At 70.8% G+C, this 57,671-nt stretch carries 47 protein-coding genes, 1 tRNA gene and 3 pseudogenes (1 of these 51 only partly in view); 10 read left to right on the top strand and 41 right to left on the bottom strand.

The window, feature by feature from the left end; genetic code table 11:
• The 19 genes from GQF42_RS23975 to GQF42_RS23885 all read right to left on the bottom strand — a co-directional run.
• Positions 1-605, bottom strand: the beginning of a protein-coding gene (locus tag GQF42_RS23975) for a cytochrome P450 (RefSeq protein WP_158923106.1). The gene continues 619 nt to the left of window position 1, outside the view; only the first 605 of its 1,224 coding nucleotides appear in the window; it begins with the start codon at positions 603-605; the stop codon falls past the left edge of the window.
• 19 nt (positions 606-624) lie between these two features.
• Positions 625-1,290, bottom strand: a complete 666-nt coding sequence (locus tag GQF42_RS23970) for a response regulator (RefSeq protein WP_158923104.1) — start codon at positions 1,288-1,290, stop codon at positions 625-627.
• Positions 1,287-2,633 (bottom strand): histidine kinase, encoded by a 1,347-nt coding sequence (locus tag GQF42_RS23965; protein WP_158923102.1) that lies wholly within the window; start codon positions 2,631-2,633, stop codon positions 1,287-1,289. The genes GQF42_RS23970 and GQF42_RS23965 overlap by 4 nt, the downstream gene beginning before the upstream one ends.
• Before the next feature lie 272 nt (positions 2,634-2,905).
• Entirely contained in the window at positions 2,906-3,592 is a 687-nt protein-coding gene (locus GQF42_RS23960; protein WP_158923100.1) for a response regulator transcription factor, read from the bottom strand.
• Positions 3,589-5,157: a sensor histidine kinase gene (locus GQF42_RS23955; RefSeq protein WP_233273442.1), complete on the bottom strand. Its 1,569-nt coding sequence runs from the start codon at positions 5,155-5,157 to the stop codon at positions 3,589-3,591. Before GQF42_RS23955 ends, GQF42_RS23960 begins: the two co-directional genes overlap by 4 nt.
• 10 nt (positions 5,158-5,167) lie before the next feature.
• Positions 5,168-6,373, bottom strand: a complete 1,206-nt coding sequence (locus GQF42_RS23950) for an acyltransferase family protein (RefSeq protein WP_158923096.1) — start codon at positions 6,371-6,373, stop codon at positions 5,168-5,170.
• Entirely contained in the window at positions 6,366-7,541 is a 1,176-nt protein-coding gene (locus GQF42_RS23945; RefSeq protein WP_158923094.1) for an alpha/beta hydrolase, read from the bottom strand. The genes GQF42_RS23950 and GQF42_RS23945 overlap by 8 nt, the downstream gene beginning before the upstream one ends.
• A gap of 161 nt (positions 7,542-7,702) precedes the next feature.
• Positions 7,703-8,620 carry an alpha/beta hydrolase gene (locus GQF42_RS23940; RefSeq protein WP_158923092.1) on the bottom strand — a complete coding sequence of 306 codons (918 nt, stop codon included), beginning with the start codon at positions 8,618-8,620 and terminating at the stop codon, positions 7,703-7,705.
• A 208-nt stretch (positions 8,621-8,828) separates the two neighbouring features.
• Positions 8,829-10,022 carry a kynureninase gene (gene kynU / locus GQF42_RS23935; protein ID WP_158923090.1) on the bottom strand — a complete coding sequence of 398 codons (1,194 nt, stop codon included), beginning with the start codon at positions 10,020-10,022 and terminating at the stop codon, positions 8,829-8,831.
• Positions 10,015-10,863 carry a tryptophan 2,3-dioxygenase family protein gene (locus GQF42_RS23930; RefSeq protein WP_158923088.1) on the bottom strand — a complete coding sequence of 283 codons (849 nt, stop codon included), beginning with the start codon at positions 10,861-10,863 and terminating at the stop codon, positions 10,015-10,017. The genes kynU and GQF42_RS23930 overlap by 8 nt, the downstream gene beginning before the upstream one ends.
• 159 nt (positions 10,864-11,022) lie before the next feature.
• Positions 11,023-11,436 carry a DUF3151 domain-containing protein gene (locus GQF42_RS23925; RefSeq protein ID WP_158923087.1) on the bottom strand — a complete coding sequence of 138 codons (414 nt, stop codon included), beginning with the start codon at positions 11,434-11,436 and terminating at the stop codon, positions 11,023-11,025.
• A 377-nt stretch (positions 11,437-11,813) separates the two neighbouring features.
• Positions 11,814-13,271: an MFS transporter gene (locus tag GQF42_RS23920; protein WP_158923085.1), complete on the bottom strand. Its 1,458-nt coding sequence runs from the start codon at positions 13,269-13,271 to the stop codon at positions 11,814-11,816.
• Positions 13,272-13,360: 89 nt separating this feature from the next.
• The gene (fbaA, locus tag GQF42_RS23915) at positions 13,361-14,383 is read right to left on the bottom strand and encodes a class II fructose-bisphosphate aldolase (RefSeq protein ID WP_158923083.1); all 1,023 of its coding nucleotides are present in this window, start codon (positions 14,381-14,383) and stop codon (positions 13,361-13,363) included.
• A gap of 143 nt (positions 14,384-14,526) precedes the next feature.
• Complete coding sequence (gene pyrE / locus GQF42_RS23910; RefSeq protein ID WP_067116291.1) at positions 14,527-15,075, bottom strand: orotate phosphoribosyltransferase; 549 nt, start codon at positions 15,073-15,075, stop codon at positions 14,527-14,529.
• A 10-nt stretch (positions 15,076-15,085) separates the two neighbouring features.
• Positions 15,086-15,874 (bottom strand): aldose epimerase family protein, encoded by a 789-nt coding sequence (locus GQF42_RS23905; protein WP_158923081.1) that lies wholly within the window; start codon positions 15,872-15,874, stop codon positions 15,086-15,088.
• A gap of 94 nt (positions 15,875-15,968) precedes the next feature.
• Positions 15,969-16,772: an SRPBCC domain-containing protein gene (locus tag GQF42_RS23900; RefSeq protein WP_158923079.1), complete on the bottom strand. Its 804-nt coding sequence runs from the start codon at positions 16,770-16,772 to the stop codon at positions 15,969-15,971.
• A gap of 54 nt (positions 16,773-16,826) precedes the next feature.
• Positions 16,827-18,464 carry a polyamine aminopropyltransferase gene (locus tag GQF42_RS23895; protein ID WP_158923077.1) on the bottom strand — a complete coding sequence of 546 codons (1,638 nt, stop codon included), beginning with the start codon at positions 18,462-18,464 and terminating at the stop codon, positions 16,827-16,829.
• A 79-nt stretch (positions 18,465-18,543) separates the two neighbouring features.
• Positions 18,544-19,065, bottom strand: a complete 522-nt coding sequence (locus GQF42_RS23890) for a DUF2617 family protein (protein ID WP_158923075.1) — start codon at positions 19,063-19,065, stop codon at positions 18,544-18,546.
• A 330-nt stretch (positions 19,066-19,395) separates the two neighbouring features.
• Positions 19,396-19,734 carry a hypothetical protein gene (locus GQF42_RS23885; RefSeq protein ID WP_158923073.1) on the bottom strand — a complete coding sequence of 113 codons (339 nt, stop codon included), beginning with the start codon at positions 19,732-19,734 and terminating at the stop codon, positions 19,396-19,398.
• 120 nt (positions 19,735-19,854) lie between these two features.
• On the opposite strand from GQF42_RS23885, the gene GQF42_RS23880 reads away from it, so the two are divergent.
• Complete coding sequence (locus GQF42_RS23880; RefSeq protein ID WP_158923071.1) at positions 19,855-21,048, top strand: pyridoxal phosphate-dependent aminotransferase; 1,194 nt, start codon at positions 19,855-19,857, stop codon at positions 21,046-21,048.
• 136 nt (positions 21,049-21,184) lie between these two features.
• On the opposite strand, the gene GQF42_RS23875 is transcribed toward GQF42_RS23880, so the two are convergent.
• Positions 21,185-21,535, bottom strand: a complete 351-nt coding sequence (locus GQF42_RS23875) for a hypothetical protein (RefSeq protein ID WP_158923069.1) — start codon at positions 21,533-21,535, stop codon at positions 21,185-21,187.
• Positions 21,532-22,017 carry a hypothetical protein gene (locus GQF42_RS23870; protein WP_061927666.1) on the bottom strand — a complete coding sequence of 162 codons (486 nt, stop codon included), beginning with the start codon at positions 22,015-22,017 and terminating at the stop codon, positions 21,532-21,534. Before GQF42_RS23870 ends, GQF42_RS23875 begins: the two co-directional genes overlap by 4 nt.
• A gap of 59 nt (positions 22,018-22,076) precedes the next feature.
• Here GQF42_RS23870 and GQF42_RS23865 point away from each other — a divergent pair.
• Positions 22,077-22,427, top strand: a pseudogene (locus GQF42_RS23865) (aminotransferase class I/II-fold pyridoxal phosphate-dependent enzyme); the annotation flags it as partial.
• A 101-nt stretch (positions 22,428-22,528) separates the two neighbouring features.
• Entirely contained in the window at positions 22,529-26,020 is a 3,492-nt protein-coding gene (locus GQF42_RS23860) for a serine/threonine-protein kinase (RefSeq protein ID WP_158923067.1), read from the top strand.
• Between the two features lie 12 nt (positions 26,021-26,032).
• Here the strand turns inward: GQF42_RS23860 and GQF42_RS23855 are convergent, their stop codons facing one another.
• Both GQF42_RS23855 and GQF42_RS23850 read right to left on the bottom strand, forming a co-directional pair.
• On the bottom strand, positions 26,033-27,568 hold the full coding sequence (locus tag GQF42_RS23855) for a hypothetical protein (RefSeq protein ID WP_158923065.1): 1,536 nt from the start codon (positions 27,566-27,568) through the stop codon (positions 26,033-26,035).
• Positions 27,565-28,785, bottom strand: a complete 1,221-nt coding sequence (locus GQF42_RS23850) for a DUF6236 family protein (protein ID WP_233273790.1) — start codon at positions 28,783-28,785, stop codon at positions 27,565-27,567. The genes GQF42_RS23855 and GQF42_RS23850 overlap by 4 nt, the downstream gene beginning before the upstream one ends.
• A 207-nt stretch (positions 28,786-28,992) precedes the next feature.
• Here GQF42_RS23850 and GQF42_RS23845 point away from each other — a divergent pair, with 207 nt between their 5' ends.
• Positions 28,993-30,183, top strand: coding sequence for a hypothetical protein (locus tag GQF42_RS23845; protein ID WP_375989255.1), 1,191 nt, complete (start codon positions 28,993-28,995; stop codon positions 30,181-30,183).
• A gap of 39 nt (positions 30,184-30,222) precedes the next feature.
• Here GQF42_RS23845 and GQF42_RS23840 read toward each other — a convergent pair whose 3' ends face one another.
• Positions 30,223-30,762 (bottom strand): type III secretion system chaperone family protein, encoded by a 540-nt coding sequence (locus GQF42_RS23840; RefSeq protein ID WP_158923061.1) that lies wholly within the window; start codon positions 30,760-30,762, stop codon positions 30,223-30,225.
• A 135-nt stretch (positions 30,763-30,897) separates the two neighbouring features.
• On the bottom strand, positions 30,898-33,507 hold the full coding sequence (gene clpB / locus GQF42_RS23835) for an ATP-dependent chaperone ClpB (RefSeq protein WP_158930493.1): 2,610 nt from the start codon (positions 33,505-33,507) through the stop codon (positions 30,898-30,900).
• A gap of 115 nt (positions 33,508-33,622) precedes the next feature.
• Here clpB and GQF42_RS23830 point away from each other — a divergent pair, with 115 nt between their 5' ends.
• Positions 33,623-34,039: a pyridoxamine 5'-phosphate oxidase family protein gene (locus tag GQF42_RS23830; RefSeq protein WP_158923059.1), complete on the top strand. Its 417-nt coding sequence runs from the start codon at positions 33,623-33,625 to the stop codon at positions 34,037-34,039.
• 183 nt (positions 34,040-34,222) lie between these two features.
• Here GQF42_RS23830 and GQF42_RS23825 read toward each other — a convergent pair whose 3' ends face one another.
• Positions 34,223-34,558, bottom strand: a complete 336-nt coding sequence (locus GQF42_RS23825) for a Rieske (2Fe-2S) protein (protein ID WP_067042109.1) — start codon at positions 34,556-34,558, stop codon at positions 34,223-34,225.
• A 380-nt stretch (positions 34,559-34,938) separates the two neighbouring features.
• On the opposite strand from GQF42_RS23825, the gene GQF42_RS23820 reads away from it, so the two are divergent.
• The gene (locus tag GQF42_RS23820) at positions 34,939-35,883 is read left to right on the top strand and encodes a helix-turn-helix domain-containing protein (protein ID WP_233273441.1); all 945 of its coding nucleotides are present in this window, start codon (positions 34,939-34,941) and stop codon (positions 35,881-35,883) included.
• A gap of 126 nt (positions 35,884-36,009) precedes the next feature.
• Here the strand turns inward: GQF42_RS23820 and GQF42_RS23815 are convergent, their stop codons facing one another.
• The 7 genes from GQF42_RS23815 to GQF42_RS23785 all read right to left on the bottom strand — a co-directional run bounded on the left by GQF42_RS23815 (position 36,010) and on the right by GQF42_RS23785 (position 43,896).
• Entirely contained in the window at positions 36,010-37,053 is a 1,044-nt protein-coding gene (locus GQF42_RS23815; protein WP_158923055.1) for a helix-turn-helix transcriptional regulator, read from the bottom strand.
• A 160-nt stretch (positions 37,054-37,213) separates the two neighbouring features.
• Complete coding sequence (locus tag GQF42_RS23810) at positions 37,214-38,320, bottom strand: sugar ABC transporter substrate-binding protein (RefSeq protein ID WP_158923053.1); 1,107 nt, start codon at positions 38,318-38,320, stop codon at positions 37,214-37,216.
• Between the two features lie 288 nt (positions 38,321-38,608).
• Complete coding sequence (locus tag GQF42_RS23805; protein ID WP_158923051.1) at positions 38,609-39,058, bottom strand: heat shock protein transcriptional repressor HspR; 450 nt, start codon at positions 39,056-39,058, stop codon at positions 38,609-38,611.
• A 5-nt stretch (positions 39,059-39,063) separates the two neighbouring features.
• A complete protein-coding gene (dnaJ, locus tag GQF42_RS23800; RefSeq protein WP_158923049.1) occupies positions 39,064-40,233 on the bottom strand; it encodes a molecular chaperone DnaJ in 1,170 nt (389 codons plus the stop codon).
• A 36-nt stretch (positions 40,234-40,269) separates the two neighbouring features.
• Positions 40,270-40,941 carry a nucleotide exchange factor GrpE gene (grpE, locus tag GQF42_RS23795; protein WP_158923047.1) on the bottom strand — a complete coding sequence of 224 codons (672 nt, stop codon included), beginning with the start codon at positions 40,939-40,941 and terminating at the stop codon, positions 40,270-40,272.
• The gene (dnaK, locus tag GQF42_RS23790) at positions 40,938-42,782 is read right to left on the bottom strand and encodes a molecular chaperone DnaK (protein ID WP_158923045.1); all 1,845 of its coding nucleotides are present in this window, start codon (positions 42,780-42,782) and stop codon (positions 40,938-40,940) included. The genes grpE and dnaK overlap by 4 nt, the downstream gene beginning before the upstream one ends.
• A gap of 94 nt (positions 42,783-42,876) precedes the next feature.
• On the bottom strand, positions 42,877-43,896 hold the full coding sequence (locus tag GQF42_RS23785) for an MraY family glycosyltransferase (protein WP_158923043.1): 1,020 nt from the start codon (positions 43,894-43,896) through the stop codon (positions 42,877-42,879).
• 183 nt (positions 43,897-44,079) lie between these two features.
• Here GQF42_RS23785 and GQF42_RS23780 point away from each other — a divergent pair, with 183 nt between their 5' ends.
• Complete coding sequence (locus GQF42_RS23780) at positions 44,080-46,362, top strand: (Fe-S)-binding protein (protein WP_158923041.1); 2,283 nt, start codon at positions 44,080-44,082, stop codon at positions 46,360-46,362.
• Between the two features lie 79 nt (positions 46,363-46,441).
• Here GQF42_RS23780 and GQF42_RS23775 read toward each other — a convergent pair whose 3' ends face one another.
• Positions 46,442-46,819, bottom strand: a complete 378-nt coding sequence (locus tag GQF42_RS23775) for an antibiotic biosynthesis monooxygenase family protein (protein ID WP_158923039.1) — start codon at positions 46,817-46,819, stop codon at positions 46,442-46,444.
• A gap of 678 nt (positions 46,820-47,497) precedes the next feature.
• Here GQF42_RS23775 and GQF42_RS23765 point away from each other — a divergent pair.
• Positions 47,498-48,472 carry a Yip1 family protein gene (locus GQF42_RS23765; protein ID WP_158923035.1) on the top strand — a complete coding sequence of 325 codons (975 nt, stop codon included), beginning with the start codon at positions 47,498-47,500 and terminating at the stop codon, positions 48,470-48,472.
• A gap of 169 nt (positions 48,473-48,641) precedes the next feature.
• On the opposite strand, the gene GQF42_RS23760 is transcribed toward GQF42_RS23765, so the two are convergent.
• The 4 genes from GQF42_RS23760 to dcd all read right to left on the bottom strand — a co-directional run bounded on the left by GQF42_RS23760 (position 48,642) and on the right by dcd (position 52,668).
• Complete coding sequence (locus tag GQF42_RS23760; RefSeq protein ID WP_158923033.1) at positions 48,642-50,126, bottom strand: protein kinase domain-containing protein; 1,485 nt, start codon at positions 50,124-50,126, stop codon at positions 48,642-48,644.
• Positions 50,127-50,292: 166 nt separating this feature from the next.
• On the bottom strand, positions 50,293-51,336 hold the full coding sequence (locus GQF42_RS23755) for a GAF domain-containing protein (protein WP_158923031.1): 1,044 nt from the start codon (positions 51,334-51,336) through the stop codon (positions 50,293-50,295).
• A gap of 223 nt (positions 51,337-51,559) precedes the next feature.
• Positions 51,560-52,078: a phosphoribosyltransferase gene (locus GQF42_RS23750; protein WP_158923029.1), complete on the bottom strand. Its 519-nt coding sequence runs from the start codon at positions 52,076-52,078 to the stop codon at positions 51,560-51,562.
• 14 nt (positions 52,079-52,092) lie between these two features.
• Positions 52,093-52,668, bottom strand: coding sequence for a dCTP deaminase (gene dcd, locus GQF42_RS23745; protein WP_158923027.1), 576 nt, complete (start codon positions 52,666-52,668; stop codon positions 52,093-52,095).
• A gap of 585 nt (positions 52,669-53,253) precedes the next feature.
• On the opposite strand from dcd, the gene GQF42_RS23740 reads away from it, so the two are divergent.
• Positions 53,254-53,327, top strand: a tRNA-Gly gene (locus GQF42_RS23740).
• A 49-nt stretch (positions 53,328-53,376) separates the two neighbouring features.
• On the opposite strand, the pseudogene GQF42_RS23735 reads toward GQF42_RS23740, so the two are convergent.
• Positions 53,377-53,844, bottom strand: a pseudogene (locus GQF42_RS23735) (tyrosine-type recombinase/integrase); the annotation flags it as partial.
• Here GQF42_RS23735 and GQF42_RS23730 point away from each other — a divergent pair.
• Positions 53,843-54,457 (top strand): annotated as a pseudogene (locus tag GQF42_RS23730) (DUF1152 domain-containing protein); the annotation flags it as partial. The pseudogenes GQF42_RS23735 and GQF42_RS23730 sit on opposite strands and share 2 nt — an antisense overlap.
• A gap of 248 nt (positions 54,458-54,705) precedes the next feature.
• On the opposite strand, the gene GQF42_RS23725 reads toward GQF42_RS23730, so the two are convergent.
• Positions 54,706-56,556 carry a hypothetical protein gene (locus GQF42_RS23725; protein ID WP_233273440.1) on the bottom strand — a complete coding sequence of 617 codons (1,851 nt, stop codon included), beginning with the start codon at positions 56,554-56,556 and terminating at the stop codon, positions 54,706-54,708.
• Between the two features lie 334 nt (positions 56,557-56,890).
• Complete coding sequence (locus tag GQF42_RS23720) at positions 56,891-57,337, bottom strand: hypothetical protein (protein ID WP_233273439.1); 447 nt, start codon at positions 57,335-57,337, stop codon at positions 56,891-56,893.
• Positions 57,338-57,671 lie beyond the last annotated feature (334 nt).

The following is a 57,671-nucleotide window of genomic DNA, read 5'->3' as shown; positions in this document are numbered from 1 at the left end:
AACCCCGAGAACTCCACGGACGCCCGCACCGCCCTGGTCGCCGCCTCCCTCGACGGACTCAGCTCGTACATCCCGCAGATGTCCGCCGACCACGGCCGCAACTGCCCCCGGTCCGCCTCGGGAATGCCCAGCATCTCGGCGATCACCGCGACCGGCAGCGGCTCCGCCACATCGGTCAGCAGATCCCCGCCGCCCTCCCGGACCAGCCCCGCCACCAGCTCGTCCGCAAGGCCCCGCACATACGGCGCGAGCCGCTCCACGGTCCGTGGCGTGAACGCCTTGGACACCAGGCGCCGGATCCGCGTGTGATCCGGCGGCTCCAGATCGAGCATCCCGTGATCGTTGAGGGTGTGGAACGGCTCGTGCTCGGCCGGGGGCGCCGTCCGCCCGAAGTCCTCGTGCGAGAACCGGTGCTGGTACGTACGGCCCAGCCGCCGGTCCCGCAACAGCGCCGAGACGTCCGCGTGGTGCGGCACCAGCCACTGGTCGGTCGGCTCGTACCGGATCACCCGGCCACGCGCCCGCAACTCTGCATAGGCCGGATACGGGTCCGCCAGGAACCCGGGATCCCAAGGGTCGAAAGCGAGGTCCGCAAGCACTGCCATGCAGGGACGCTAGCCCGGCTCACCCCGGCGTGACCAGCCTCGCCTCGTACGCGAACACCGCCGCCTGGGTGCGGTCCCTGAGCCCCAGCTTCACCAGGATCCGGCTCACATGGGTCTTGATCGTCGACTCGGCCACCACCAGGCGCTCCGCGATCTCCGCGTTCGACAGGCCCTGCGCGATCAGCACCAGCACCTCCGTCTCCCGTTCCGTCAGCTCGCCGTAGGCCGTCTGGGCCGTCGGCGCCAGCCGCACCGGCTCCGCCAGACGGGAGAACTCCGTGATCAGCCGCTTGGTGACCGAGGGGGCCAGCAGCGCCTCACCGGAGGCCACCACCCGCACGCCGTCGGCCAGTTGGCGGGCCGAGGCGTCCTTCAGCAGGAAGCCGGAGGCGCCTGCCCGCAACGCCTGGTACACGTACTCGTCGAGGTCGAAGGTGGTCAGCACCAGCACCTTCGCCGCCGCGTCCGCCGCGACGATCTCCCGGGTCGCCTCGATGCCGTTCAGCTCCGGCATCCGGATGTCCATCAGGACGACGTCCGGGGCAAGCTCCCGGACCCGCCGCACCGCCTCCCTCCCGTTGACGGCCTCGCCGACGACCTCGATGTCCGGCATCGCGTTCAGCAGGACCGAGAAGCCCTCGCGGACCATCATCTGGTCGTCCGCGATCAGCACGCGGATGGTCATACGTCCCCTTCGCTCGCGGCGGCCGGCACCGGCAGGAACACCGACACCTCATAGCCCCCGTCGTCCGTCGGGGCCGCCGTCATCTCGCCGTTCAGCATCGAGACCCGCTCCCGCATGCCCGTGATGCCGTGCCCGGCGCCGGGCGAGGGCTTGATCAGGTGCGGGGCCGGCGGCGGGCCGTTGACTATCCGCAGGCCCAGGCCGCCGAGGACGTAGCCGATCTCCACGCGGGCGCCCGCTCCCGGCGCGTGCCGCAGGCTGTTGCTGAGGGCCTCCTGCACCATGCGGTACGCCGACAGCTCGACACCCTGCGGGAGTTCACGGACCGCGCCGGTCACCGTCTTGTCCACCGTCAGGCCGGCCTCGCGCACATTGGCGAGCAGCGCGTCCAGATCGGCGAGGGTGGGCTGCGGGGCGTCCGGGGCCTCGTAGTCCTCCGCGCGGACGACCCCCAGCACCCGGCGCAGCTCGGTCAGGGCCGCCACCGCGTTCTCGCGGATGGTGACGAACGCCTTCTCCAGCTCCGGGGGCGGATTCTCCACCCGGTACGGCGCGGCCTCCGCCTGGATGGCGACCACCGACATGTGATGCGCGACCACGTCGTGCAGCTCACGGGCGATCGTCGTGCGCTCCTCCAGCAGCGTGCGCCGCGAGCGCTCGTTGGCCGTCGCCGTCTGCTGCGCGGACATCTCCTGCCGGGCCTCCCGCCGTATGTGCCAGACCGTGACGATCAGCAGGATCAGCGCCGACAGGAACAGCATGGGGGCGGTGTTGGAGTCGTAGGCCCCCCGGCTGAAGACCGTCCCGGAGAAGAAGCCGAACAACGCGGTCAGCGCCCACATCCAGGCCGCCGTGCGCGGGCGGGTGCGTATCGCGACGATCGTGAGGACCAGCAGGTGGGAGATGAAGCTGCCCGGCATCCACGGCCAGCCGCCCTCGGCGCGGTCGATCACGGACGTGACGACCGCGGCCGCCAGCGACATCCAGAACGCGCCCACCGGACGCACCAGCGTCAGCAGAACCGGAACCGCCGCGAGCAGCCCGCACAGCAGCGCCACCGGGGGCGCCTGCGGGTGCGTCACGGCGGCGAACATGGCCACCGCAGCGCCGACGGCCACCAGCAGGTGCGGGGACCAGGCCGCGTACTCCCGCGCCCGGCCCGGCAGCCGCCGGGTGATCGGTCCCGCATCGGCCGTGCGGGGCAGCGGGTCGTAGGCGAAGGCGTCCTGGAACAGGTCCTGCCGCAGCCCCCGCAGGGCGCCCGCGGCAAGCCGGAACTCCGGGCTGCGCGGCCGGTCGGCCCGGCCCGGCGGTGTCGTCTGCGTGTGCGTCGTCTCGGTCACGTACAAAACGGTAGGCCGGACCGGTGGTCGCGGTCGTCCCCTTCGAGAGGGGTCCTTGGGGGTCCCTCTCAGGTACTACGGGGTCCGGGGGTCGAGGTCTCGGGGTTCGGGGTCGGAGTTCGGGGTCGCGGGGTTCGGGGTCGGGGGGTTCGAGGCGCCGGAGTCCGGAGGCCGGCGACCGGCGGCCCCGGACCGGGGATCAGGTCCTGGGCCTGGGCCTGGGCCTGGGCCTGGGCCTGGGCCGGCGGATGATGCCGACGGGGCCGTGCGGGTCAGCGGCCGCCTCCCGGGCGGACCAGGCCGGAATCGAAGGCGAAGATCGCCGCCTGGGTGCGGTCCCTGAGCCCCAGCTTCACCAGGATCCGGCTCACATGTGTCTTCACGGTCTGTTCGGCCACGACCAGCCGCTCGGCGATCTCCGCGTTGGACAGGCCCTGCGCGATCAGCGCCAGCACCTCCGTCTCCCGCTCCGTGAGATCGCCGACGCGCTGCTTGAGCGGGGTCTGGCCGCCTCCGCCGTCCAGCCGGGAGAACTCGGCGATGAGCCGCCGGGTGATGCCGGGCGCGAGCAGCGCGTCGCCCGCGGCCACCACCCGCACCGCCTCGGCCAGCTTGTCCGCGGAGGCGTCCTTGAGCAGAAATCCGGAGGCCCCGGCCCGCAGCGCCTCGTACACGTACTCGTCCAGGTCGAACGTGGTCAGCACGAGCACCTTGACGGCGGGATGCTCGACCGTGATCCGCCGGGTCGCCTCCAGGCCGCCCATCTCGGGCATCCGGATGTCCATCAGCACCACGTCCGGGGCCAGTTCGGCGGTCCGGGCGATCGCGTCCCGCCCGTCCACCGCCTGTCCGACCACCTCGATGTCGGGCTGGGTGTTGAGCAGCACGGTGAAACCCTGCCGGACCATTTGCTGGTCGTCGGCGATGAGTACGCGGATGGTGCCGACACCGCTCGTCATGGGGCCTGTTCTCCTGTCGGGGGCTCGGGTCTGTGCGGATCGGATGCGGGGGGTGCCGGCGGGAGCGAGGGCAGCGGCCCGGGCGCGGACAGTTGCCCGGGCGGGTGCGGCGGCCCGGGCGGGTGCGTGGAGGTCGCGGGCCCGCCGGTGTCGGCCGACGCCGGGGTGCCCTCGCGCGGCAGGAACGCCGTGACCCGGAAGCCGCCGTGCCCGTCACCCGTCGCGACGACGTGCCCGCCCAGCATCGCCGCGCGCTCCCGCATGCCGAGCAGACCGTGGCCACTGCCCGGGGACGGCGGCGCGGGGCGGCTGGGGCGGGAGTTGATGACGTCCAGGCATATCCCGTGGTGGTAGTGGAGAACCTCCACGCTGGCCGAGGAACCCGGGGCGTGCCGCAGGACGTTGCTCAGGGCCTCCTGGACGATCCGGTACGCCGACAGCTCCACGCCGGGCGGATAGCCGCGCGCCTCGCCCTCCACCTTCATGACGACGTCCGCACCGGCCGCGCGCGTGTTCTCGATCAGGGCGTCCAGCCGGGCCAGATTCGGCTGCGGGGCGTCGGGGGCCGAGCCGGTACCGGGAGCGGAGAGCCGGTAGGCGTCGTCCACGGCCTCCGGGTCCACCGGGCCCTCGGAACGCAGCACACCGAGGACACGGCGCAGCTCGGTCAGCGCCTCCAGGGCGTTGTTGCGGATGCCGGTGAGGTTCTCCCTCAGCTCCTCGGAGGGGTTCTCCACCAGGTGGGGCGCCACCTGCGCCTGGATCGAGATCACCGACATGTGGTGGGCGACCACGTCGTGCAGCTCGCGCGCGATACGGCTGCGCTCCTCCAGCAGCGCCCGGCGGGCCCGCTCCTCCGCGGTGATCGTCGTCTGCCGGGCCAGCTGCGTACGGGCCTCGCTGCGGCTGCGCAGCGCGGTGCCGGTGAGCACGGCGACGGAGAAGAGGGCGACCGCGATCACGCCGGTGGAGGCGTACTTCGTCGCGCCGATCGGGCCCTGCACCACCCCGGTCACCAGCACGGTCAGGCCCAGCGCGGTGAGCGTGCCGCGCAGCCGGGTGCGCAGGGCCAGGAGCACCAGCACCACCATGTGGGCCAGCAGCACGGGCGTCGACCAGGGCCAGGACGTGTTGGCGGGCGCGTCCGTCGCCAGATGCGGGCGGGCGAGCAGGGCGGTGAGCAGGGCGGCGGCGAGGGACGCGGCCCAGGCGGGCACGGGACGCCAGATGGCCAGGACGACGGTCGCGCCCTGCGCGAGGCCGAGAAGAAGACCTACGGCGGTGCTGAACCGGTACCCGTCGGCCAACTGCTCGCCGCCGCCCAGGCCGATCCCCAGGGCGGTGTAGCCGATGAGGAGGAAGGTGAGCAGCCGCAGCCAGCGGTACCGGGCGAAGGGGGGTGAGTGGGGCGAGGGGTTCTCGCCCAGCCAGGTGCGCAGGCGGCGGCGCCGGGTGGAAGCGGCTGTGCCGATGCCGGGTTCGGGGGCGCCTTCGGCTCCCCGCGTGTGTGCGGGTGCGGGGCGCCGCTGTCGGTCGTTCTCGTCGTCGGCGGCCGCGGGCTTCACGAGGTCAACACTAGGCATTGTGCGGGGCCTTCGCTGGGGGCAGGTGCCGACGGACCACGTGCGACGTACGGTTCCGGGGACGGCGCGAGTCCTGTTCGTGGTGGCGGAAGGCCGCGAGACACCCGGCCAGGACCAGGGCGAACACGGGCAACCAGGCGAGCCGGTACGTCACCCAGGCCAGGGAATCGGGTGCGGTGTGCAGACCGGGCAGCCGGCCGGCCGCCAGACCCGTGGCCGTCGTTGTCATCATGGCCGTCTGGTGCCACAGGAAGATCGTCATCGCGGAGAGGTTGACGAGGGCCACCGCCGTCCAGAGCAGCGGCCGGGCCATCGCGCGGCGCAGCCGGTCGCGCAGCAGAAGGGCCAGGCCGCACTGGGCCAGGCCGAAGGCGACGGCCGCGAGCGTCGGGGGATTGAGGTTGGAGATCTTCGCGCCGGGGACGCCGACCATGGACGCCGGGTAGCCCGCGAAGCCGATGAGCACGGCCGTGGCTGTCGTACCGCCGAGGAAGAGGACCCAGGCCGCGCGGCGGCTGTCCAGTTCCCCCCGGGTCCAGGCCGCGCCCAGGGTGTACGGCACCAGCCAGCCGGCCGGCAGGTTCAGCCAGGCGAGCCAGGACGGGCCGAGGTGCAGGCCGAAGCGGAGCAGGTCCACGTGCAGGACGACGGCCAGCGGCCACAGGGGGTTGAGGCGGGTGAGCAGCGGGGTGGCGGCCGTCAGGGCGGTGAGGACCAGCAGGAACCACAGGGGGGACAGGGCCAGTTTGACCAGGGTCTCGACGGTGGCCGGCGGGGTGCCGGTGGCCAGGAGGGCCGTGGCGGCCACCGCCCACAGGCACAGCAGCGCGGCCACCGGGCGCAGCAGGCGGGTCAGACGGGCGCGCAGCCAGGATCCGTAGGTCTCGCCTCTGGCACGGGCGGCGGCCAGGCCACGGGTCGCCACATGGCCGCCGACCAGGAAGAACACGGCCAGGCTCTGGAACAGCCAGGAGATCGGGGCCAGCCAGGGCATGTGCTGCAGCGGGCTGGTGGTGTGCAGGCCGCCGTCCCGCGCGACCAGCGCGGTCACCAGCCAGTGGCCCAGGACGACACCGAGGATCGCCCAGGCCCGCAGGGCGTCGACCGCCCGGTCCCGGGTGGCGGGGGTGGCGGAGTCGACGTGGTGGACGGTACGGCGAAGGGCCTGCAGGGGGTGGAGTACGGCGGGCTCAGGCACGGGTCACCTCCGAGGTCTCGCCGAGGGTGATCCGGGCCAGGTTGGCGAGAGAGACCGAGCCCGGGGTGAAGTAGCCGCTGTGCTGGGCGTCGGCGGCGTCGAAGACCCGGGCGCCGAAGGCGCGGGAGACCGGGTCGGTGCCGAAGCCGATCGTGGCGCCGAAGAGGTGCACGCTGACGTGCGGGACATGGGCGATCCAGTCGCCGCCGCCGCGGGCGGCCCAGATCCGGGCGCGGGCGTGCAGGGCGGCGGCGGAGCCGGCGCCGGTGCCGGGGCTGCCGACCAGGACGATGTCGTCGGCGTCCAGGCCGGGGGCGGCTCGGCCGCAGACGACCGTGCCGTAGGAGTGGCAGATCAGGGCCGTGTGCGCCCGCGGCTCGGCCGCCGCGCGCAGGCCTCGGACGAAGGCCCGCAGGCGGGGGGCGGCTTCGTCGGCGCGGGCGGTCGTGGTGACGGTGGTGCTGACCGTGGCCGGGGTCTCGTAGCCGAGCCAGGCGATGACGGCGACGCGGGTGCCCCGGCGGGCGCGGTGGGTGAGGTCCGCGTACAGCGCCGCGGCGGTCCTGTGGAAGCGGGCGTAGGTGTCCAGGGAGGTGTCCGAGCCCGGGACCAGGACGGCGATGCGGTCGGCGTGGGCGAGGTCGCCGAGGACCTCCGTGGCCCGGCCGGTGCCCCGGCCGTCGAAGGTGAGGAGATGGCGGGTGGGGGCGGCGAGGGCTCGGTCGGCGGCGGCGCGGTGGCTGTCGCCGTGGGCCGCGGCCATGCGGGCGGCCTCGGTGGCATCGGCTCGGTTGGCTTCGTAGGTGGTGTGGAGGGTTGCCGCCGTGAGTGCGGGGAGGGAGGCGGGGCGGGGGGCGGGGATCCGGGGGTGGGCGGTGGCGGCGGAGAGGGGGGCGGCGATGGCGGTGGTCAGGAGGGTGGCGAGAAGGGCGCGGCGCCATCGTCGGATGCGGGCGCGTTTCGGCTTCGGCGGGATGCGGTTTCCCGACCGCACCGCTCGTGACCGTTTCGTCGTCGGGTGCGGGGGGCCCTCGCGGGACGGGTTCGCCGCCGGCGGCCGCAGTCCGCGGGACGGGAAGGGCAGGGCCGAACCGGAGTCCACCGGTATGTGTGAGGTGGCCTCGTCGGCGAGGGGCGGTGTGGGGGGCTGTGGGTGGGCGCGGCCCATGGTCGGCTTCCTTTCGGATGCCCGGCCATCGGGCTCATCCGAGAAGGAAGTTATGGATCGGGGCGTGTCGTCGGCGTCCCGCCCGAGAGCTGTCCTGCGGGGTAGCTCTCAGGTACTACGGGTATGACCGGGGCCGGCCCCCAAGGGCCGGACTCCCGCTGTCACCAAGCCAGTTGGGCGATCTCCTCCGCCACCACCGCGCACGCGTCCGCCGCCGGGTCGATCAGCGGGAAGTGGCCCACATCCTCCAGCAGGGTGAGGCCCACCACCTCCCCCGCCTTCGCGGCCGCGTCGGCGTACGCCTCGGCCACCGCGTGCGGCACCTCACGGTCCGTACGCCCCTGGACGAGTGCTGTCGCGATGCCCGTCGGAAGGAGGAAGACCGGGTCGGCGTACGGCCGGCGTTCGGCGAAGGTGTCCTGGCCGCCGAGGAGTTGCAGGCTCGCGTTGCCGCAGACGTCCAGTTTCTCCGCCACCTCGAAGTCCGCGATCGGGGCGAGGGCGACGACACCGCGCAGCGGGGCCGGACGGCCGGTGCGCCACGGCGCGTCCGCAGGCAGGACGTGGCGGGCCGCCGCCCACAGCGCCAGGTGGCCGCCGGCCGAGTGGCCCGTCAGCACCGTACGGCGCGGGTCGGCCTGCGGCAGCGCGGTGCGGACGAGGTCCGGCAGGGCGTCCAGGGCCGCCGCCACGTCGTCGAACGTCTCCGGCCAGCGGCCTGCCAAAGGGGTGGCGCCGTCCCCGGCACCTCCGTCCGCCCCCGTGTTCTGCCCCGGGATCAGGGGAGGCTCCCCGCCCCGGCGGTACTCGACGTTCGCCACCGCGAAACCCCTACGGGCCAGGTAGTCCACGAACGGGGTGATGTGCCGGCGGTCGTAGCGGGCGCGCCAGGCACCGCCGTGCAGGACCGCCACCAGCGGGGCCGGAGTGTCCGGGGCGGTGGACCGGGGGGCGTAGAAGTCGATCACCTGGTCGGGGTGGTCGCCGTACGCGGAGCTGATGTCGGGGTCGACCGGGGGGTGCGAGAAGGCCGACTCCTCTTCGGCGGCGGCGCGGGCTGCTGCTGCGTCGTCCGGCATGCTCCAACCTCTCGGCGAGGGAACGTGTTTGGGGTGGGGCGGACCAGAGGGGGAACTCTGCGTTCGCCGCCCGCGGGGACGGTATCAGGCCGGTGACGTGCGCGGACATGGGGTTGTCACGCAGGGTGAGGGTGGCGCGGTGCGCACGGTTCTCGGCGGCTCCCGGGGGAGGGACCGGCTGTCCCGGACCCCTCCCCCGGGCCGTCGCCTACGCCAGCTCCTCCGCCAGGATCCGGGCCGCACGCTCCGCGTCGGCGAAGCCGACATACAGCGGGGTGAAGCCGAAACGCAGGACGTCTGGATGCCGGAAGTCGCCTACGACACCCCGGGCGATCAGGCGTTTCATCACCTCGCCCGCGTCCGGGCAGCGCAGGGCGACCTGGCTGCCGCGCTCCTCGTGACGCTCGGGAGTCACGGACTCGACGCGGCCCGGCTCGGTGTACGCCCGCACGCAGGTCAGGAAGAAGTCCGTCAGGGCGAGGGACTTCGCGCGGACCGCGGCGACCGAGACGCCGTCCCAGACCTCCAGGGCGGCCTCCAGCGCCAGCATGGAGAGGATGTCCGGTGTACCGACGCGGCCGCGCGGCGCGCCCGGCGCCGGTGCGTAGTCCGGGCTCATGCCGAAGGGGTCGGTGTGGGAGTTCCAGCCGGGCAGCGGGGAGTCGAAGCGGGGCTGCAGCTCCTCGCGCACGTACAGGTAGGCCGGTGAACCCGGGCCCCCGTTCAGGTACTTGTACGTGCAACCGACGGCCAGGTCGACCCCGTGCTCGTCCAGGCCCACCGGCAGCGCGCCCGCGCTGTGGCACAGGTCCCAGACCGCGAGGGCGCCCGCCGCGTGGATCGCGGACGTCAAAGAGGGCAGGTCGTGCAGGCGGCCGGTCCGGTAGTCGACGTGGTTCAGCAGGACCGCGGCGGTTCGGGCACTCAGCGCATCCGGCACCTGCGACGGGGTCACCGCGCGCAGGGTGCGGCCGGTCAGCCGGGCCGCCGACTGCGCGATGTAGCCGTCCGTGGGGAACGTGGTGGCGTCGACCAGGATCTCGCTCCGGCCCTCGCCCGCCTCGTCCGCCATGCGCACCGCCGCCACAAGTGCCTTGAAAACGTTGACACTTGTGGAGTCGCCGACCACGATCCGGCCCGGTGCCGCGCCGACCAGGGGGGCGATGCGGTCGCCGATCCGCTCGGGCGCGGTCCACCAGCCGCTCTCGTCCCAGGAACGGATGCGCAGCTCGCCCCACTGGCGGCGGACCACGTCCGACACCCGGTCGGGGACGTGCGCGGGCAGCGCGCCGAGCGAGTTGCCGTCGAGGTAGACGACGTCGTCGAGGACGAAGCGCGTACGCAGCGCGGCCAGCTCGTCCGCCGCGTCCAGCTTCTCGGCCTGCAGGGACAGTTCAGACATGGGACCTCGCCGTCCACAGCTCCGGGAACACGTTCTTGCGGGCGCGCTTCTCCAGCCAGGCCACGCCGGCCGAGCCGCCCGTGCCGGCCTTTGCGCCCATCGCACGGCGGGTGGCGACCAGGTGGTCGTTGCGCCAGCGCCAGACCAGTTCGGCGACGTCCGACAACGCCTCGCCCAGGCGGGCGAGTTCGGCGTCCTGGTCACCGCAGTAGATCGCCGTCCAGGCCTGTTCGACCAGGTCGGAGGGCTCGTAGCGCTGGGAGACGTCACGGTGGACGACGGAGGCGGGCACGGCATGGCCGCGGCGGGCCATCAGCCGCAGCACCTCGTCGTACAGGCTGGGCTCGTGCAGCGCCTTCTCCAGTTCCGCGTGGGCGCGGGGGGCGCCGCGGTGCGGGACGAGCATGGACGCGGACTTCTCGCCGAGCAGGAACTCCATGCGCCGGTACATCGCCGACTGGAAGCCGGAGCCCTCGCCGAGGGCGGAGCGGTAGGAGTTGAACTGGGCGGGAGTGAGCCGGCCGAGCGGCTTCCAGGAGGCGTTGAGGGCCTCCAGTTCCCGTACGGAGCGCTTGAGCGCGGCGATCGCGATCGGCACGTCGTCCGAGCGCAGCGCGTTCGCCGCCGTCTCCCACTCGTGCACGATCACCGTGAACCACAGCTCCATGACCTGGGTCGTGACCAGGAAGACCATTTCTCCGGGATCGTCGGAGAGGGTGTGCTGGAGGTGGGTGAGCACGTCGGCCTTGACGTAGTCCTCGTACGGCGTCGTGCCGGCGAAGTCGAGATGCGGGGTCTCGGGCTCCTGAGTCTCGATGGACAGATGAGCCTTTTGGGACATCGCTGTCTCCTGCTGTACTCCGGGTAGCGGTCCGCCCCTGCCGATTCCGGCACGGGGGCCCCGGTCCCCACCGGCATCCTCGGTAATCGACTCCCGTACGGCAAGGCCCGTCCGTTGCCGAACGGGCCACACCGGTGGCTCCCCGAGGAGCCGATCGGGTCAGCCCAGGGTCTGGGCGGCCGCCGGGGAGGAGTCCTTGAGGAACTCCGAGCAGCGCTCGTACTCCTCCTGCTCACCGATCGCCTGCGCGGCGCGGGCGAGGGCGTGCAGGGCGCGCAGGAAGCCGCGGTTCGGCTCGTGCTCCCACGGCACCGGGCCGTGGCCCTTCCAGCCGTTGCGGCGCAGGGCGTCGAGGCCGCGGTGGTAGCCCGTACGGGCGTAGGCGTACGACTCCACGACCCGGCCGGCCTCGAACGCGTCGTCGGCCAGCTGGGCCCAGGCGAGGGAGGAGGTGGGGTACTTGGCGGCGACGTCCGCGGGAGCGGTGCCGTTCGCGAGGAGTTCGCGGGGCTCCGGTTCGTCGGGCAGGTGGGTCGGGGGCGGGCCGCCGAGGAGGTTCTCGTGAATCGTCATGAGGTCCAGTGTGGCTCACCGTGCGGTGACCCGGCGCTCCGGAAGAGCGCCTGGCTGTGCCGGCCTGCGGAGGCAGCACGGCCCAGCGGCCCGGCAGGCACCGTTTGCCCACCGAGGAGCGGCGCCGTGGGGTCCCCCGCTCGAGCGGGGCGAGAGCCGGGGGGAGCGTGAGCGGGGGAAGCGTGAGCGGGGGAAGCGTGAGCGGGGGGGGGAAGCGTGAGCGGGGGGAAGCGTGAGCGAAGGCAAGCGCGAGCAGGGCAAGCGCGAGCGGAGGGAGCGTGGGTGGGTGGGAGCGTGAGCGGGGGCGCCTGCCGTGCCCTCGAGGCAGCGGGGGGCATGCCGGTGTCACCACGGGGCGAACGTCGCCTGAGGGGGCACTAGTCAGCAGACCGCTCCCCCTCCAGCGGCGGAGCCGTCACGCTGCCGTGCGTCCGGCATTCCGGCCGCAGGCACCCGGGGACCGGTCGGCGCACCAGCGCGAACGCCGTCACCGAGGCCAGCACCAGCACTCCCGCACAGATCGGCATGGCCCGCCGGAACGCCGCGTCGAACGCCGTGGGCACCCGGTACGCCTGCGGCCCCATCCCCGTGAGCAGCGGCAGCGCCGCCACCGCGACCAGGCCCGCCGCCCTGGCCGCCGCGTTGTTGATGCCGCTGGCCAGGCCCGCGCGGGCGGTGTCCACCGAGGCAAGGACCGTCGCCGTCAAAGGGGCCACCAGGGTGACCATGCCGGCGCCCATCACCAGCAAGGCGGGCAGGACGTCCGTGAGGTAGGCAGCGTGCGGGCCCACCCGCAGCATCAGCAGCATCGCCGCCGCGCACAGGAGAGGGCCGGCCGTCAGGGGCAGGCGCGGGCCGGTGCGGTCGGCCAGGGCGCCGGAGCGGGCGGAGAACAGCAGCATCAGGACCGTCGTCGGCAGCAGCGCCGTACCGGCCGCCAGCGGCGAGTAGCCCGCCACCACCTGCAGTTGCAGCGCCACCAGGAAGAAGAAGCCCCCGAAGGCCGCGTACACGCACACGGTGACCAGGTTGACCGCCGTGAACTGGCGCGAGGCGAAGATGTCCGGCGGGAGCATCGGGTCCGGGCGGTGCCGTTCGACGTGGACGAAGGCCACCGCCGCCACCAGCCCGGCCGCCGCGCTCAGCGCCACCGCCACCGAGCCCGTCCTGGCCTCGATCAGCGCGTACGTCAGCAGGGCCAGAGCCAGGGCGCCCAGCACCGCGCCCAGGACGTCGAAGCGGCCGTGCCTGCCGCCTTGCGCCGACTCCGGGACGTGCCGCAGGGCGACCGGAACGCACAGCAGTGCCAGCGGGACGTTCAGCAGGAACACCCAGCGCCAGCCGGGACCGCTCACCAGCCAGCCGCCCAGGAACGGGCCGACGGCCGCGCCGATCCCGCCGAAGCCGGACCACAGGCCGACCGCGCTGCTGCGGTCGTCGGGGTGGAAGGAGGCCTGGATCAGCGCCAGGGAACCGGGGGTGAGGAGCGCTCCCCCGACGCCCTGCAGCGCCCGTGAGGCGATCAGCATGGCCGGGTTCAGCGCCAGGCCGCACAGCAACGACGCCGCCGCGAACCAGACCACGCCCACCACGAAGATCTTCCGGCGGCCGTAGCGGTCGCCGAGCGAGCCGCCCAGCAGGATCAGGCCGGCCAGCGTGACCATGTACGCGTTGACCGTCCACTGCAGCGAGGCCAGGCTCGCGCCCAGGTCGCGGCCGATGCGCGGCAGCGCGACATTGACGACGGTCGAGTCCAGCAGGGCCATACTGGAGCCGAGGATCGTGGTGAGCAGGATCCACTTGCCCTGGGGCGAGGCCAGCCGGACATCGGGCATGTCCTCAGGTATACAGCGGGCCCGGCGCTGCAGACAGCCGCCGGGCCCACCGAAGGAGTAACGGGCGTACCAGAAAAGGGACGTACCGCTTACTTGATCTTGTTGCCCGCCGAGCGCAGGTTCTTCGTGGCCTCGACGACACGCGCGGCCATCGACGCCTCGGCCAGCTTGCCCCAGGTGCGCGGGTCGTAGGCCTTCTTGTCGCCGACCTCGCCGTCGACCTTCAGGACGCCGTCGTAGTTCGCGAACATGTGGCCCGCGACCGGACGGGTGAAGGCGTACTGGGTGTCCGTGTCCAGGTTCATCTTCACGACGCCGTTCTCCAGCGCGGTGAGGATCTCCTGCTCGGTGGAGCCGGAGCCGCCGTGGAAGACGAAGTCGAACGGGGAGGTCTTGCCGAACTTCGCGGCGACGCCGTCGTTCAGCTCCTTCAGCAGGTCGGGGCGGAGCACGACGTTGCCCGGCTTGTACACGCCGTGGACGTTGCCGAAGGAGGCGGCGAGCAGGTAGCGGCCCTTCTCACCGAGGCCGAGGGCCTCGGCGGTGCGGATCGCGTCCTCGACCGTCGTGTACAGCGAGTCGTTGATCTCGTGCGAGACGCCGTCCTCCTCACCGCCGGTCGGGGTGATCTCGACCTCGAGGATGATGTGGGCGGCGCGGGTGCGCTCCAGCAGCTCCTGGGCGATGGCGAGGTTGTCGGCGAGGGTCTCGGCGGAGCCGTCCCACATGTGCGACTGGAAGAGCGGGTTCTTGCCGGCCTTCACGCGCTCCTCGGAGACCGCGATCAGCGGACGCACGTACCCGTCGAGCTTGTCCTTGGGGCAGTGGTCGGTGTGCAGCGCGATGTTGACCGGGTACTTCTCGGCGATGATGTGCGCGTACTCGGCGAGGGCGACCGCGCCCGTCACCATGTCCTTGCTGTACTGGCCGCCGAGGAACTCGGCACCACCGGTCGAGATCTGGACGATGCCGTCGCTCTCCGCCTCCGCGAAACCGCGCAGCGCCGCGTTCAGGGTCTGGCTCGAGGTGACGTTGATGGCCGGGTAGGCGAACTTGCCTGCCTTCGCCCGGTCGAGCATCTCGTTGTAGACCTCGGGGGTTGCGATGGGCATCTGTCCGCTCCTTGTGTTGCGGGTGAGAGGTTCTGCGTTACGGCCCTGACCTAGACCTGGTGGGTGACGTCATCGTCGCGCCCATCTTTCCAGACATGGCGGCCCGGTCGGCGCACCGGCCAAGTCCAGGTCAAACCGTTCGGTCAGTCCAGACCCAGTTCATCCTTCGAGAAGGCGAACCGGTACGGAACGCCCGCGCCGGCCTCGATCTTCTCGGCCGCGCCGGTCGCCCGGTCCACGATCGTCGCGACGGCGACGACCTCGGCGCCGGCCTCGCGCACGGCCTCCACGGCGGTGAGCGGGGAGCCGCCGGTGGTGGACGTGTCCTCGACGACCAGGACCCGGCGGCCCGCGATGTCCGGACCCTCGACCCGCCGCTGCAGGCCGTGCGCCTTCGCGGCCTTGCGGACGACGAAGGCGTCCAGCTTCTTCCCGCGCGCGGCGGCGGCGTGCAGCAGGGCCGCCGCCACCGGGTCGGCGCCCATGGTCAGGCCGCCGACCGCGTCGAACTCCAGGTCGGCCGTCAGGTCCAGGAGCACCTGACCGACCAGCGGGGCGGCCTCGCCGTCGAGGGTGATGCGGCGCAGGTCGACGTAGTAGTCGGCCTCCAGACCCGAGGAGAGGGTCACCTTGCCGTGCACCACGGCCTTGTCCTTGATCTGCTGCAGCAGCGCGCCACGTACGTCCGTCATGCCGACCAGCTTAGATGCGCCGCCAGCTCCAGGTCGTCGTCGCCTCCAGCGGCTCCAGGGGGGTGACCAGGCGCGGAAGGGTGTTCAGGCCGTTGGGCGGCCCGGTCTGCGGCTCCACGCACACGGCCTCGGCCTGCTCGTCGTAGACGACCACCCACTCCTCGCGGCTGGTCACCTTCAGCTCCAGCTGTCCGGGCCAGGTGAGGGTGACGTCGACGCCGTCGGGCATGCCGAAGCAGTCGTCCCAGGGACCGGGCCTCGGGTCGATCCGCCTGCCGGTGGGCAGATGGTCGTCCCCGCGCTCCTCCTGCCAGGCGGGCTTGAAGTCGAGCGTCACGTCCGCGCCGCCGAGACTGCGGTTGAACCAGGGATGCCAGCCGATCTGTGCCGGGAAGGAGTCGTCCTTGGCCTCCACGGACATGGTCAGCGTCAGGCTGTCCTCGGTGAGCGTGACGACGTGGGTGATCCGGCCGGCGTGCGGCCAGGGGTCGACCAGGTCGTACGTGATCACCGCCTCGTTCTCCGCGCGGCGCGCGATGCGCCAGGCGCCGTCGCGGGCGGTGCCGTGGATGGCGTGCGGCGGGGAGTTGAGCGGCATCTGCCGTTCGGTGCCGCCGTCCAGGAAACGGCCCTCCCTGATCCGGCCGCACCAGGGGACCATCGGGAAGCAGCCGAAGCGCTGCCCTTGCCTCAGCAGTTCGAGGGAGTCGACCTTGAGGCCGCTGATCCGGCCGCCGCCCGCAGGGCTGACGCGTACCTCTGCGGTGCCCGCTGTCAGCGTGATGTCTTCGTTGCTCACGGGACGACAGTACTGGGGGGATCGGCCGGGCCTTGGGCTGCGGGCGCGTCGTGGTTCCTCGCGCGGTTCCCCGTGCCCTCGAGGGCGCTGTCGCTCAGCGGCGTCTGCGCAGTGCCCGCGTCACGACGATCGCCGACGCGAGCGCCAGCGCCGCCGCCGGGGCCGCCCAGCGCAGGACCGGGTTTCCCGCGACCGTCTGGGGGGCCGGGACCGGGGCGTAGCGGCCTCGCGGCGGGGCGTGGTCGACCTCCTCCGCGCTGCGGCCGATCATCGTGCGGCGGGCGTGCGCGGCCTCGGCCGGGGGTTCGCCGGTCTCGGTGAAGTCCTGGCCCAGAGAGGACGGGGGCACCTCGGTGTCGAAGACCGAGGTGGGCTCCTGCGGCGCCCGTTCCTCCGGCCCCTGCTCCTTCTGCTCCTCCGGACCCTGCTCCTCCTGCCCGTCCCGCTCTTCCTGTTCCTCCCGCTCTTCCTGTTCCTTCTGCTCTTCCCCGAGGTTCTCCACGAAGCGGCTCAGCAGGCGGGTGGCCGCCGAACTCACCGTGTCCGCCGGGAGTTCCGCGATCCGGCCGGCCGCGGCCACGGTGCCCTCGGCCGTGACCGTCGTACCGCCCTCGGTGTCCGTCAGGCGCAGGATGAGGGCGAGTTTCACGGTGCCGGTGCCGCGGGCCTCGGTCGCGTCCCCCTCCACGGCGTACCCGCCGTCCTCGCGGGGCGTGATCCGTACCGTTCCCCGGTAGGTGACGGAGTGGCCGCCGACGCGCAGCTTCAGGCGTCCGGCGACCGGTTCGGCACCGGCGTCCTGCTGAAGGCCGGGGACCGCCCGGGCGACTCGCGCGGGGTCGGCCAGTGCGGCCCGGAGCCGCTCTGCGGGGACCGGAACGAAGACCTGGTGCTCCATGTCGGCTGAGCCTACCCATCAGTCGCCGGAACGTACCCTCACCCGGCGGCCCGGTCAGTACCGCGGATGCACCAGCGTCGAGGCGGACAGCCCGGTGATCCGCGTGCGCTCCGCGGCCGCCCTGTCCGCCGTCAGCCCGGCCTGGGTCAGCGTGTGCGGATACCCGGGGTCCAGCCGCAGGGGCGGCGGGACGGGAGCCGGGGCGGCCAGCAGGAAGCCCCAGTCGTGCGGGGCGCGGGAGGCATCGGCCGAGCGGTCGGGGCCGGCCGCGAAGCCGGAGTCGTGGCCGAGGATCCGGTAGGCGCAGGTGGCGAAGCCCGCCGCGCGCAGGGTCGCGGCGACCGTCCAGAACACCCGGGGGCGGCTGGTGACCGGCCCGGCGTGGACGACGAGCCGCCCGCCGGGGGCGAGGGCCCGGCGGGCCAGGCCGTAGAACTCCTGGGAGTACAGCTTGGCGCTGGCGGTGATACCGGGGTCGGGCAGGTCGGCGATCACGACGTCGTACGACGCCGGTGCTGCGCCGCGCAGCCAGCCGAAGGCGTCCGCCGTAAAGACGTGGACGCGGGGGTCGTCGTAGGCGTGGCCGTTGGCGGCGGACAGGGCGCGGTCGTGGCGGGCCAGCCGGACCAGGCCTGCGTCGAGTTCGACGACGTCGACGCGGCGCACCCCGGGCCGGCGCAGCGCCTCGCGGGCGGCCATGCCGTCGCCGCCGCCGAGGATGAGCACGCGCGCGTGGGGGCCGCCGGACAGGGCCGGGTGGACGAGGGCCTCGTGGTAGAGGCGTTCGTCCCGGCCGCCGACGCGCAGCCGGCCGTCGAGGAAGAGGTCGAGGGGCTTGCCGTCGGTGCCGCCGGCCAGGACGACCTCCTGCACCCCGGTCTGCACGGCGACCCGGACGTCCTTGCCGTAGACGGCGTGCCGGGCGGCCCGCTCGAAGTCGTCGGCGAGGGCGGCGGCGGAGGCGAGGACGGCGAGCACGGTGAGGCCGACGAGGAGCAGGGTCCAGCGGGCGCGGCGGGTCAGGTCACGACGGAAGAGGCCGAGGACCAGGGCGCCGCCCGCGACGACGTTCACGGTGCCGGTGAGCAGCGCGCCCGTCAACTGGCCGAGGAACGGCAGGAGCAGGAAGGGAAAGGCGAGGCCGCCGACCAACGCGCCCACGTAGTCGGCGGCGAACAGGTCGGCCACCGCGCCGCCCGCGTCCTGGCGCCGGATGCGCTGGATCAGCTCCATCAGCAACGGGACCTCGGCGCCGATGAGCAGGCCGATGGCGAGGGAGAAGGCGACCAGCAGGCAGCGTGGTCCGTCGGCCCACACCCCGCCCCAGCCGCCGGTCCAGGCGAAGACGGCGTACAGCGCCATCGCGCTGCACCCTCCGATGAGCGCGAGGGCGATCTCGATCGCGCCGAAACCGACCGCCGCGTGGCAGCGCAGCCGCTTGGCACCGAGCGAGCCGATGCCCATCGCGAACACCATGACGGACAGCACGACCGAGGACTGGGTGACCGAGTCCCCGATCAAGTACGAGGCGAACGCGACGAGTTCGAGTTCGTAGACGAGTCCGCAGGCCGCGCAGACGAAGACGCACACGAGGACCAGGAACCGCCCGGTGCCGGGCCGGACGGGCAGCCGGACGGGGCCTGTCCAGTGGGGCGGAGCACCCGGGGGCGCGGGGGCGTGCGGTTCGATCACCCTGCGACGTTACGTCACGCACTCGGCACGCTTCGTCACCCACACGTGTGGATCTGGGGCGAGTTGACCCCGCGGGGGTTTATGGCGCGGACGCCGGGACCCGGACTCCCACGCGGGTGCGGGTGGCCACCAGTTGCCCGTCCTGCGGGTAGGCGTGCCAGGTGCGCCAGTGGACCTGGCCCTCGTGACGCTGGGCCAGCATCGCGGTGAAGGCGTGGGGGCTGCCGGGGAAGACGCCCGCGAGGCCGTGCGGATGCTCCGCGACCAGGGCCAGCAACTCCTGGGCGCGGCCCGCGAAGGAGCCGGGCGTGAGCAGCTCGACGCGGGCGGCGAACTCGTACTCCCAGTCGCCGGCACGTTTGGCGACGCCCAGCGGCAGCGGAGTGCTGGAGCCGGGGATGCACGCGACCGTCTCCGAGCAGTTGCCGCACTCGTCCTCCAGCAGCACCTGGTGGGACGCGCCGAGCAGTCTCAACTGCAGCTTGGCGCCCGCGAGTTCGAGGTCGAGGGTGGCCAGTGCGGGGAGCGGCTCGCGTCCCAGAGCCCAGGCGAGGTCGGCGGCGCGCGTATCGGTGTAGGAGGTGTTCAGGGTCGTGAGCATGGATCGGCTCCGCTAACAACACGATGTGGGAGGGAGATCGGCCATGTCAGCCCAGCCGGCCCGGCCGGAGGAGGGAATCTGCGGGATGTCCGAAAGGCTGCGTTGGCGGTTAAGAGGGAATCATGAACAGAGAGGCCGCCACAGCGTTTTTACCCAACTTCGTGGGGTTTACATCCCTCAGAGGGCTCTACAGCTCAACTGTTCAACCATGGCGTGCGCCTGGCGCGCGAGAAAAACGGCGAGCGCCCACCGGTTGCCTTCGCCGGCGAGCGCCCGTGTCGCGGCCCGGATGCGGTTCTCCGGGAACCCTGGAAGCTCAGCTGCCCCGTGTCAGCTGCCTCCCCCGCATCCGCCCCCGCCGCCGCACGACGATCCCCCGCCGCAGGAGGAGTGACCCCCGCAGGAGTGGCCACCGCCGCAGGAGTGGTGGCCGCCGTGGTGTCCCCCGTGGCCGCTCGAGGAGGAGCCCGAGTCGCCCGCCCACCAACTGCTCGCGCCGCCGCCGTACACGGCCGACGACGAGGACGACGACGTCCGGTACGACCGGGACCGCGACCGCCCGCCCTTGCCGAGCGACACCCGCGCCCGCCGGCTCCCGGCCTGCTTCGCCCGCGCCGCGACGGCCACGAACGCGCCGACCGCCAGGACGACGAGGATGACGATGCCCATGGACGTCACCTGCTTTCCGTTCCCCCGTGCACGGCCCCCCGTGGACCGTGGTGGACGGGGGATGCCCGGCCGTCCCGGGACTCAAAGCAGAGTTGAGGAAGTCCAGAGCTTGGGCGCAGGATGACCAGCATGACCTCCACCGCGCGCCCCCACCTCAATCGCCGGCTCGCCGAGTTCGGGACGACGATCTTCGCCGAGATGTCCGCCCTGGCCACGGCCACCGGGGCGATCAACCTGGGTCAGGGCTTCCCCGACACCGACGGCCCCGAGGAGGTCCGCGAGGCCGCCGTACGGGCGCTGCGCGAGGGCCGCGGCAACCAGTACCCGCCGGGCCCGGGCATCCCCGAGCTGCGCACCGCGATCGCCGCGCACCAGCAGCGCCGCTACGCCCTGTCCTACGACCCCGACACCGAGGTACTGGTGACGGCGGGCGCGACGGAGGCCATTGCCGCCTCGCTCCTGGCCCTGCTGGAGCCGGGCGACGAGGTCGTGGCCCTGGAGCCGTACTACGACTCGTACGCGGCGTGCATCGCGATGGCGGGCGGCCGGCGGGTACCGGTCACCCTGCGCCCGGACGACGGCGGCTTCCGTCTCGACCTGGACGAACTGCGCGCGGCCGTCACCGACAGGACCCGGCTGCTGCTGATCAACACCCCGCACAACCCGACCGGTACGGTCCTCACGCGCGCGGAGCTGGCCGCGATCGCCGAGCTGGCGGTCGAGCGGGACCTGCTGGTGGTGACGGACGAGGTCTACGAGCATCTGGTGTTCGGCGACGCCGAGCACCTGCCGCTGGCCACGTTCCCGGGGATGCGCGAGCGCACGGTGAGCATCGGATCGGCCGGCAAGACGTTCTCCTTCACCGGCTGGAAGGTCGGCTGGGTGACCGGTAAGGCGGAACTCGTCACCGCCGTACGCTCCGCTAAGCAGTTCCTGACATACGTCGCCTCCGGACCCTTCCAGTACGCCGTGGCCGAGGCCCTGCGCCTGCCCGACGCGTACTTCGACGAGTTCCGAGCCGACATGCACGCCAAGCGGGACCTGCTCGCGGGCGGCCTGGAGCAGGCAGGCTTCAGGGTCTTCCGCCCGAGCGGCACGTATTTCATCACCACCGACATCCGCCCCCTCGGCGAAAGCGACGGCTTCGCCTTCTGTCGCGCCCTGCCGGAACGGGCCGGGGTCGTCGCTATCCCGAACGCGGTCTTCTACGACCATCAAGAGGCGGGCGCCTCCTACGTCAGGTTCGCGTTCTGCAAACGCACCGAGGTACTGGCGGACGCGGCGGAACGGCTCCGCAAGGCGTTCGCGCACTGACCGCCGCTCCATGGGGCCAGTCGTCCTTGGCGCGGCCGTCCTCCGACTCCGGTCGGCCAGCCACCTGCACCGCAAGAGCCCATCGCAACCCGCGCCCCGGTTCACCTTGCCTTCCGCACGGGCGAAACACCGGAGGCTATTCGGTGTCCTTCGGGTGTCGCGGGGAGGCGTACACAAGGATCACAGTCGAGGTGTCCGGGCTGACCAGGTAGCGGACCCTGCCGCCGCTGGTGATTTCGTACTCCCACTGCTCCAGCTCAGAGCCCTTCCATGCCCTGGTGGCGTGTCTGCCTCGGAGCTGGTGCTGGCGGTTCCAGTTGGCCCGCGACAGCGGGTCTGCGCGAAGGGCTTCCAGGCAGCGATGCGCGTTCGGCAACGCCACCCGGCACAGCTCCTCCCAACCGGTCGCGGCTTCCGTCGTGCCGTAAATGACGTTCCAGCCGCTCAGCGGAGGAACACTGACCCGATCGCCTTTCTTCGGGCTCACTCGTGCACCTCGACGGGGCCGAGGTCGACGTCACCGAGCGGACGGAGCGCTTCCCTGAGCTGATCAGGATCGGCGTTGATGCGGGCGGTGGCCCGCCACGAGACGATCGCTCGGTGCACGGCCTCCCTGGCGCCCAGTTCAGCGGCGTCGGACAGCGCTTCCAGAAGCTCGACAGTGAATTCCCGGACTTCCTCGGCGTCCAGGTGGCGCACCCACGGGAACACCTCGGGCAGAGCAAGCAAAAGCGACTTGGCACCGTCGTCCTGTTTCAGCAGTGCGAGGAACAGCCGGGACGCCGTGGTCAGGTTCTCCTCGGCGCGCTCTGCGTATATGGCCGTGGTCAACACCATGTCGGGCGCGTCCCGGTGCGTGACACGCAGGCATCCGAGGGCGGCGGCCCTGGCGGCGACAGCCTTCGGGTTCCGCGACAGATCGGTGAACGAGACAGACTCCGATTCGAATGCCAAGGGTGCGATGCTCATACTCAGACCGTACTCTGATTGTGCTCTGATTTCTATCGCGCGACGTGGATCGCGGCTGGAAGGCCCTCGCCCTCCCGGAGTCGTACTTCGAGACCCTCCGCCAGGACATGCAGACCAGGCGGGACATCCTCGCGGCGGGCCTCAGGGAGGCGGGCTTCAAGGTCTACGACACCGCCGGCACGTACTTCATCACCACCGACATCCGCCCCCTCGGCGCCGTGCTGTCCGAAAAGGGCGACGGCTTCGCCTTCTGCCGCTCGCTGCCGCAGCGGGCGGGGGTCGTCGCCATCCCGAACGCGGTCTTCTACGACCACCGGGAGGCGGGGGCACCGTTCGTACGGTTCGCGTTCTGCAAGCGCGCGGAGGTGCTGAAGGAGGCGGCGGAACGGCTGCGGCAGCTGTCGGCCTGAAACACAGCAGAACCGGGATATCGGCAACCGCCGTACGCCGCTTCCGTGCGACAATCCGGTCTCCATGTTCCGGGGGAGGCGCGGATGCGCAGTCGGCGGCCATGAGCGAGCCTGAAGGAGCGAGGGGCGGTCCACAGCCGTGGCCGGTCGGTGCCACGGTGGAGGGCCGCTATCGCGTCGAGGGGGTCGCCGGCCAGGGCGCGATGGGACAGGTGCTGCGGGTCCGGCACCTGCAGTGGGAGATCGACCTCGCGGTGAAGTGCCCGAACGCCGACTGGTTCGAGACCGAGGCACAGAAGCGACTGTTCGTCGCGGAGGCCGAGGACTGGGTCTCGCTGGGCATGCACCCGAACATCTGCAGCTGCCACTACGTCCGCACGATGGACGGTGTCCCGCGCGTGTTCGCGGAGTACGTGGGCGGCGGCAGCCTGCACGACTGGATCACCGACGGACGCCTGTACGCGGGCGGCCCGGACGCGGCGACGGCACGCGTGCTCGACGTGGCCGTCCAGATCGCCTGGGGGCTCGGCCATGCACACGGCAGACAGCTGATCCACCAGGACGTGAAGCCCGCGAACGTCCTCATCGACGACCACACGCAGGGCACGGTCGTCGCCAAGGTCACCGACTTCGGCCTGGCCCGGGCACGCAGAGTCGCCGCCCCGGACTCCGGGATGCGCACCGCGTCGCCCGGGACGGAAACCCCGGTGTCGTTCGGCGGCATGACGAAGGCGTACGCCTCCCCGGAACAGCTGGCGCGTCGCTCGCTCGGGACGAGCACGGACATCTTCAGTTTCGCCGCGTCGGTACTGGAGATGTTCACCGGCAGGATGTGCTGGGGGCTCGGCCCTCAGGCGGGCTCGGTCCTCGAGAGCTACCGGGCCGGCGCACTCGTGGACCCCTCCCTCGCGTCGATCCCGCCCGGCTTGGCGGATCTGCTCGAACGCTGTCTCGGGATCGACCCCTCGGCCCGGCCCGCGTCGGCGGCCGACGTCGCGACCGAGATCGCCGGCATCTACCGGCGGGTGACCGGCCGGAGATACCCACGTCTGGAACCGCAGGCCGCGGACCTGCGGGGCGACGGACACAACAACCGGGCCCTGTCGCTCCTCGACCTCAGGGAGCAGGACGACGCGCGGGCCGCGGTCGAGGCCGAGTTCACCTCCGCGCTGTCCGCCGATCCCCAGCACGCGGAGGCCACCTACAACTTCGGGCTGATGCGCTGGCGCCGCGGCGAGATCACCGATGAGAAGGTCGTCGCCGATCTCGAGGCCGTCCGCCGCGACACCGGGAACTCCTGGGCGGCACGGCATGTCCTCGGCCTCGCCCACATGGAACGCGGCGACCTCACGGCCGCGCGCCCGCTCCTCGAACGCGTCAACCACGAGCTGCCCGGCCGGCCCGACGTCCGCACCGCCTTGGAGCACCTCGATTCGGCCGCCGTCCGCGACGCCGTATGCCTCGGCACACGGGAGATCCGCTGGGCGTGGACCCGCCCCGGATGGGCCGAACCCATTCTCCGGGTCGATGTCTGCGCCGACGGGCGGCGCGCGGTGACCGGTGGCGTGGACGACGAGGTCCGCGTGTGGGACGTGCTCACCGGGCGGTGCCTGCACACCCTGGAAGGCCACTCCGGAGGGGTCCGCTCCGTCCGGATCACCCCGGACGGCCGGTACGCGGCGTCCGTCGGAGGGGACAACACGGCGCGGTTCTGGGACCTGGACGACGGCAGCTGCCTGCGCGCCGCCCGGACGGCGGGCAGGCTGGCCTGGGCGGCCCTGAGCCCGCGCACGGGAACCGCGGTCGGCCTGGAGTACACGAGGCGCGACGGCCGGGCCGGTGCCGCTCTCGTGGTCTGGGACCTGCGGAGCAGGCAGGTCCGATGGCGGTTCGACCGGGACGTGCACCAGTTCGTCGAGGCGGAACTCAGCCCGGACGGCCGCTGGGTGCTCGTCGCCGGATACGCGGACTGCGTCGCCCGCCTGTGGGATCTGGAGAGCGGAGAGTGCCGCTCCGTCCTCGGTACCGAGGGCGCCAACCACATGGCGCTCTGCTTCGATCCCGACGCGGGCGTCGCGGCCGTCGCGAGCAGCCGGAACCCGACCATCGACATCTGGGACCTGCGCGGCGGCGGCCACGTCCGGACGCTGACCGGGCACGCCCGCTTCGCCGAGTCGCTGGCGTTCGGCTCCGACGGCAAGCTGCTCCTCTCCGGTGGCCTGGACGGCACCGTACGAGTGTGGGACGTGGCCACCGGTAAGTGCCGGCGGACGTTCCGCGGGCACGACGGCGAAGTACGCCATGTCCGCTGGGGCAAGAACCACGAGTACGCCCTGTCCGCCGGGCAGGACAACTCGGTCCGCCTGTGGCGGATGCCCCGCCCCTACGCCGCGCAGCCCCAGCTGAGCCGGCCCCGCAGGCACGAGGAGCTGAGCGAGCGGGACGACAGGGTCCGGGCCCTGGTCGACGAGGCGGAACGCAGGGCGGCGACCGGGGACCGCGCCGGCGCGCTCGCCCGGCTCCGCGAGGCCCGGGGAGTCTTCGGCCACGAGCGGGCGCCGAACGTCATGGCGGCCTGGCGCGCCCTGAGCGCGACCGCCGCCCGCACCGGCCTGCGTGCCGTCTGGACCGAGCGGAGTCTTGCGGGACACCGGAACGGGATCATGTCGGTCGACGTGACGGCCGACGGCCGGATCGCGGCCTCGGCCGGGATCGACGGGACGGTACGTCTGTGGGATCCGGCGACGGGCCGTTCCCTGCGCACCTTCACCCACCCGGGAAAGGGTCGCCACGAGGCGGTCGACGTGGTGCAACTCAGCGCGGACGGTTCGCGCGTCATGGCGTCCGGCCGGGACGGCTCGGTGCATGCCTGGTCCGTCGGCACGGGCGAACAGCTGTACTCCGTGGACGGGGAGCGCCTCATCGCGGTCGACACGGCGCAACCCCTGATGCGCATGATCGGACCCCTCAGTCGAGGGCCGAGGTCGACCCGGTTCACCGCCGACGGGCGGCAGGCGCTGATCGGCGGGGCCGACCGTTCGTTCCGCCTCTGGGACCTGGAGCGCGGGGTGTGTCTGCGGACGATGACCGGGCACGACGGCCCGGTCCAGTCCGCCTGGATCGACGGCCGCGGGCGGCTTGCGGCCACTGCGGGAGCAGACGCCACCGTACGGCTGTGGGACCTCGCCACCGGCCACTGTCTGCGCGTTCTGCACGGCCACACGCACTGGGCGATGGCGGTCACGCTGAGCGGTGACGGTCGTTTCGCCATGTCCGCCGGCGGCTACTCGGACCGGAGCGTCCGGGTCTGGGACGTCGCCACCGGCGACACTGTCGCCGTGCTCGACCAGCACCTCGGCAACGCTCGGGGGATCCGCTTCACCCCGGACGGACGCTACGCGGTCTCCGGCGCCGAGGACTCGACGCTGCGGATCTGGGACATCGCATCGGGCCGGTCCCTGCGCACGGTCGAGGCGCACCCGGGCGGCGTCCAGTGCATCGCGCTGACGGGCGACGGGCACTTCCTCGTCTCCGGGGGCGACGACGCCGTGGTCCGGCTGTGGGCCCTCGACTGGGACCTCGACGTGGGATGACCCGGGGTCTGCTCACCGGTTCCGGCGGCGTTCGTGGAACCGCTTCTCGAATCCGGCCTCGTAGCGGGACGGGGCCTCGGCGGACGACGACCGCTCCAGCACGCCGTCGTCCGCCACGTAGAAGATCGCCCGCCAGATCCTCGTCTCGCCCCGGGGCACCGGGACGTAGACCATCCAGCCGACGCCGAGCCGCGACGCCGCGAGGTTGCGGACCGAGTACTCCGGGGTCTCCAGACCGTTGTCGAGCATGTGCTCGCGCACGATGGCGATCGCCGACTGCTCGTCGATCGGCGGGAAGTCCGCACGTCCGGCCACGTCCGCCAGCACCAGTTGCTGGAGCGCGCCGTCGACGTCGCCGTCCCCGCCACCGAACAGGCCGACCAGCATGTCACGCGTCACCGTTCTCGCCTCGGCCGCGGCGACCAGCTGCACCGCCGCCCTGCGCACGGCCGGCTCGTCGCCCCGGCCGGTCAGGCGGGCGACGACGTCGATCACGGTGTCCGCGGTCCGGACGTCCGGGACCGCCGTGGTGACCTCCTCCGGCTGCTGCGACTCGCCCCGGCACCAGCGCCGGCCCTCGTACCAGTAGCAGAAGGACAGCAGGCCGTCGGCTCCGCGTGGGTCGAGGACCTCGTCCGTCACCGAGGCCGGCGCTCCGGCGAACAGGTCCGGGAACGGCGCGTCCCCCCGGTAGGCGGCGGCCAGGCCGGGCGCCTCCCACACCCCACCCGAGAGCACCGCCCGGTCACCGGGGAGCAGCCAGAGCGTGGCCCCGCCCCGGCCGGAGTGCTCGAACCAGGCGTGCGAGGGCCGCACCCGGGGGCCCGCGGCGGAACCGGCCGCGACGAACGCGGCCGACAGCAGCGCCCACCGCGCCCACATCGTCGGCAGCTGCGGCAGTCCGTCGACGGGCGCCACCGGGCGCACCCCGGCTTCGGCATCGGCCCGAGCCCGGGCCGCGGCCAGCACCGGGCTGCGCGACTGGCGGTCCTCATGGCCCACGTAGGCCGCGAGCCAGGTCGGCAGCTTCTCGCGCGGGAACCCCAGGCGGGCCAGGTCGGCGCGGTACGCGTCGGGCGGCAGGCGGTCCTCGTCCGCAATGGGCAGCTCGCCGTGGTCGTAGTCGATGTCGGGGGCACCGTCGGCCGTGAGCCGTACCCGCATGCGCCACCACGGGCCGGTGGGCGTGCGGGCAGCCAGCTCACGGTGGTCGCTCACGAGCCGCAGCACCGCGGAACTCGGTGCGACCTCCACCGACCGGGTGCCGGTGTGGCAGGTCAGGCGCGCCCTCTCGATCCGTCCGGTCAGTACGAACACGGCGTCCAGGCGTTGCCGGCCCTCCGGTGCGCAGGCGTCCAGCTCACGGGCGACGAGATCCGCGAGCGCGCGCATCCGCGCCTCCAGTTCCGGATCCGGCGCCGGACGCATCAGCGCGGCCAGGTCGACGTCCGGTGTGTGGCCCTCGCCGGCACCGCTGAACGCCGCCCGCAGCGCGACGGCGAACGCGTCGTCCCTCTCCACCGCCCGCCCCTGTCCGTCGGGGGTCACGCCGGCCAGACCTTGCGCAGCCGGTCGATCAGCTTCGTGGGACTGACCTCCCGCTCAAGCCGGAACAGGTAGCTGACGGGCGACTCCTCGATGGCCGCCCGGCGTTGCCGGCGCCACTGGACGGGCGCGCTGACCACGCAGGCGGCCAGCGCGGCGGGGGCGGTGAGCGCCGCGGGCACCCCGGCGGTCTCGGCCGCCAGCGCGGCCAGCGGCGGCAACGCCACGGACTTGACGTTGGCCAGGGCGTAGACCGACTCCAGGCCGACACTGCGCAGCCGCTCACGCAACCCGTTCAACCGTGTGGTCACGGTCCTGTCGACTTCGAGCCGCAGGTACTCGCGACGGACGGCCAGGTCACGGACGTCCTCGATCGCGGCGAACTCCTGTACCTGCTCGGCCGCGTACGTCCGGAAGGCGTCCAACTCGGCACCGAACGTCGAGCGGATCTCGATGATCTTCTCGACCGGCACGGTGTCCAGGTTCGCCGGCACCACGGTCGCGAACGCCATGAACACGAACGAGTCCAACAGGTCCGGATGGGGCCGGGGCCCCTCGTCGTGGGCCACCGGCCGGTCGACCAACAGGTGCACCAGGCGGTCGAGGGTCCACCCGGACAACGCGGTGTGCGGCTGCTCCTGGTCGGTGACCGGCTGCAAGTGGTCCTCGGTGGCGACCCGTTCGGTCAACGCGCAGGTGTAGACGTGGGCCAGTTCCGGATGCATCCCCACCCAGGTCCCGCCCCTGCCCGGCCCGGTGACCGCCAGCCCGGCGTCCACCGCGGCGGCCACGACCTCCGGGCCGATCTTGCTGGCGTGCACGAACCCGAACCGCGGGTTCAGCCACGTCACCTCACCGCGGGCCGCCGCGTCGTCGCGCCCGCCCGCCGAACGGACACCCCCGGCGTACCCGAACCCGGCCTCGGCGGCGGGAACGCCCCAGGTGTCGATGCGGTCGACCCCGAAGCGGTCGCGCAGCGCCTGTGCGTGATCGTTGATCAGCTCCAGGAAGGGCTGCCCCACCTGGGGCCACGCCCACTGCGGGGGCTCGATGTCCAGCAGCCACCCCGCCGCGTGCAACCGTGCGGACACCACGGAGTCCAGGAGGGGATAGTCCCGCGGGCGCAGCCTGCCCATCCTGGGCCAGTACAGCGCGGCGTACTTCAGCCATGTGTCGTCCCGCACATGAATGTGCGGGTAGTACAACGCTATCGGGTTCACCAAGCCCCCACGTCGACACCCCAACGGGCCAGCGCAGCCTTCGCAAGTTTACCCAGGGGTTCCGGCGGAGGAAGTGATCTGAGACCGGATCAGAAGAACGCGCCCGTAGCCGGGCGACGCAGACGGGCGACGCAGACGGGCGACGACGCGGACCTCGACGGCGCGTCACCGCACGGCCGAATGACACCTCACGCAAGGTGCACAGATGTGACCCACGCCAGCCCCGTCCGTTCCGCCCGCACCGCCCGCACTGTCAGCGCCGTCCTTGCTGCGCCCGGGCGAGCGCAGCGCGCGAGCGGGGTCGCCGTAGGCCTGTTCCTCGGTGCCCGGCTCGCCGGCGCGGCCGTGGTCGCCCTCGTCGCCCGGTTCGCCGGGCAGCACCCGCTCACGCTGCTCGGCCGGTCCTGGGACTCGGTCTGGTACCTGGGCATCTCCGTGCACGGCTACGGCCACGACCTGCCCTCGCACGACCCGGGCGTCCACAGCGACCTCGCGTTCTTCCCGCTGTACCCGGCACTGGTGCGGGCGCTGACGGCGCTGTTCCCGTTCGGCGGGGGCGCCGCCGGGCTGCTCATCTCGTGGACCGCGGCCGCGGTGGCCGCCGTCGGCATCCACGCGGTCGGCTCCCGGCTGTACGGACGGGCCACCGGGATCGCACTGGTCCTGCTGTGGGGGCTGCTGCCGCACTCGGTGGTGCTGTCGATGGCGTACACCGAGCCGCTGCTGACCGCGCTTGCGGCCTGGGCGCTGTACGCGGTGCTGGCCGGGAACTGGCTGTGGGCGGGCACGCTCGCGGCGCTCGCGGGGCTCGCCCGGCCGAACGGGTTCGCGGTCGCCGTGGCCGTGCTGGCGGCGGCCTGCAGTGAGGCGTGGCAGCGGCGCGGAAAAGTTTCCCACAGGCTGTGGACGGGCGCGGCGCTCGCCCCGCTGGGCTGGACCGCGTACGTACTCTGGGTCGGCCGGCGCGAGGGCGATCTGCTGGGCGGCTATTTCGAGGTGCAGCGGCAGTGGGGATCGACGTTCGACTTCGGGCGCGGCTCGGTGCACTTCGTGCACCTGATGCTGGCGCACGGCAGCCGGTTCGTGTTCCCGATGGCGCTGTTGACCGTGACGGCGGGAGCGGTGCTGTACGTGCTGCTCCTGCTGGACCGCGCCCCGCTGCCGCTGCTGGTGTACAGCGGGGTGCTGCTGCTGATCGCGCTCGGCGGGTCGGGGTTCTTCGAGTGCAAGCCGCGGTTCCTGCTGCCGGCGTTCCCGCTGCTGCTGCCGCTCGCGCACGTGCTGGTGCGAACGGCGAGAACCCGGCCCTGGCACACGACCGTGCTGGTCGCGACCCTGGCCGGGTTCAGCTATCTCTACGGCGCGTACCTGCTGGTGTACGCGGCCACGCCGCTGTAGGACGCCGCCCGGACGACTTCCGGGGGACGCCTTGGGGGCTTACTCCCCGTCGCTCTCGGGCTGGTCGCCCTGGTCGCCCTGGTCGACGTCCTGCTCCAGGCCGAGCTGCTCGACCAGCCACTTGTCGAACTCGATCGCGGCCCGCACCCAGCTGACCGTCGAGGAGACGAAGTGGTTGATGTCGACGCCCGTGCCGATCAGCATCTGGGCCTCACCGATGAGACGGACGGTGCCGTCGTCGTGGGTGTGGGTGTAGACCTTGGGCCACAGGGTGCGGCGGTTCCAGTCGTCGATCGACTCGAGCAGCTGCGCCTTCTCGTCGATCTTGTGGGGGCGGTCGTAGAAGGTCCGCACCGAGAAGACCGCCTGCTCGGCCTCACCGCGGAACATGAAGTAGGTGCGGAACTGCTCCCACGGAGCCGCGAGGTCGCCCTCCTCGTCCACGACGTACTTCAGCTCCATCTGGTCGAGGAGCTGCTTCACGAGGTCCTGATCCGGGAGGACGGGGCCGGCCGGTCCCTGGGGCTGCGGGTCGGGCTGGCCCCCGAAGTTCGGAATCGAGGACGGGTCGATGCTCACCGTGAATTTCCCTTCATTGGATTCCGCCATCCTCCCTCATGCGGGGAGGGGGGTGGCAAGCCCCGGCGGCCCGTGTCAGCCCTGGGCTGACACGGTTCCCGCCGCAGGGGAACGCACGCCGACGCGCACCCCTCGCTAGAGCGTCTTCCCGGTCGCCGGACCCACCAGCAGGCCCTCGCCGAAGCGGTCCACGCGGACCGTGTCGCCGTCCTTGATCTCGCCGGAGAGGATCTCCCGGGCGAGCCGGTCACCGATGGCGGTCTGCACCAGGCGGCGCAGCGGGCGGGCGCCGTAGGCCGGGTCCAGGCCCTCCTCGGCGAGCCAGGCCAGCGCCTCGGGCGTGATCTCCAGGGTGAGCCGGCGCTCGGCCAGCCGCCTGCCCAGCCGGTCGAGCTGGATCTGCGCGATCCGCTCCAGCTCGGACTTGGTCAGCGCCGAGAAGACCACCAGGTCGTCCAGCCGGTTGAGGAACTCGGGCTTGAAGGAGGTCCGGACGACCTCCAGGACCTGCTCCTTCTTCTCCGCCTCGCCGGCGATCGGGTCGACCAGGAACTGGCTGCCCAGGTTGGAGGTGAGCACCAGGATGGCGTTGCGGAAGTCGACCGTACGGCCCTGCCCGTCGGTCAGGCGGCCGTCGTCCAGCACCTGCAGCAGGATGTCGAAGACCTCGGGGTGCGCCTTCTCCACCTCGTCCAGCAGCACCACGCTGTACGGGCGCCTGCGCACGGCCTCCGTCAGCTGGCCGCCCTCCTCGTAGCCGACGTAGCCGGGAGGCGCGCCGACCAGCCGGGCCACGCTGTGCTTCTCGCCGTACTCCGACATGTCGATGCGGACCATGGCCCGCTCGTCGTCGAAGAGGAAGTCGGCCAGCGCCTTGGCGAGTTCGGTCTTGCCGACGCCGGTCGGGCCGAGGAAGAGGAAGGAGCCGGTGGGGCGGTCGGGGTCGGCGATCCCGGCGCGCGAACGGCGTACGGCGTCGCTGACCGCCCGTACGGCCTCGGTCTGGCCGATCAGGCGCTTGCCCAGCTCGTCCTCCATGCGCAGCAGCTTCTGCGTCTCGCCCTCCAGCAGCCGGCCGGCCGGGATGCCGGTCCAGGCGGCGACGACGTCGGCGATGTCGTCGGAGCCGACCTCCTCCTTGACCATCGTGTCGCTGGCGGCCTCCTCCTCGGCCTCGGAGGCCTCCTCCAGCTCCTTCTCCAGCGTGGGGATCTCGCCGTACAGCAGTTTGGCCGCGCGGTCGAAGTCGCCGTCGCGCTGGGCGCGTTCGGCCTGCCCGCGCAGGTCGTCCAGGCGCTCCTTGAGTTCACCGACCCGGTTGAGGGACTGCTTCTCCTTCTCCCAGCGGGCGGTCAGGCCCCGCAACTCCTCCTCCTTGTCGGCGAGATCGCGGCGCAGCTTCTCCAGGCGGGCGACGGAGGCCGGGTCGGTCTCCTTGGCGATCGCCAGCTCCTCCATCTTCAACCGGTCGACGGCACGCTGGAGTTCGTCGATCTCGACGGGGGACGAGTCGATCTCCATGCGCAGGCGGGAGGCTGCCTCGTCGACGAGGTCGATGGCCTTGTCGGGCAGGAAGCGGGAGGTGATGTAGCGGTCGGAGAGGGTGGCGGCGGCCACCAGCGCGCTGTCGGCGATCTGCACCTTGTGGTGCGCCTCGTACCGGCCCTTGAGGCCGCGCAGGATCGCGATGGTGTCCTCGACGCTCGGCTCGGCGACCAGCACCTGCTGGAAGCGCCGCTCGAGGGCCGGGTCCTTCTCGATCCGCTCGCGGTACTCGTCCAGGGTGGTGGCGCCCACCATGCGCAGCTCACCGCGGGCCAGCATCGGCTTGAGCATGTTGCCCGCGTCCATGGCCGAATCGCCGCCGGCACCCGCACCCACGACGGTGTGCAGCTCGTCGATGAAGGTGATGATCTGCCCGTCGGAGTCCTTGATCTCGGCGAGCACGGCCTTGAGCCGCTCCTCGAACTCGCCCCGGTACTTCGCTCCGGCCACCATCGCGCCCAGGTCGAGGGAGACGAGCCGCTTGTCCTTGAGGGACTCGGGCACATCGCCCTTCACGATCCGCTGCGCGAGCCCTTCCACCACGGCGGTCTTGCCGACGCCGGGCTCGCCGATGAGGACGGGGTTGTTCTTCGTACGACGGCTCAGCACCTGCACGACCCGCCGGATCTCCTGGTCCCGGCCGATGACCGGATCCAGCCGGCCCTCGCGGGCGGCGGCGGTGAAGTCGGTGCCGAACTTCTCCAGGGCCTTGTACTGACCCTCGGGGTCGGCGGTGGTCACGCGGCGTCCTCCCCTGGCCTTCTTGAAGGCCTCCAGCAGCTTCTTGGCGTCGGCGCCCTGCGCCTGGAGCACCTCGGCGACCCGGCCACCCTTGGCGGCGATGCCGATCAGCAGGTGCTCCGTGGACAGATACTCGTCCCCGAGGTCCTTCGCCCGCTCGGCGGCGTCGGCGAGCACGGCCAGCAGCTCACGGTTCGGCTGCGGCGGCGCAACGGTGGATCCGGCCACACTGGGCAGCGCGGCCAGGATCTTCTCCGTCTGGGCGCGTACGGCGGCCTGATCGGCGTCGACGGCCGCGAACAGGTCGGTGATGTTCGCGTTGTCCTGCCGCTGGCCTTGCCCCTGAAGCAGAGCCAGCAGCAGATGAGCGGGCGTGAGGTCCGGGTGCCCCTCCGTCACGGCCCGGTTACTGGCCGCGTTGATCGCGTCCCGGCTCCTGTTGGTCAGCTCGGCGTCCACGTGTCCGTTCTCCTCCTCGGCGACTCTCTCCACTGCTGACCTAACCAGCGTACACAAAGTTGAGTCTATTCCGCTCAAGGTGGGCGGGGAGCCCTTGGGGGACTAGGTTGCGGGCATGGCGATGACGCACTCCGTGGATCCGGCGGCACCGGACGAGCGTTACCTCGCGTTCTGGCGCGAACGGCATCTGTGCACGCTGACCACGCTCCGGCCCGACGGCAGCCCGCACGTGGTACCGGTCGGGGTGACCTACGACGCGGCGTCCGGACTGGCTCGGGTGATCACCAACGTGTCCAGCGCGAAGGTACGGCACGTCCGCGCGGCCGGCACCGGGGGCGCCCGCGTGGCGGTGTGCCAGGTGGACGGCCGGCGCTGGGCCACCCTGGAAGGGCGTGCGCGGGTGCGGACGGAACCGGAACGGGTCGCGGAGGCGGTGCGGCGCTACGCCGAGCGCTACGAGCGGACGCCGGGGCCGAATCCGTCGCGCGTGGTGATCGAGATCGAGGTCGAGCGGGCGCTGGGCCATGGCTGACACGCCGGGTGACACCAGGGGTGACGCTTTGGTCGGCCTGAACGAATATTTTCAGCCACCATGGAAGCGCGCCCATACCCCGAAATGTCCCCAAAAACTACAGCGGCGTCACCGTGTTCAGGTCACGGTGACGCCGCTGCGGGGGGAAGCACCTGAGCGATCTTTTACGACGGGGGAATCGCGTCAGGCACTGCGGGGGGTGGCCGAGATGGTTCGCAGGTCGGAATCCGTCGGCTCGGCAAGCCGGTGATCCCGCTGGTCCAGGTTCACGAAGATCATTCCGTACCGGATGGCACAGCGCACCGGCTGGGGCGCGCCACGCGGCTTGCGCAGGCACCGGTACGCCCGCACGTCCCCGTCCTCGTCCCGTGTCACGACGACCGGTTCACCGAAGACGGTCACCATCAGCGAATCCCCGCTGTGCGGGATGGCCGTGACCAGGTCGATGAAGTGCCAGCCGGAGCGGTAGGCGGTGGCCATCTCGCGCCGGAAGGAACGGTCGTCGGGTGGAGTAGTCATCAGTCAGCCCCAGGTGGTGTCGTCTGCACCATCGGAATGGGCCGATCCGGTGCCGTCGGCACTCACAGCGACAGACCGAGGAGCCACTCCCCAGGTGGTGTCCTGCGCCTGAGCGTCACCCCTCGCACCGAAGAGGCCACTCAACGCGCCGATGGCCACAACGGTGGAGAAGGCGACGGCAAGCATCGACCGAAGCATTCTGTTGCACATAGTCGGCTTCGTCCTCACTTGAAGGTCCCCTCTTCCCCCGTCGAACAAGACGATGGCTTATTTGGCCACGTCATGGCCACACAATCGGTGCATCATGTTCCTGCATGTTCAGGACCCTGGGGGGTGGAGATTTGACATCGAATCGGACCAAAGTGTCACATCCCCATACGATGACCGAGCTGTGTGAGGAAGGTGGCCGCCTCTACGCGAAGGCGCTACGGACCGGACGCATAGCCCGCGCGGATGTCGAACCCGCTCCCTGCCTCATGGAGTTCGCCCTTCTGCACCCGGACCCCGACGACGCGAACTGGCTGCGTCCCACCCCTCCCACGGTGGCCCTGGCCCAGCGCCTCAACCCGCTCGAACGCGAGATCTCCGAGCGCAGACGGCTGTCGATCGAACTCGCCGACGCCTTCGAACCGTTCATGACGCTCAGCGCCCAGAGCTCGACGCCCACGCACGCCATCTCGGTACTGGAAGGCCTGGACCGCATCAACGCGGCACTCGACGTGGCCACGGCCGAGTGCCGCTCCGAGGTGCTCACCGTGCAGCCGACCAGCCGCCGCCTCGAACACACCCTGCTGCAGGGCCTGGAACGCGACCGCCCGCTCCTCGAACGCGGTGTGCGGATCAGGACCCTCTACCAGCACACGGCCCGCTACAGCCCCGAGACGCTCGGATACGTGTCCCAGTTCTCCGAGGGCAAGGTGGAGTACCGCACCATCGACGAGCTGGTGGAGCGGCTGATCATCTGCGACGAGACCGTGGCCTTCATCCCGATCCGCGACGACCGGCAGGTCGCCCTGGAACTCAGGCACCCGGGCCTGGTGCAGTACCTGATCAAGGTGTTCGAGTTCATGTGGGCGCGCGCGGTGCCGATGAGCACCGGCGCCCCCTACGAGACAGCCCCCGACGGCATCACGGACATCCAGCACTCCATCGCCAAACTCCTGGTGGAGGGCCATGTCGACGAGGCCATAGCGCGCCGTCTGGGCATGAACGTGCGCACCTGCCGGGCCCACATCGCCAAGCTCGCCCAGGCCCTCGGCAGCGGCAGCCGCGCCCAGCTCGGGTACCTCATCGCCCAGTCCGGCATGCTCGACCGGGACCGGTGAAGGATCCGGCGCCCCCTGCGGGGCACGGCGCCCGGGAAAGGCCCTCGCCCGGGGACCCCGCGCACCTGCACGTCGCCGGGCTCGCCGCCGCGCTCGGCAGCGCCGGCCGGACGCGGCCCGGCCGTCTCATCGCACGCTCGGGGATTCCTGGTCAGCGGCCGTGACCGGGGCGGCCGTCAGACAGGAGCGGTTGCCGTCCAGGCCCACCTGGGCGATACGGACACCCAGTTGGGTACGGCTGGCCGCGCCGAGGGTCTCCGACAGGCGGGCGATGTGGGCGCGGCAGGTGCGCACGCTGATCCCGAGCCGCTCGGCGATCACTGCGTCCTGGTGGCCCTCGGCGAGCAGCGCGGCGATGGACTGCTCACGGTGCGAGATGCCCTCGATGCCGGTGTCGGGCAGGGGCGCGGTGAGCGGGATCGCGAGGCGCCAGAGGCGCTCGAAGACCGTCACCAGGTAGGCCACGAGGGCCGGATGGCGCAGTTCCAGGGCCATCGTGCAGTCGGGGTTGGCGGGGACGAACGCCACCGTGCGGTCGAAGAGGATCAGCCGGTCGATGACCTCGTCCAGGCTGCGGGCCTCGACCGTGTCGCCCATCAGCTCCAGGTAGTTGAGCAGGCCCTGGCCGTGGCGGGCGACATGGGTGTACAGGTCGCGCATGCGCACGCCCCGGCCGCGCAGGGCCAGCGCCCGGTGCAGGCCCTCGGTCAGCTCGGCCTCCCGGCGGATGCCGCCGGGCTGCACGGTGAGCACCTCGGTGGTGCACGCCTCCGTCGCCTCGTCCATGGCCGCCTGGATCCGTGACAGCCCGTCCAGCACCCGGATGGCGCTGCCCTCGGCCGGTGCCGTCAGCGCGGGCAGCTGCCGGCCGAGACCGGCATACCACTCGAAGGCGGCCACCGCCGAGCCCATCCTCCGCTGGCTCGCGCTGACCTCGTCGCAGACCCCGCGCAGCAGCCGAGTCATGACCTCCTGCGGGGAGGTCGGCACCAGCCAGTCCATGTCGTCGGGATCCGGGTGCAGCAGGGCCAGCTCCAGCAGGCAGGGCACCGTCTCGATGTCGGCGCGCGGTACCCGCCCGCGGCGTACGGCCCGGGAGTACAGCCGGTCTCCGGCCGCGCACAGTCGGTCGGCCCCGTGTGGATGCTCCTCCGCCCCGCGCCCGGCCATCGCCCATTTCACCCCCGGTGTGCTGCCACTTCCGCAGCGCAACTATGCGCGGCGCCGACCGGGTCCGCAACACGGCTCGCTCCAATGGAGCGGCCGCGCAGGCCTGTTATGCCCGGGTATGACCCAGGCTCCGCCTCTCTCCTCTGCAGGAAGCTGCGGTCTACTTCAAGCCAATCGCCGCACAGGCGGCCTTGTACTTGGCGGTGCAGATGTCGCCCACGGTGTAGATGCCGTCGGCGATGACCGTGGACTTGATGTTGCTCTTGGTCAGCGCGGTCGGCTGGATCAGCTTGGCCGGGATGTTCTTGGTGGTGGGGCTGTCGACCTTGTCCTGGGTGAGGGCGTCGAACTGGATGTCCTTGCCCTGGATCCGGGCGACGGCCATCTGGGCCGCGGCCTGGGCCTCGTCCGGGTAGGCCTTGTAGACGCTCATGTACTGCTCTCCGGCCACCACCCGCTGGACACCCTCCAGCGAGGCGTCCTGGCCGGTGATCGGGGGCAGGGTGGTGACTCCGGCCGCCTTGAGGGCCTTGATGATGCCGCCGGCCATGTCGTCGTTGGCGGAGTAGACCCCGGCGATGTTGTTCCTGCCGATCTGGTTGATCGCCTTGGTCATGTTGGCCTCGGCGTTCTCCGGCTTCCAGTCGGTGGTGTCGAACGTCGCCGCGATCGTCACCTTGCCGTTCAGCTCGGAGAGCGCGCCCTCCTTGAACTGCTTGGCGTTCGGGTCGGTGGGCGAGCCGTTCATCATGACGATCTTGTTGGAGCTGTCGGCGTTCGAGCCCAGCGCCTCCAGCAGACTGCGGCCCTGCACCTCGCCCACCAGCTCGTTGTCGAAGGAGACATAGGCGTCGATCGGGCCCTCGGCGAGCCGGTCGTAGGCGATGACCGGAATGCCCGCGTCCTTGGCCTTCTGCACCCCGGCGGCCACCGCGTGCGAGTCGACCGCGTCGAGCAGGATGACATCGACCTTGTCGTCGATCATCTGCTGCAGCTGCGCGGTCTGCTTGGCGGCGTCCGCGTCGGCGTTGGCGTACTCGACCTTGCCCCGCTTCTTGGTCAGCTCGGCGACCTGGGACTTGATGATGGGGTAGTCGAACCTGTCGTAGCGGGTGTTCGTCTTCTCCGGCAGCAGCAGGCCCACCGTGAGGTCGTCGCCCTTGCTCGGGCTCGCGCTCGCCCCGCTCCCCGACGCGTTCAGCATGCCGCAGCCGGCAAGCGAAAGGGTCATCGTGGACACGGCCACGGATATGGCGATACGACGCATGCGAGGGCTCACTTCATGTGCGTTCCGGACGTGGGGGCTGCTATACGACCCAGGTGTCTGAAAAGACAACGCTCAGGCCACACCCGGCGTCAAGCGGAACTACTTAACGAGTGCGCAACAGCACGCTCCGATGCACCTGTGAAGAAGGAGCGGAATCATCTTCAAACGCTCTTTACGGACCCTCCATTCAACGGGAGTTCACGGGACGGTATGGGTCGGCAAAGAAATCGGCAAAGAAAAAGGGGCCCGAAAGCGGGCCCCTTGTGAGGTACTCAGGTCTGCTGCGTGTCAGTCGCGCTGCTGCCGCTTGGGCCGCCACACCACCAACGCGCTGGTCTGCTGCACCTCCTGGTACGGCACCAGGTCACGCCGGTAGGAGGCGTGGACGGCGGCCTCGCGCTGCTGCATCGCGGCCGCCGCGCCGTCCAGGGCCGCCTCCAGCTCCGCGACACGGGACTGCAGGGCGGCGACCTGGTTCTCCAGTTCGATGATGCGCTTGATTCCGGCCAGGTTGATGCCCTCGTCCTGCGACAACTGCTGCACCTGGCGGAGCAGTTCGATGTCACGGGCCGAGTAGCGGCGGCCCCGGCCGGCGGTCCGGTCCGGGGAGACCAGACCCAGGCGGTCGTACTGGCGCAGCGTCTGCGGGTGGAGTCCGGAGAGCTGGGCCGCCACCGAGATGACGTAGACCGGGGTCTCCTCGGTCAGTTCATACGGGTTACGTCGACGGCCGTCCATCTCTCTCAGTCTCCCTTCGCCGCCTCGAACAGCTCGGCCCGCGGGTCCTCGCCCGCGGTGGCCTCGCGATACGCCTCGAGTGCGTCACGAGCCTTCCCCGACACGTCCCTGGGAACACGTACCTCGACGGTGACCAGCAGATCGCCGTGGGTGCCGTCCTTGCGGACCGCGCCCTTGCCCCGGGCGCGCATCGTACGGCCGTTGGGCGTGCCGGGCGGCAGCTTCAGGGTGACGGGCGGGCCGCCGAGGGTCGGCACCCGCACCTCGCCGCCGAGGGCCGCCTCGGCGAACGTCACCGGCACGGTGACCGTGAGGTTGTCGCCCTTGCGCCCGAACACCGGGTGCTCGCCGACGTGCACGACCACGAACAGATCGCCCGCCGGTCCGCCCCGCTCGCCGGGCGCGCCCTTGCCGCGCAGCCGGATCCGCTGCCCGTCGGTCACCCCGGCCGGGATGCGGACCTGCATCGTGCGGGACGACTTCGCCCGCCCGCTGCCCTTGCACTCCGCGCAGGGGTGCTCGGCGATCAGGCCGCGGCCCTTGCAGTCGGGGCAGGGATCGGTCAGCGAGAAACCGCCGCCCGAACCCCGCGCCACCTGGCCGGTGCCGACACAGGTCGGGCACACACGCGGTGTGCCGTTCTTGTCGCCGGTGCCCGAGCAGGCCTTGCAGGGCGCCTGGGAGGACATCCTGAGTGGCACCGTGGCGCCCTCGATGGCCTCCGTGAAGCTCAGCGTGACCTCGGACTCGATGTCCTGGCCGCGCCGCGGCTGAGTGCGCGTGCCGGTCGTGCCGCCCCGGTTGAACAGGCCCCCGAAGACGTCACCGATACCTCCGCCGAAGCCTCCGCCCTGGGCGTTGCCGCCGCCTCCGAAGAGGTCGCCCAGGTCGAAGTTGAAGGAGCCGCCGGCACCCGGCCCGGGGCGGAAACCGCCGTTGCCGAACAGGGCGCGCGCGTCGTCGTACTCCTTGCGCTTCTTGGGGTCACCGAGGATGTCGTTCGCCTCGGAGATCTCCTTGAAGCGCTCCTCGGCCTTGGCGTTGCCCTTGTTGGCGTCCGGGTGGAACTCGCGGGCGAGCTTCCGGTACGCCTTCTTGATCTCGGCCTCGGTGGCGTCCTTGGGGACGCCGAGGACCTTGTAGTAGTCCTTCTCGATGAAGTCCTTGGTGCTCATCCCCGACGCCCCTCCTTCCTGACTCGAGTGATTACGTCAGCCCTCCTCCGGGCCACCGTTCTCCTTGTTGTCGGCAGCGCCGGCCTTCTTCGCCTCGGTCTCGTCCTCGGCGCCCTCGGCCTTGACGGTCTGCGCGCCGGGCTGCGGCTCGGCGACGGCCACCCGCGCGGGGCGGATGGTGCGTTCGCCGATGCGATACCCGGGCTGCAGGATCGCCACGCAGGTCGTCTCGGTGACGTCCGGCGCATAGCTGTGCATCAGGGCCTCGTGGATCGTCGGGTCGAAGGGCTCGCCCTCCTTGCCGAACTGCTGCAGGCCCATCTTGGCCGCGACGGTCTCCAGCGACTCGGCCACCGACTTGAAGCCGCCGACCAGTTCACCGTGCTCCCGCGCGCGACCGATGTCGTCGAGCACGGGCAGCAGCTCGGTCAGGAGGTTCGCGACGGCGATCTCCTTGACCGTGACCCGGTCACGCTCGACCCGGCGGCGGTAGTTCTGGTACTCGGCCTGGAGGCGCTGGAGGTCCACCGTGCGCTCGTTGAGCGCCGTGCGCACCTGGTCCAGCTGGGCCACCAGAGCCACGTCTGCGTTTCCGTCCCCGGCCGGGGCCGCCCCCTCCTCGGGGGCGGCCTTCGGCTCGGCGTCGTCGGGGGTCGCGCCGGAGGGGACGTCGGGCTTCTCCTCGAAGCCCGGGGTCTCCTCCGTCACGCGGCACCGTCCTTGCGCTCGTCGTCCACGATCTCGGCGTCGACGACATCGTCATCGGCCTTGGCCTGCTGACCAGCGTCGGCACCGCCCGCGGCACCCTGCGCGGCCTGGGCGTCGGCGTACATGGCCTGGCCCAGCTTCTGCGAGACGGCCGCGACCTTCTCGGTGGCGGTGCGGATCTCGGCGGTGTCCTCGCCCTTGAGCGCGGCCTTCAGCTCCTCGACGGAGGCCTCGACCTCGGTCTTGATCTCGCCGGGGACCTTGTCCTCGTTGTCCTTGAGGAACTTCTCCGTCTGGTAGACGAGCTGCTCGCCCTGGTTGCGGGTCTCGGCGGCCTCGCGGCGGCGGTGGTCCTCCTCCGCGTACTGCTCGGCCTCCTGGCGCATCCGGTCGACCTCGTCCTTCGGCAGCGAGGAGCCGCCGGTGACGGTCATCTTCTGCTCCTTGCCCGTGCCCAGGTCCTTGGCGGTCACGTGCATGATGCCGTTGGCGTCGATGTCGAAGGAGACCTCGATCTGCGGGACACCGCGCGGCGCCGGCGGCAGGCCGGTCAGCTCGAACATGCCGAGCTTCTTGTTGTACGCCGCGATCTCGCGCTCGCCCTGGTAGACCTGGATCTGCACGGACGGCTGGTTGTCCTCGGCCGTCGTGAAGATCTCGGAGCGCTTCGTCGGGATCGTGGTGTTGCGCTCGATCAGCTTGGTCATGATGCCGCCCTTGGTCTCGATACCGAGGGACAGCGGGGTGACGTCGAGCAGCAGGACGTCCTTGACCTCGCCCTTGAGGACACCGGCCTGGAGCGAGGCGCCGATGGCGACGACCTCGTCCGGGTTCACACCCTTGTTGGCCTCCTTGCCGCCGGTCAGCTCCTTGACCAGTTCGGCGACGGCGGGCATACGGGTGGAGCCACCGACGAGAACGACGTGGTCGATCTCGCCGAGCTGGATGCCGGCGTCCTTGATGACGTTGTGGAACGGCGTCTTGCAGCGCTCCAGCAGGTCCGCCGTCAGCTGCTGGAACTGAGCCCGGGTGAGCTTCTCGTCCAGGTGCAGCGGGCCCTCGGCGGACGCCGTGATGTACGGCAGGTTGATCGAGGTCTCGGTGGAGGAGGACAGCTCGATCTTGGCCTTCTCGGCGGCCTCACGGAGGCGCTGCAGGGCCATCTTGTCCTTGGACAGGTCCACACCGTGGCCGGACTGGAACTGCTTGACCAGGTAGTCGACGACGCGCTGGTCCCAGTCGTCACCACCGAGGTGGTTGTCACCGTTGGTGGCCTTCACCTCGACGACGCCGTCGCCGATCTCCAGCAGGGACACGTCGAAGGTGCCGCCACCGAGGTCGAAGACGAGGATCGTCTGGTCGTCCTTGTCGAGGCCGTAGGCCAGCGCGGCGGCCGTCGGCTCGTTGACGATGCGCAGGACGTTCAGGCCCGCGATCTCGCCGGCCTCCTTGGTCGCCTGACGCTCGGAGTCGTTGAAGTAGGCCGGGACGGTGATGACCGCGTCCGTGACCTTCTCGCCCAGGTAGGCCTCGGCGTCGCGCTTCAGCTTCTGCAGGATGAAGGCGCTCATCTGCTGCGGGTTGAACTGCTTCCCGTCCAGCTCGATCTTCCAGTCCGTGCCCATGTGGCGCTTCACGGAGCGGATGGTCCGGTCCACGTTCGTGACCGCCTGGCGCTTGGCGACCTCGCCGACGAGCACTTCGCCGTTCTTGGCGAAGGCGACGACGGACGGCGTGGTCCTGGCGCCCTCGGCGTTGGTGATGACGGTGGGCTCGCCGCCCTCCAGAACGCTGACGACGGAGTTAGTCGTGCCCAGGTCGATGCCGACCGCACGTGCCATGGTTGATTCCTCCAGCTGACTTGAGTGGAACGGACTCAAGTGTGCACGACTCCCCGCGCTGGGTCAACAGACCTGAGTCGCAGCGACTCAAGTCTTATCCGTTCCTTACACGCAACTGGCCGCTGACCTGCACAGATGTCGTCTCCCGGGGCCGCTGGACAGGGATACGAAGGAGTACGGCGACCGTCACCAGCACCCCTCCGGCCACCCACAGCACGGCCCGCTCACCGGTCCACCCGGTGTGCATCAGCACCCCCACGAGCACCGTCGAGAAGGAGCCGGCGCCCAGCAGCACGACGGAGCCCGGCGGGGTGAGCCCGAGCCGGCGCAGCCGGTGCGCGAGATGGTCGGGACCGCGCCGCAGCAGCGGGCGCCGGGCCAGCCACCGGGCGAGAACCACGAGTACGGCGTCGGCGAGGGCGACCGCACCGAAACAGCACACCACCGCCGCGCTCGGCCCGAGCCCGTAGCCCGCGCGCGTGAGGACGAGCGAGGAGGACAGCAGGAACCCGGTGAACAGGGAGCCGCAGGCACCGAGCCCGATCCGCGCGGGATGCCAGTTGTGCATCAGAAAGCCGGTGAGCGCGGCGGCGAACACGCTCAGCAGGACGGCGAGCCCGTCCAGCACCTCGGCGGCGGCACAGGCTCCGGCCCCGAAGGCGGTGACGACCCCGACGGTCCCCGCCAGCCCGTCCACGTGATCGAGCCCCTTGAAGGCGAGCGAGGCGACCACGATCCAGCACACGGCGAGCATCCCGCCCGGCACACCCGTCTCGTCGTACGGCACCACGCAGAACGCCGCCACGGCCGTACCGGCGACGAGCACGCGCGCGCGAAGCCGCCACACATCGGCGACCAGGCCCAGCGCGGCGAGCACCGCGGCGACGATCAGCAGCCTGCCGACCCCGTCCCCGAGCGGGGCGATCCGGGTCCACTCGCCGACCCAGGCGACGAAGCAGGTGACGGCCACCACGGCGAGCCCGCCGAGCAGCGGCAGGCGGCGCTGCATGCGCCGGTCGACGATGCCCGCCCGCAGCGCGGGCCCCCTGAGCAGCGCCGCGAGGAGAGCGGCGAGCAGAAGGGCGGCGGTGGCGGCGGCGATCCCGTAGAGCACGGCTCTAAGGTAGGGGCGAATGTAGCAATTCGGTATGAATAACACGATCTGATGAGCCGGGGGATGACGCGCATCACCCCGAGGCCTGCTGCATCCCGAAGGATGATGGGGGTAGTCTCAGACGGACTGCATAAGTTACCGCTTAGTAATATCGCTCAGTTCAAGGCCGCCTCAGGAGCCCCAATGCAACTCGCCGCGATCATCGTGTCGCTGGTCCTGATCGTGGTCGGCGTGGCTCTGTTCGGCCGCGCCCTCCTGCAGATCTTCAACTTCATGCGGTTGGGCCAGCCGGTTCCGGCCGGGACCAGGACCAACGACCCCGCACAGCGCACCGTCACCGTGGCCAAGGAGTTCCTCGGCCACACCCGCATGAACCGCTGGGGCGTCGTGGGAGTGGCGCACTGGTTCGTGGCGATCGGCTTCTACACACTGCTGCTGACGATCGTCAACGCCATCGGCCAGCTCTTCAAGGCCGACTGGATCCTGCCGGTCATCGGCGACTGGACGCCGTACAACGTCTTCGTCGAGTTCATCGGTACGACGACGGTGCTCGGCATCGCGGTCCTGGTCGTCATCCGCCAGCTGAGCAAGCCGAACAAGCCGGGCCGCAAGTCCCGCTTCGCCGGCTCGAGTTTCGGCCAGGCGTACTTCGTCGAGACCGTCATCCTCGTCGTCGGCGTCTGCATCTTCATGCTGCACGCGCTCGAGGGCGCCCAGCACCACGTCGACGGCTACGAGGCCTCCTTCTTCATCTCGTACCCGGTCGTGGCGTGGCTGAAGGGCATGGACGTCTCCACGCTCCAGAACCTCACCTACTTCTTCGCGGGTCTGAAGATCGCGACGTCCTTCATCTGGATGATCGTGGTCGCGCTCAAGACCGACATGGGCGTGGCCTGGCACCGCTTCCTGGCCTTCCCGAACATCTGGTTCAAGCGCAACGCCGACGGCGGGACCTCTCTCGGCGCGCTGCTGCCGATGACCTCGGACGGCAAGCCGATCAACTTCGAGGACCCCGGCGAGGACGACGTCTTCGGCGTCTCCCAGGTCGAGCAGTTCTCCTGGAAGGGCCTGCTGGACTTCTCCACCTGCACCGAGTGCGGCCGCTGCCAGTCGCAGTGCCCCGCCTGGAACACCGGCAAGCCCCTGTCCCCCAAGCTGCTGATCATGTCGCTGCGGGACCACGCCCACGCCAAGGCGCCCTACCTGCTGGCCGGCGGCGGCAAGACCACGGAGGGCGAGGAGAAGGCGGGCAAGGAGCAGCTGGCCGGAGTGCCCGCCGCCGCCCTGGCCGAGGCCGAACGCCCGCTGATCGGCACCGCCCAGGAAGGCGGCGTCATCGACCCCGACGTGCTGTGGTCCTGCACCACCTGCGGCGCCTGCGTCGAACAGTGCCCCGTCGACATCGAGCACATCGACCACATCGTCGACATGCGCCGCTACCAGGTCATGATCGAGTCCGCGTTCCCCTCCGAGGCCGGCACGATGCTCAAGAACCTGGAGAAGAAGGGCAACCCCTGGGGCCTGGCCAAGAAGCAGCGCCTGGAATGGACCAAGGAAGTCGACTTCGAGATCCCGGTCCTCGGCAAGGACATCGAGGACCTCACCGAGGTCGAGTACCTGTACTGGGTCGGCTGCGCCGGCGCCCTGGAGGACCGCGCGAAGAAGACCACCAAGGCCTTCGCCGAACTCCTCCACATCGCCGGCGTGAAGTTCGCCATCATGGGCGGCGACGAGAAGTGCACCGGTGACTCCGCCCGCCGCCTGGGCAACGAACCCCTCTTCCAGGAACTGGGCATGGAGAACGTGATGGCCCTCAACACCGCGTTCGGCGAGGAGCTGGACGACGAGGGCAAGGTCACCGCCGAGTCGAAGAAGCCCCGGTCCGCCAAGAAGATCGTCGCCACCTGCCCGCACTGCCTCAACACGATCGGCAACGAATACCCCCAGCTCGGCGGCGACTACGAGGTCATCCACCACACCCAGCTGCTGCAGCACCTGGTCGACGAGGGCAAGCTGATCCCCGTCACCCCCGTCGAGGGCATCATCACCTACCACGACCCCTGCTACCTCGGCCGCCACAACAAGATCTACACGCCCCCGCGCGAGATCATCGGCAAGGTCCCGGGCCTGCGCAACGAGGAGATGCACCGCCACAAGGAACGCGGCTTCTGCTGCGGCGCCGGCGGCGCCCGGATGTGGATGGAAGAGCGCATCGGCAAGCGCATCAACAACGAACGCGTCGACGAAGCCCTCTCCCTCAACCCCGACATCGTCTCCACCGCCTGCCCGTTCTGCCTCGTCATGCTCACCGACTCCGTCAACGGCAAGAAGAACGACGGAACGGCGAAGGAGTCCATCCAGGTCGTCGACGTCGCCCAGCTCCTCCTCGACTCCGTCAGGACCCCCGCCGACCCCGCCGGCCGGACCGAGACCGAGAACGCACCCGAGCCCGAACCCGTGAAGTAGAACGGGCCGTCACGTCAGACGCCCCCCTGTCCGTCTCGGACAGGGGGGCGTCGTCGTCTACGGGCGTGCGGGCGATGCCCTACGCGGACTTGGGCCCCGCCTGCTGCACCACCTCGAAGGACCACAGGGTGGAGCCGGAGGCCGCCGGCTTCGGGCGCTCGCCCTCCGCGCCGCCCTGGTGCGCGGCCTTCATCGGCCCCTCCATCCAGGCATGGAACGACGCCTCGTCCCGCCAGCGCGTGTACACGAGGTAGGTGTCGGTGCCCTCGACGGGCCGCAGCAGCTCGAACCACTCGAAGCCGTCGGAGTTCTCCACCGCGTGGGCACGCGAGGCGAACCGCTTCTCCAGCACCTCCCGCTGCTCGGCGGGAACGGTCAGCACGTTGATTTTTACTACGCTAGGCACATGACACCTCTCGTCAAACGGGGCTCCGACTGGACCCCTAATCTGGACCATGTGCGCGCAGTGTCCTACATCTGACGGTCAAGGAAGCGTGAGGACGACTCCGCGTCGTCCCCCGAAGCGCAGCGGACCAAGTGCGAGGCGCTGATCACGGCCAAAGGCTGGGACAACGCGGGCCACTTCGCCGACGTCGGTAAATCCGGCTGGGCACCTGGACGCAGTGGTCGTGTTCTCGCTGTCCCGCCTCACTCGGCAGGGTGCCCTTGAGGCCATGCTGATCAATGAGGAGTTGGCCAAACACGGCGTGCTGCTCGTCAGCGTCGAAGAGCCCTACCTGGACACGTCCCCCCATGGGCGTCGCGATCTTCGGCCTTATCGCTGCGCTGGCCCAGCAAGGCTTCATGATCAACAAAAATGGAAAGGTGATCTCGGCTGTCGGCCCTTGATGAGTCGCGCGCCACGTGTTCGGAGTGTGGTGCCCCACGCCCCCGGACGGACCACGGGACACCTCACGGCCGACACGGACGGTCCGCACCTCGTCGACTGCACAGGGGCCGTCCACCTGACGACCGTGGGCGGCGGCTTCCTGGACCGACCTCCCCGGCAAACCCTGGATTTCCCCGGATCCGTCCCCTGACGGTCCCTTACGGGATGTCACAGGTCGGCCGCAAAGCCGGGCCCTGACGCCCGGGCCCGCCACAGCGCTCTCCGGGACCAGGTACGTTCGATGACGTGGCTGGATTCAGGATCGGACGAGGGGACCGGGACAACCGCACCCCCCAAGGACAGCAGGCACCGCAGGCCCCGTCGAACGGCCGGCCGGGGCCGCGGTACGGGCAGCCCGCGGGGCCCTCGTACGGCCGGCCGTCGGGCCCGTCGTACAGCTACCCGCCGGCGCCGCAGCCGCCGTACCCGCACCAGGGACAGCAGCGGCCGCACCCGCAGCAGGGACAGCCGTACGGGTACCCGGGTCCGGGTGAGGACGGCCCGGAGTACTTCGGCGACGGCGGCGGCCATCCGGCCGGTGCCGGACACGGTGCGCCGGACCCGTACGCGGCCAACAACCCGGGCCACACCCAGGCGTTCTCGATCGACGAGGCCGCCGGCTACACCCAGGGAGCGACCTACCAGGCCGGCTCGGCGACCGCGCCCGCGGCCCCGCTCGGCCCGCCGCTGCACTGGAAGGAACTGCTGAAGGGGATCCTCCTCTCCCCCAACCAGACGTTCCTGCGCATGCGGGACTACACGATGTGGACCCCGGCGCTCATCACCACGTTCCTCTACGGCCTGCTCGCCGTCTTCGGCTTCGACGGCGCCCGCAAGGACGCGATCGGCGCGACGCTCTCCAACGCGGTGCCGATCGTGCTGATCACGGCGGTCGTGATGGTGCTGGGCCTGTTCATCCTGGGCGTGGTCACCCACACCCTGGCCCGCCAGCTCGGCGGTGACGGCGCCTGGCAGCCGACGGTCGGCCTGTCCATGCTGATCACGTCCCTCACGGACGCGCCCCGCCTGCTGGTCGCCATGTTCGCCGGCGGCGACGCGGGCTTCGTCCAACTGCTCGGCTGGGCCACCTGGATCGGCGCGGGCGCGCTGCTGACCCTGATGGTCTCCCGCTCCCACGACCTGCCGTGGCCGAAGGCGCTGGGCGCGTCGGCGATCCAGCTGATCGCGCTGCTGTCGATCGTGAAGCTGGGCACGTTCTAGTTCGCACGGGGCCGCTTTCCCGGCCCGGTGCGAACGGCGGTACGACGAAGGGCTCCGGCAGGACAGGGGCCCTTTTCCGTGCCCCGGACCAGGCGCCGGTCCTCCGGGACCAGGTGCCGGGAGCCTGCCCGGCATGGCCCGCGAGCGGGGGCCAGGGGCCAGGACCGGCTCAGCGGGCGGCCCGCTCCGGGACCGGGACGGCGGGGCGGCCGGACTCGGCGAGACGGGTCTTGAGGGTCTGGGCGCCGAGGGCGAGGCAGACCCCGAGCAGCACGACGTAGAACACGCCGATCTTGCGCAGGTCGTCGAGGAAGAACCACACCGACGTCAGCCCCGTGAACCAGAACGCCACCAACGCGAATCCGCCCGAGCGCTCGTCCCGGTAACCGGCCACCAGACACAGCCCGGCGACGAGCCCCAGCAGCAGGGCGATGACGACGTACCTCGTCTCCCAGCCCACGTTGGCGCGGGAGAACTCCGACCACACCGCCACCGCCTCCGCCACCGGAGCCCAGGCCACGGCACACGCCAGGCGCGCCGACCACAGCAGCAGTGCGCACCCCGCGAGGCCACCGAGCAGCGCGACCAGCGGGAAGTGCTCGGTACTGATCATCTCGGAGCGCGACACCACCACCGCGAGGGTGCTGCCGAGGAGCGCGACCATCCCCTCCGGCGTGGGCCGGAACACCACCCGGCCCAGGGACCGGACCCGGTCCGCTCCCGTCGCCGCCTCGTCGCGCCGCACAGCCTCCACCGACTCGGGCTGGGCCTGCGGAGCAGGTCGATCCACCTCGGTCGGGGTCGGCATCGCGGGCACCATGGGTGTCTGCGCGACCCGCTCCAGTTCCGACTTCATCTCCGCCGCGTCGGCGAACCGGTCCTCGCGGCGCTTGCGCAGCGCCCGCAGCACCACCGCGTCCACGCCCGGCGACAGACCCGGGCGCAGCAGCGACGGCGGCACAGGCTCCTGTACCAGGTGCTGGTGCATCACCGAGAACGGCGACTCCCCGGTGTAGGGAGGGCGGCCGGTCAGCAACTCGTACAGCAGGCAGCCCACCGCGTACAGATCCGTCCGGTGGTCCGTGTCGCGGCCTTCTATCTGTTCCGGCGCGAGATAGGCAGGCGTACCGACCGCCACACCTGTCCCGGTCAGCCGGGTCGCCACCTCGCTGAGCGCCTTCGCGATGCCGAAATCAAGGATCTTGGCCGTGCCGGCCCGGGTGAGCATGACGTTCGCCGGCTTGATGTCCCGGTGCACGATGCCGTGCCCGTGGCTGTGCCGCAGGGCCTCGAGCACCTGCCCCGCCACGTCCGCCGCCTGCTCGGCCGGCAGCGGGCCGTCCCTCAGCTCGTGGGCGAGAGTGCGGCCCTCGACGTACTCCATGACGAGGTACGGCGCGGCGAAGCCGTCCACCGCGTCCTCGCCCACGTCGTACACGGTCGCCACGCCGGGGTGATTGAGCGCGGCGGCGGCGTGCGCCTCGCGCTGGAACCGGGCGAGGAACTGCGGCTGCCGCACCAGCTCGGCGGAGAGGGTCTTGACCGCGACGGTACGGCGCAGGCGGTGGTCGACGGCCCGGTACACCGTGCCCATGCCACCCTGGCCCAGCTGCTCCACCAGCTCGTACCGCTGCCCCAGCGTCCTGTGCTCCACCGCGTTCCCCCCACGACCGTCGGCAGTCCGCGGATCGCAGACCCTGTTCGACAGAGTTCGACAGACGCAAGGAGTCCATGGGCACGGGATGTCGTTCCCCTCGGGTGATGTGATCAGGACCACGGGGGGTTCGACAACTGCTGTGCGGTCGGCCGGTATCCCGCTCCTACAGGGCGTCGACGGCCGGAGGCCGGTCCGCGCGGGGGTCGGGCTGGAGCTCCATGGTGAAGGCCGCGCTCTGCAGGGTGCCCTCCCAGCCGCGCCAGACGTGCACGTGTACGGGCCTCTTGCTGCGCAGTCCACGCATGTCCCAGTCGGCCATCAGCTCGCGGACGACAAGGGCTGCAACGTACTCCGCGTCCTGGCCGGGGCTGTCGGTGGTCATCCTGCCGCGCCACTGGGCGGGGTGGACTCCGTACATGCGACACCCCTCGGAACCGCACGGTTCGTCCACCCGGTACACCCAGTGGGTCACCCCGCTCCTGGGCCCGGCTCCCTCGAGGAGTGCCGCGCGCCGGTACAGGTCGGTGCTGTTGTGCGGCAGGTCGGCCGGATGACCGTCGACACGCGGGCCGGCCAGGTGCCGTGCGACGGCCTCCCCGGCGAGCTGCGCGTAGAGCTGCATGGTCCACAGGTCCTGATCGGACGGACGGCCGGGCTGCGACGCGTGGGTCGAGATCACCCCGACCAGCCGCCCGGCGCGATCGACCAGCGGCGTCGACTGGACCGCGCGCACCCCTGCGGCACGGAAGGTCTTCTGGTGCGGGGTGAAGGCGGGGTCCTCGCGGACGTCGGGCGTGACTGCCTGGGCGCACTGCCGGGCGGCCCGACCGCAGACCGAGCGGTTGTCATGGACCACCGCGAAGTGGTCGAGGAACTCCTGCTTGAACCCCGACTGGGTGACCAGGACCAGGGAGTCGTCGAGGGGGTTCAGGAACTGGATGTTCCCGAACTCGGCGCCGATGAGCGTCATCGCTCCCTCGGCGATCCTCGGAAGTGCATCGCTCAGCCGGGCAACGTCGCGCAGCTCCGCGGCCTCGTCGTGCAGGTTCTTGAGCGCCGCCGGCTCATCCAGGCTGAGGGCGACCCACGCGGCGAGTTGGTCGGCTCTCTGCGTGACCGACACCTTGCGCGCCGACCGTGGCCGCACGGCACGGTAGGAAGCCGTCACCTGCTCGAGCGGCCCCACCAGGTTCTGGAAGTGGTTCATGCGCACCACAGCCTCGATCGGGTGCCTTGTGACGAGTTTACGTTTCCGTTGCCACGCTGCACAGGCCTCCAGGCCCTCTGAGCCGGGACGGGAACGCTGCAGTGGGCCCCGGAGGAGCAGGATGAGGCCGGACGGCATGTCTCTCTCAGCCGCTGGGAACGGTGGCACACCATGCGGTGACCCCGTGTGGCCACGTCACCCGCACTCTCGGTGTGCCCGCAGGTCAGAGCGCTTCCTTGTTCTCCTTGGCCGTCTCCCCCGACCTATGTACTGGAGGCAGGACACTCCACGGGAAGTTGATCCAGTCGTCGGTCCGCTTCCAGACGTACTCGCACTTCACGAGCGAGTGGGACTTCTCGTAGACCACAGCGGAGCGCACCTCGGCGACGGTGTCGAGGCAGAAGTCGCGCACGAGCTTCAGGGTCTTGCCGGTGTCGGCGACGTCGTCGGTGATCAGCACCTTCTTGTCGGAGAAGTCGATCACGTTGGGGACGGGCGCGAGCATGACCGGCATTTCCAGGGTGGTTCCCACACCGGTGTAGAACTCGACGTTCACGAGATGGATGTTCTTGCAGTCGAGGGCGTAGGCGAGCCCGCCGGCGACGAACACCCCGCCCCGGGCGATGCTGAGCACGATGTCGGGCTCGTACCCGTCGTCGGCGATGGTCTGCGCCAGCTCACGGATGGCGCCGCCGAACGCCTCGTAGGTCAGGTTCTCCCGCACGCCCTGCGTCTCGCTCATGCCTGTGCTTGCCCTCACACCTGGGTCCGATGGAAATTGACGTAGGACCGCGAGGCGGTCGGCCCGCGCTGCCCCTGGTAACGGGAGCCGTAACGGTCGCTGCCGTACGGGAACTCGGCGGGCGAGGTCAGCCGGAACATGCACAGCTGGCCGATCTTCATCCCGGGCCAGAGCTTGATGGGCAGCGTGGCGAGGTTGGACAGTTCGAGGGTCACATGCCCGCTGAAGCCGGGGTCGATGAACCCGGCGGTGGAGTGGGTCACCAGCCCGAGCCGCCCGAGCGAGGACTTCCCCTCCAGGCGCGAGGCGAGATCGTCGGGCAGCGTGATGACCTCGTACGTCGAGGCGAGCACGAACTCCCCGGGATGGAGAATGAACGGCTCGTCCCCTTCGGGCTCCACGAGCCGCGTCAGATCGGGCTGCTCGACCGAGGGGTCGATGTGCGGGTACCGGTGGTTCTCGAACACCCGGAAGTACCGGTCCAGCCGTACGTCGATGCTCGACGGCTGCACCATGGATTGGTCGTAGGGATCGATCCGTACCCGCCCGGCGTCGATCTCGGCCCGGATGTCCTTGTCTGAGAGAAGCACGTAGCGAGGATACGCAAGGCGCGCGGAGCCGTGACAATCGTGACGACTCAGCGCGCCCTGGCAACTGTCGCTGCGGCGTGCGCCGCGGCCCCCGTTACTGCTTCTTCTCCCGCGTCTCCTGTGTCTCCCGCGCCCCCTGCTTCGCTAACGCTTCTGCAGGGCGACCGGCACCACGCTGCGCAGCCGGGCGCACCCGGGACACCTCATGAGCCGACCGGGACCGAGTCGCTCGGCCTGCTGCATCGGGAACGAAGCGGCGCTGAAGACGTGCCCGTCCGCACAACGGACGACGGTGCGTTCCATCAAGTCCCTTTAGTCCCTTCCCCAAGACCCTCGTCGGGCGTACGACCCCTGACGACAAAAGCCACATTACGGGATCAAAGAGACGACTCTCCAGGCGGCACTCCGCCCCGCCCGGCCCCTCCCCAAGGCCTCCACCGTACGCCCCAACTCCGGCCGCCCGCAGCCGGATCCCGCCCCTGAAACAACCTCAGACCCCCGGGCCTGAGCACCGGGGGTCTGCGATGATGTACAGTGAGCAGCGTCCGGACATCGACTTGTCAAGGCTGGTCGGTCCGTACTTACGCGGGTGTAGTTTAATGGTAGAACATCAGCTTCCCAAGCTGAGAGCGCGAGTTCGATTCTCGTCACCCGCTCCATGAAGAAGGCCCAGGTCACAGACCCGGGCCTTTTTGCTGTGCGTGGTGATCACTCGCCGCGTGCCAGATTCGTGCCAGAAGGCTTGTCGACCGTCTTCTTGGCTGCCTCCGCCCGAGCCTTCCGGACGGTGGCGTCGAGGCCGTCGGCGGCCTCTTCCTGTCGATCGTCGCCGGAGTGCTGGTGGATCAGCGCGGCCTTCTCGGAGGACTGTCCGGCGCGGACCATCGTGTCCTTGAAGGTGGCGCCGGACCGGGTGGACAGAGTGTGTCCGGTGTGCCGGAGATCGCAGAACCGGAAGCCCTCCGGCATGCCGACAATCTCACGGGCCCTATGCCACTTCCGCCCGAAGGTGCTGTGGCGGAAGGGGGCGCCCTTCTCCCCGACGAAGATCAGCCCGTCCGGCCCTGGTCCGGCGTAGCTCTCCAGGTGCCAGCGCAGCTCCCGGCGGAGGAAGGCGGGAAGAATCACAGTCCGAGTTCCCGCTTCGCTCTTGGTGTCGCTCTGCACGCGTCGCCCAGCCACGGCTCGCCCGATCGCTCCAGCTGGATCGACCCTTCCTCGACTCGCCGCAGAACTCCCGCACACCTTCGCCCTGATCGACCCTCACCACGGCGCCGAGGGCATCACGCGCCAACTCGAAGAGTTGGTAAGCCACCTGGAGCCCGAGTCGATTGACCTCCTGGACATGGGCGGTGACATCCTCGCGCGAGGCGATGAGCCGACGCCGAAGAGCCCCCTTGCTGATGCCCTCACCTTGGCCGCGTGCTGCCAGGTGAACGCGCCTATCCGACTGCTGGTAGCCGGTCCCGGCCTGGACGGTGAACTCCCGGCAGACGACTTCCGCGGCTTGCTGGGTCCCGTCGTCCTCACCTTCACGACAGACGACGTGAAGTCGATCAGCTCTGCCCTGGACTGGCACCCTTCCGAGGCAACCGGGATGCTCGCGGCCACGGCGCAAGGAGTGCGGGGAACCTGCGAGGTACGGGATGCCGGCCTTCCCGTGCCGCTGACTGATGAGGGGCCGAGGGTCCATGAAGTCGACCTGGACGAGGCGTTGAGCCGCAACCAGCTCGCCCGCTCCATCATGACGACCACGACTCTGGACGAGGCCGAGGCATACAGCCGTGAAGACAAACCCCACGCGGCCGATTGAGTACAACTTTCTCTGCTGGTTCAAGGCGGATCGCTCCGCTCCCCGCGCGCGGCCCGGTCCCCGGCCGGGCCTGCGCTCTGTCTCCGCCCCGCTCCAGCCCGGCCGGCGCCCGTTCCGCGCGCACAGCGATCAGCAGCCTGATGCCAGAGAAGAGGTACGCCGTGGCCGGGGCGGTCGGCTCCGCGATCCTTTCGCACTCGACGGCAGCACTACGTGGGCCATTCTCATCCGGACTGGACGCTGGTCTGGGTTGAGCAGGCGGTTGTGCCAGTGGCTGTCGGGCGTGCCGGTAGGGGGTTCAGGGGTGTGCAGACGGGTGTGGCGACTCCGATGAGTTCGACCAGGCCGTTGCCGCCGGTGGGCGGGATGATCTTGGACCAGTTGTTGGCCAGCCAGACGTTGCCGGACTGGTCGAGCTGGACGGCGGTGAGGTGCTGGATGGACTTGCTGCGGTAGCCGTCGGGCGGCGACAGCACGGAGCCAGTTGAAGAGCCGGACGGGCACGCGCTGGTGTTCACGCCGCACAGGACGGAGACGGTGGGCGCGCCGAAGCCGGCCACCCAGACGCGGTCGGACCCGTCGATGGCCACGGACCAGGGGGCGATGGCCGTGGGGAGTTTGTGTACGCCTGTCACCTTTCCGTTGGACCCGATTTCGGTGACCGAGTTGCTGACGAAGCTCGGCACCCACACGTTGTTCTTGGAGTCGACGGCGAGGGCGAGGGGCCAGTCGAATGAGGCGTCCTTGATGGGCGAGAACGAGGTCGGCTTGAAGTCGGGTCCGATGACGGTGACGCTGCCGCCTACGTGGCCCTTGAGTACGCGTGTGTCGAGGTGTTTCGCCCCGTTGAGGCGCGCGTTGGACACCCAGGCCCGGCCGTAGCCGTCGATCTGGAGCGAGAACGGGTGGTCGAGTCCGCCCCCGGTGATGGTGATCGCCTTGGAGGGATCACCGTGGGGGTAGACGATGACGCTTCCCTTGCCGGGGTTGCCCTTGAGGCCGTAGAAGTTCGCGATCCAGACGTTGCCCCTCTGGTCGACCGCGGTGCCCTGGGGGTGGTTCAGGTCGCCGTTCTTGAATCCCGTGCTGGGCGACAGCGGCTTCCCGGCCGGCGAGTATTTCGCCATGGCGTCCCCGGCGTAGCTGGGCACCCAGACGAAGCCCTGGTGGTCGATGGCGAGGCCCCAGGCGCCCGCCTTCATGCCACCGCCGCTGATGGGACTGTTGAAAATGGGATTGCCCACGGGGTCCTGCACGGTGACGTAGGGGCTGGGGTTTCGTGTCCCGGGCAGCCAGTTGTTGGCAGCCCAGATGTTGCCCTTGGCGTCGACGGCGATCCGGCCGGGGGCGTAGACCTTCGGAGCGGTGTAGTGCAGCGCCAGGACCCAGGCCGCCGGGGCGGCGGTGAGCGCGGGGCTGTAGGTGTGTGCCTGCCCGGCCAGGGCGTACAGCTTGCTCGTGGCCAGTTTCGGGTTCCGGGCGAGGTTGGCCACCGCTTGGGCCGTGTCACCCGGTGTGCTGCCGCCCTGCGGCGTGGCCCACTGCAGCATGTCCTTGCAATGCCCAGTGTTCGCTCCCGGCGCGCAGAGCGAGATGAGGTTCGCCAGGGTACTGAGAGTGGCCAGGGTGTCGTTCTTGCTGCCGTTGTTCTGGTCGGTGACGACCTTGCCGGGCTTACCCGTTGCCGGGTCGGCGAGACTGTAGGACGTGGCTGCGGCGTTCTCCAGGCCGGGGCTCGGCCCGGTGACGCCACGCTGGTCGGTGAACTGGGCCAATGCGTACGAGGCGGCGACGGTGGTGAATTCGTTGACCGTGACAGCGGACTCGGAGCGCTGCGCGACGCCGCCCCTGGGGCCGAACCCCACGACGGAGCGCAGACGCAACGACCGGTCCCCAGCGGGCACGGCTTCGACGTAGAGCACGGAGCCTGTGCGCTGGCGGGGCCGGATCTGGAAGGCTCCGTTGGTGTCTGTCGTGGCGCGCCCCAGCGTCCGGACGTCCTGCCGGTCACCGGCGAAGAGTGTGACGCTGGCGTGGGACAGCGGCTTTCCCGCGCTGGTGACAGTTCCGTGCAACGGGGCCGGTGTGCCGGGGGGCGTGGCCGCCGGAAGTCCCGTCAGGGCCAAGGCCATGGTGGCCGATGCGGCAAGGGCGATGCCCGTGCGGTGTCGGGAGAACTCCGCCTTCCCAACGCCGCGCAAGGATCGCCGTGTTGCTCTGTGGAGGTGCATGGTGGAGGGAAGCAAGATCGGGCCTTTCGTCATGTCGGCACGGGGCAAAGCCTCCGTCCGCAGGACAGACATCTGACGCACCGACGGGTCTTGCTGAGCATTCGCAGGGAGCCGCGCTACCAGTGGCAGGCGCTCGGTGTGATCGTGGCCAGGGGGTGAGGGCTTCGGCGCGTCGGCTCTATGCGTCGCCGTTGTCGGGGTGGCGCAGCGTGAACCATCCGACCTTGCGGCCGGACAGCCAGATCAGACCCAAATACAGGTGTGGGCCGACCTGGCGGATCTCATCGCGAACGCTCCCGAACACCAGGGACGTGTTGGAGTAGTCGATGACGATGCACTCCTGGTCGTCCAGAAGGCTCGGGCCGGGCGCGACCATGGCGACGATGGAGAGAATGTCCATCGGTGTGAGCCGGTTGCTGAGATAGCCGTCAGGGCTGAAGACCTTGCCCCGCCACGCGAACAGATGCACCAGGCTGGCAAGCAGCCACGCCCCTTCAGGCCCTGCATCGGGGAAGATTGCCCGGCCCTCCATCGGGCCTTTGGGGATCTCGCCGGCCGGACTCCGGCGAAACAGTTCCTCAAGCCGCTTGTCGTCGGTCTTGAGCAGCTCAGCCTCTGTAGTCATCACGACCTTCCTCGGCCCGGCAACCCTTGTGTCCGTGGACTGGTCTGCAAGCACCAGTCCACGGGGCACGATCAGTGATCGTCTGCTCGGAAAGCGCCCAGCGAGGGAACCAGCTCAGACAGCGGGGAGGGCTCTGGGAATACGCGACGATGACCAGTCCCCCCACATGAGTCACCGTTGGCTTGTTAGCCCGCTGCTACCTTCATCGTGAACCCTTTCGACGCGGCTCACCACCGCTGGCAGCGGCGAGACGGGACCATCTCGGTTTCCGTCTCATTCATTGCCATGGTTGGCGCCGCAGGACGGACGTGCCAGACCCGTGCCAGGTCGTGCG

The sequence above is a fragment of the Streptomyces broussonetiae genome, from assembly GCF_009796285.1.
Lineage (GTDB): Bacteria > Actinomycetota > Actinomycetes > Streptomycetales > Streptomycetaceae > Streptomyces > Streptomyces broussonetiae.
Note: the sequence above shows the minus strand (reverse complement) of the source record. Positions and strands in the feature narration are given on the sequence as shown.

Coding starts and splice junctions, on each gene's coding strand:
- GQF42_RS23970 (WP_158923104.1), bottom strand. CDS start 1,290: ATGACCATCCGCGTGCTGATCGCGGACGACCAGATGATGGTCCGCGAG.
- GQF42_RS23960 (WP_158923100.1), bottom strand. CDS start 3,592: ATGACGAGCGGTGTCGGCACCATCCGCGTACTCATCGCCGACGACCAG.
- GQF42_RS23945 (WP_158923094.1), bottom strand. CDS start 7,541: ATGGGCCGCGCCCACCCACAGCCCCCCACACCGCCCCTCGCCGACGAG.
- GQF42_RS23940 (WP_158923092.1), bottom strand. CDS start 8,620: ATGCCGGACGACGCAGCAGCAGCCCGCGCCGCCGCCGAAGAGGAGTCG.
- kynU (WP_158923090.1), bottom strand. CDS start 10,022: ATGTCTGAACTGTCCCTGCAGGCCGAGAAGCTGGACGCGGCGGACGAG.
- GQF42_RS23930 (WP_158923088.1), bottom strand. CDS start 10,863: ATGTCCCAAAAGGCTCATCTGTCCATCGAGACTCAGGAGCCCGAGACC.
- GQF42_RS23925 (WP_158923087.1), bottom strand. CDS start 11,436: ATGACGATTCACGAGAACCTCCTCGGCGGCCCGCCCCCGACCCACCTG.
- GQF42_RS23920 (WP_158923085.1), bottom strand. CDS start 13,271: ATGCCCGATGTCCGGCTGGCCTCGCCCCAGGGCAAGTGGATCCTGCTC.
- fbaA (WP_158923083.1), bottom strand. CDS start 14,383: ATGCCCATCGCAACCCCCGAGGTCTACAACGAGATGCTCGACCGGGCG.
- pyrE (WP_067116291.1), bottom strand. CDS start 15,075: ATGACGGACGTACGTGGCGCGCTGCTGCAGCAGATCAAGGACAAGGCC.
- GQF42_RS23900 (WP_158923079.1), bottom strand. CDS start 16,772: ATGGAGCACCAGGTCTTCGTTCCGGTCCCCGCAGAGCGGCTCCGGGCC.
- GQF42_RS23890 (WP_158923075.1), bottom strand. CDS start 19,065: ATGCTCACGACCCTGAACACCTCCTACACCGATACGCGCGCCGCCGAC.
- GQF42_RS23885 (WP_158923073.1), bottom strand. CDS start 19,734: ATGGGCATCGTCATCCTCGTCGTCCTGGCGGTCGGCGCGTTCGTGGCC.
- GQF42_RS23880 (WP_158923071.1), top strand. CDS start 19,855: ATGACCAGCATGACCTCCACCGCGCGCCCCCACCTCAATCGCCGGCTC.
- GQF42_RS23870 (WP_061927666.1), bottom strand. CDS start 22,017: ATGAGCATCGCACCCTTGGCATTCGAATCGGAGTCTGTCTCGTTCACC.
- GQF42_RS23860 (WP_158923067.1), top strand. CDS start 22,529: ATGAGCGAGCCTGAAGGAGCGAGGGGCGGTCCACAGCCGTGGCCGGTC.
- GQF42_RS23830 (WP_158923059.1), top strand. CDS start 33,623: ATGGCGATGACGCACTCCGTGGATCCGGCGGCACCGGACGAGCGTTAC.
- GQF42_RS23825 (WP_067042109.1), bottom strand. CDS start 34,558: ATGACTACTCCACCCGACGACCGTTCCTTCCGGCGCGAGATGGCCACC.
- GQF42_RS23820 (WP_233273441.1), top strand. CDS start 34,939: ATGACCGAGCTGTGTGAGGAAGGTGGCCGCCTCTACGCGAAGGCGCTA.
- GQF42_RS23815 (WP_158923055.1), bottom strand. CDS start 37,053: ATGGCCGGGCGCGGGGCGGAGGAGCATCCACACGGGGCCGACCGACTG.
- GQF42_RS23810 (WP_158923053.1), bottom strand. CDS start 38,320: ATGCGTCGTATCGCCATATCCGTGGCCGTGTCCACGATGACCCTTTCG.
- GQF42_RS23805 (WP_158923051.1), bottom strand. CDS start 39,058: ATGGACGGCCGTCGACGTAACCCGTATGAACTGACCGAGGAGACCCCG.
- dnaJ (WP_158923049.1), bottom strand. CDS start 40,233: ATGAGCACCAAGGACTTCATCGAGAAGGACTACTACAAGGTCCTCGGC.
- dnaK (WP_158923045.1), bottom strand. CDS start 42,782: ATGGCACGTGCGGTCGGCATCGACCTGGGCACGACTAACTCCGTCGTC.
- GQF42_RS23780 (WP_158923041.1), top strand. CDS start 44,080: ATGCAACTCGCCGCGATCATCGTGTCGCTGGTCCTGATCGTGGTCGGC.
- GQF42_RS23775 (WP_158923039.1), bottom strand. CDS start 46,819: ATGGTCCAGATTAGGGGTCCAGTCGGAGCCCCGTTTGACGAGAGGTGT.
- GQF42_RS23755 (WP_158923031.1), bottom strand. CDS start 51,336: ATGAACCACTTCCAGAACCTGGTGGGGCCGCTCGAGCAGGTGACGGCT.
- GQF42_RS23750 (WP_158923029.1), bottom strand. CDS start 52,078: ATGAGCGAGACGCAGGGCGTGCGGGAGAACCTGACCTACGAGGCGTTC.
- GQF42_RS23720 (WP_233273439.1), bottom strand. CDS start 57,337: ATGACTACAGAGGCTGAGCTGCTCAAGACCGACGACAAGCGGCTTGAG.